50 protein-coding genes (2 of these 50 running past the window's edge) are annotated in these 55,882 nt (G+C 70.1%); 35 read left to right on the forward strand and 15 right to left on the reverse strand.

Annotated features, from left to right (window positions below):
- Window positions 1-289, reverse strand: the start of a protein-coding gene (locus tag ACFQUV_RS03300) for an MMPL family transporter (protein WP_129607781.1). It extends 2,369 nt beyond the left edge of the window; 289 of the gene's 2,658 nt are visible here — the first part of the coding sequence; its start codon is at window positions 287-289; the stop codon falls past the left edge of the window.
- Between the two features lie 725 nt (window positions 290-1,014).
- Between ACFQUV_RS03300 and hpnH the strand changes: the two genes are divergently transcribed.
- Complete coding sequence (gene hpnH / locus ACFQUV_RS03305) at window positions 1,015-2,172, forward strand: adenosyl-hopene transferase HpnH (protein ID WP_129607782.1); 1,158 nt, start codon at window positions 1,015-1,017, stop codon at window positions 2,170-2,172.
- A 377-nt stretch (window positions 2,173-2,549) separates the two neighbouring features.
- Here the strand turns inward: hpnH and shc are convergent, their stop codons facing one another.
- The 4 genes from shc to hpnC form a co-directional block, all read right to left on the reverse strand.
- Window positions 2,550-4,520, reverse strand: coding sequence for a squalene--hopene cyclase (gene shc, locus ACFQUV_RS03310; protein WP_129607783.1), 1,971 nt, complete (start codon window positions 4,518-4,520; stop codon window positions 2,550-2,552).
- A 61-nt stretch (window positions 4,521-4,581) separates the two neighbouring features.
- Window positions 4,582-5,826: a hydroxysqualene dehydroxylase HpnE gene (gene hpnE / locus ACFQUV_RS03315; protein ID WP_129607784.1), complete on the reverse strand. Its 1,245-nt coding sequence runs from the start codon at window positions 5,824-5,826 to the stop codon at window positions 4,582-4,584.
- Window positions 5,826-6,674, reverse strand: a complete 849-nt coding sequence (hpnD, locus tag ACFQUV_RS03320) for a presqualene diphosphate synthase HpnD (RefSeq protein WP_129607785.1) — start codon at window positions 6,672-6,674, stop codon at window positions 5,826-5,828. Before hpnD ends, hpnE begins: the two co-directional genes overlap by 1 nt.
- A 23-nt stretch (window positions 6,675-6,697) precedes the next feature.
- Window positions 6,698-7,573 carry a squalene synthase HpnC gene (gene hpnC, locus ACFQUV_RS03325; RefSeq protein ID WP_371851666.1) on the reverse strand — a complete coding sequence of 292 codons (876 nt, stop codon included), beginning with the start codon at window positions 7,571-7,573 and terminating at the stop codon, window positions 6,698-6,700.
- A 557-nt stretch (window positions 7,574-8,130) separates the two neighbouring features.
- On the opposite strand from hpnC, the gene ACFQUV_RS03330 reads away from it, so the two are divergent.
- Window positions 8,131-9,075: a polyprenyl synthetase family protein gene (locus ACFQUV_RS03330; protein WP_129607828.1), complete on the forward strand. Its 945-nt coding sequence runs from the start codon at window positions 8,131-8,133 to the stop codon at window positions 9,073-9,075.
- Window positions 9,076-9,144: 69 nt separating this feature from the next.
- Here the strand turns inward: ACFQUV_RS03330 and ACFQUV_RS03335 are convergent, their stop codons facing one another.
- Window positions 9,145-9,363: a ChaB family protein gene (locus ACFQUV_RS03335; protein WP_111387785.1), complete on the reverse strand. Its 219-nt coding sequence runs from the start codon at window positions 9,361-9,363 to the stop codon at window positions 9,145-9,147.
- Window positions 9,364-9,856: 493 nt separating this feature from the next.
- Here ACFQUV_RS03335 and ACFQUV_RS03340 point away from each other — a divergent pair, with 493 nt between their 5' ends.
- Genes ACFQUV_RS03340 through ACFQUV_RS03360 form a run of 5 tightly spaced genes read left to right on the forward strand, consistent with a single transcriptional unit; the run spans window position 9,857 to window position 17,523 of the window.
- Window positions 9,857-10,741, forward strand: a complete 885-nt coding sequence (locus tag ACFQUV_RS03340; protein WP_129607786.1) for a sulfide/dihydroorotate dehydrogenase-like FAD/NAD-binding protein — start codon at window positions 9,857-9,859, stop codon at window positions 10,739-10,741.
- Between the two features lie 45 nt (window positions 10,742-10,786).
- Window positions 10,787-12,286 (forward strand): NADPH-dependent glutamate synthase, encoded by a 1,500-nt coding sequence (gltA, locus tag ACFQUV_RS03345; protein ID WP_207211368.1) that lies wholly within the window; start codon window positions 10,787-10,789, stop codon window positions 12,284-12,286.
- A gap of 55 nt (window positions 12,287-12,341) precedes the next feature.
- A complete protein-coding gene (locus ACFQUV_RS03350) occupies window positions 12,342-14,258 on the forward strand; it encodes a 2-oxoacid:acceptor oxidoreductase subunit alpha (protein WP_129607787.1) in 1,917 nt (638 codons plus the stop codon).
- Between the two features lie 10 nt (window positions 14,259-14,268).
- Window positions 14,269-15,258, forward strand: coding sequence for a thiamine pyrophosphate-dependent enzyme (locus tag ACFQUV_RS03355; protein ID WP_129607788.1), 990 nt, complete (start codon window positions 14,269-14,271; stop codon window positions 15,256-15,258).
- Between the two features lie 33 nt (window positions 15,259-15,291).
- Window positions 15,292-17,523, forward strand: coding sequence for a ferredoxin (locus ACFQUV_RS03360; RefSeq protein ID WP_129607789.1), 2,232 nt, complete (start codon window positions 15,292-15,294; stop codon window positions 17,521-17,523).
- Window positions 17,524-17,625: 102 nt separating this feature from the next.
- Here the strand turns inward: ACFQUV_RS03360 and ACFQUV_RS03365 are convergent, their stop codons facing one another.
- Together ACFQUV_RS03365 and ACFQUV_RS03370 are read right to left on the reverse strand one after the other, a co-directional pair.
- Entirely contained in the window at window positions 17,626-19,182 is a 1,557-nt protein-coding gene (locus ACFQUV_RS03365; protein ID WP_129607790.1) for an alpha/beta hydrolase, read from the reverse strand.
- 216 nt (window positions 19,183-19,398) lie between these two features.
- Window positions 19,399-21,153, reverse strand: coding sequence for a thiamine pyrophosphate-binding protein (locus ACFQUV_RS03370; RefSeq protein ID WP_129607791.1), 1,755 nt, complete (start codon window positions 21,151-21,153; stop codon window positions 19,399-19,401).
- A 306-nt stretch (window positions 21,154-21,459) separates the two neighbouring features.
- On the opposite strand from ACFQUV_RS03370, the gene ACFQUV_RS03375 reads away from it, so the two are divergent.
- Window positions 21,460-22,389 (forward strand): SDR family NAD(P)-dependent oxidoreductase, encoded by a 930-nt coding sequence (locus ACFQUV_RS03375; protein ID WP_129607792.1) that lies wholly within the window; start codon window positions 21,460-21,462, stop codon window positions 22,387-22,389.
- Window positions 22,390-22,417: 28 nt separating this feature from the next.
- On the opposite strand, the gene ACFQUV_RS03380 is transcribed toward ACFQUV_RS03375, so the two are convergent.
- The gene (locus tag ACFQUV_RS03380; protein ID WP_129607793.1) at window positions 22,418-22,705 is read right to left on the reverse strand and encodes a hypothetical protein; all 288 of its coding nucleotides are present in this window, start codon (window positions 22,703-22,705) and stop codon (window positions 22,418-22,420) included.
- Window positions 22,706-22,739: 34 nt separating this feature from the next.
- On the opposite strand from ACFQUV_RS03380, the gene nifA reads away from it, so the two are divergent.
- The 23 genes from nifA to ACFQUV_RS03495 all read left to right on the forward strand — a co-directional run bounded on the left by nifA (window position 22,740) and on the right by ACFQUV_RS03495 (window position 44,285).
- Complete coding sequence (gene nifA, locus ACFQUV_RS03385) at window positions 22,740-24,482, forward strand: nif-specific transcriptional activator NifA (protein WP_129607794.1); 1,743 nt, start codon at window positions 22,740-22,742, stop codon at window positions 24,480-24,482.
- Between the two features lie 238 nt (window positions 24,483-24,720).
- The gene (gene nifB / locus ACFQUV_RS03390; RefSeq protein ID WP_129607795.1) at window positions 24,721-26,205 is read left to right on the forward strand and encodes a nitrogenase cofactor biosynthesis protein NifB; all 1,485 of its coding nucleotides are present in this window, start codon (window positions 24,721-24,723) and stop codon (window positions 26,203-26,205) included.
- A 59-nt stretch (window positions 26,206-26,264) separates the two neighbouring features.
- A complete protein-coding gene (locus ACFQUV_RS03395) occupies window positions 26,265-26,453 on the forward strand; it encodes a 4Fe-4S binding protein (RefSeq protein ID WP_129607796.1) in 189 nt (62 codons plus the stop codon).
- 9 nt (window positions 26,454-26,462) lie between these two features.
- The gene (locus ACFQUV_RS03400; RefSeq protein WP_244601459.1) at window positions 26,463-27,260 is read left to right on the forward strand and encodes a 4Fe4S-binding leucine-rich repeat protein; all 798 of its coding nucleotides are present in this window, start codon (window positions 26,463-26,465) and stop codon (window positions 27,258-27,260) included.
- A complete protein-coding gene (locus ACFQUV_RS03405) occupies window positions 27,250-27,555 on the forward strand; it encodes a nitrogen fixation protein NifZ (RefSeq protein WP_371851668.1) in 306 nt (101 codons plus the stop codon). The genes ACFQUV_RS03400 and ACFQUV_RS03405 overlap by 11 nt, the downstream gene beginning before the upstream one ends.
- Window positions 27,552-27,758 carry a putative nitrogen fixation protein NifT gene (gene nifT, locus ACFQUV_RS03410; RefSeq protein WP_129607797.1) on the forward strand — a complete coding sequence of 69 codons (207 nt, stop codon included), beginning with the start codon at window positions 27,552-27,554 and terminating at the stop codon, window positions 27,756-27,758. Before ACFQUV_RS03405 ends, nifT begins: the two co-directional genes overlap by 4 nt.
- A 722-nt stretch (window positions 27,759-28,480) precedes the next feature.
- Complete coding sequence (nifH, locus tag ACFQUV_RS03415; protein WP_129607798.1) at window positions 28,481-29,377, forward strand: nitrogenase iron protein; 897 nt, start codon at window positions 28,481-28,483, stop codon at window positions 29,375-29,377.
- Window positions 29,378-29,450: 73 nt separating this feature from the next.
- On the forward strand, window positions 29,451-30,965 hold the full coding sequence (gene nifD, locus ACFQUV_RS03420) for a nitrogenase molybdenum-iron protein alpha chain (RefSeq protein WP_129607799.1): 1,515 nt from the start codon (window positions 29,451-29,453) through the stop codon (window positions 30,963-30,965).
- A gap of 149 nt (window positions 30,966-31,114) precedes the next feature.
- On the forward strand, window positions 31,115-32,653 hold the full coding sequence (gene nifK / locus ACFQUV_RS03425; RefSeq protein WP_129607800.1) for a nitrogenase molybdenum-iron protein subunit beta: 1,539 nt from the start codon (window positions 31,115-31,117) through the stop codon (window positions 32,651-32,653).
- A gap of 207 nt (window positions 32,654-32,860) precedes the next feature.
- Window positions 32,861-34,636 carry a nitrogenase iron-molybdenum cofactor biosynthesis protein NifE gene (gene nifE, locus ACFQUV_RS03430; protein ID WP_129607801.1) on the forward strand — a complete coding sequence of 592 codons (1,776 nt, stop codon included), beginning with the start codon at window positions 32,861-32,863 and terminating at the stop codon, window positions 34,634-34,636.
- Window position 34,637: 1 nt separating this feature from the next.
- Window positions 34,638-36,026: a nitrogenase iron-molybdenum cofactor biosynthesis protein NifN gene (gene nifN / locus ACFQUV_RS03435; RefSeq protein WP_129607802.1), complete on the forward strand. Its 1,389-nt coding sequence runs from the start codon at window positions 34,638-34,640 to the stop codon at window positions 36,024-36,026.
- Window positions 35,995-36,501, forward strand: coding sequence for a nitrogen fixation protein NifX (gene nifX, locus ACFQUV_RS03440; RefSeq protein ID WP_129607803.1), 507 nt, complete (start codon window positions 35,995-35,997; stop codon window positions 36,499-36,501). The genes nifN and nifX overlap by 32 nt, the downstream gene beginning before the upstream one ends.
- A gap of 10 nt (window positions 36,502-36,511) precedes the next feature.
- A complete protein-coding gene (locus tag ACFQUV_RS03445; RefSeq protein WP_129607804.1) occupies window positions 36,512-37,039 on the forward strand; it encodes a NifX-associated nitrogen fixation protein in 528 nt (175 codons plus the stop codon).
- Window positions 37,040-37,091: 52 nt separating this feature from the next.
- A complete protein-coding gene (gene fdxB, locus ACFQUV_RS03450) occupies window positions 37,092-37,400 on the forward strand; it encodes a ferredoxin III, nif-specific (protein WP_111384226.1) in 309 nt (102 codons plus the stop codon).
- A gap of 4 nt (window positions 37,401-37,404) precedes the next feature.
- Window positions 37,405-38,112 (forward strand): nitrogen fixation protein NifQ, encoded by a 708-nt coding sequence (locus tag ACFQUV_RS03455; protein ID WP_129607805.1) that lies wholly within the window; start codon window positions 37,405-37,407, stop codon window positions 38,110-38,112.
- A 267-nt stretch (window positions 38,113-38,379) separates the two neighbouring features.
- On the forward strand, window positions 38,380-38,697 hold the full coding sequence (locus ACFQUV_RS03460; protein ID WP_129607806.1) for an iron-sulfur cluster assembly accessory protein: 318 nt from the start codon (window positions 38,380-38,382) through the stop codon (window positions 38,695-38,697).
- Between the two features lie 10 nt (window positions 38,698-38,707).
- Window positions 38,708-38,986, forward strand: a complete 279-nt coding sequence (locus tag ACFQUV_RS03465; protein ID WP_129607807.1) for a NifU family protein — start codon at window positions 38,708-38,710, stop codon at window positions 38,984-38,986.
- An 11-nt stretch (window positions 38,987-38,997) separates the two neighbouring features.
- Complete coding sequence (nifV, locus tag ACFQUV_RS03470; RefSeq protein ID WP_129607808.1) at window positions 38,998-40,224, forward strand: homocitrate synthase; 1,227 nt, start codon at window positions 38,998-39,000, stop codon at window positions 40,222-40,224.
- Complete coding sequence (gene nifW / locus ACFQUV_RS03475; protein ID WP_129607809.1) at window positions 40,224-40,577, forward strand: nitrogenase stabilizing/protective protein NifW; 354 nt, start codon at window positions 40,224-40,226, stop codon at window positions 40,575-40,577. The genes nifV and nifW overlap by 1 nt, the downstream gene beginning before the upstream one ends.
- Window positions 40,578-40,605: 28 nt before the next feature.
- Entirely contained in the window at window positions 40,606-41,451 is an 846-nt protein-coding gene (locus ACFQUV_RS03480) for an electron transfer flavoprotein subunit beta/FixA family protein (RefSeq protein ID WP_129607831.1), read from the forward strand.
- Window positions 41,452-41,467: 16 nt separating this feature from the next.
- Window positions 41,468-42,574 (forward strand): electron transfer flavoprotein subunit alpha/FixB family protein, encoded by a 1,107-nt coding sequence (locus ACFQUV_RS03485; protein WP_129607810.1) that lies wholly within the window; start codon window positions 41,468-41,470, stop codon window positions 42,572-42,574.
- Between the two features lie 72 nt (window positions 42,575-42,646).
- Window positions 42,647-43,951: an FAD-dependent oxidoreductase gene (locus ACFQUV_RS03490; RefSeq protein WP_129607811.1), complete on the forward strand. Its 1,305-nt coding sequence runs from the start codon at window positions 42,647-42,649 to the stop codon at window positions 43,949-43,951.
- A gap of 34 nt (window positions 43,952-43,985) precedes the next feature.
- Window positions 43,986-44,285 (forward strand): ferredoxin family protein, encoded by a 300-nt coding sequence (locus ACFQUV_RS03495; protein WP_129607812.1) that lies wholly within the window; start codon window positions 43,986-43,988, stop codon window positions 44,283-44,285.
- A 29-nt stretch (window positions 44,286-44,314) separates the two neighbouring features.
- Here ACFQUV_RS03495 and draG read toward each other — a convergent pair whose 3' ends face one another.
- Both draG and ACFQUV_RS03505 read right to left on the reverse strand, forming a co-directional pair.
- Window positions 44,315-45,214, reverse strand: a complete 900-nt coding sequence (gene draG, locus ACFQUV_RS03500; RefSeq protein ID WP_129607813.1) for an ADP-ribosyl-[dinitrogen reductase] hydrolase — start codon at window positions 45,212-45,214, stop codon at window positions 44,315-44,317.
- Window positions 45,215-45,309: 95 nt separating this feature from the next.
- A complete protein-coding gene (locus ACFQUV_RS03505; protein WP_207211369.1) occupies window positions 45,310-46,131 on the reverse strand; it encodes an NAD(+)--dinitrogen-reductase ADP-D-ribosyltransferase in 822 nt (273 codons plus the stop codon).
- Window positions 46,132-46,717: 586 nt separating this feature from the next.
- On the opposite strand from ACFQUV_RS03505, the gene ACFQUV_RS03510 reads away from it, so the two are divergent.
- Window positions 46,718-48,364: a methyl-accepting chemotaxis protein gene (locus ACFQUV_RS03510; RefSeq protein WP_244601460.1), complete on the forward strand. Its 1,647-nt coding sequence runs from the start codon at window positions 46,718-46,720 to the stop codon at window positions 48,362-48,364.
- A gap of 464 nt (window positions 48,365-48,828) precedes the next feature.
- On the forward strand, window positions 48,829-49,038 hold the full coding sequence (locus ACFQUV_RS03515) for a cold-shock protein (protein WP_111384214.1): 210 nt from the start codon (window positions 48,829-48,831) through the stop codon (window positions 49,036-49,038).
- 289 nt (window positions 49,039-49,327) lie between these two features.
- On the opposite strand, the gene ACFQUV_RS03520 is transcribed toward ACFQUV_RS03515, so the two are convergent.
- The 4 genes from ACFQUV_RS03520 to ACFQUV_RS03535 all read right to left on the reverse strand — a co-directional run bounded on the left by ACFQUV_RS03520 (window position 49,328) and on the right by ACFQUV_RS03535 (window position 53,468).
- A complete protein-coding gene (locus ACFQUV_RS03520; protein WP_129607816.1) occupies window positions 49,328-49,552 on the reverse strand; it encodes a hypothetical protein in 225 nt (74 codons plus the stop codon).
- A gap of 54 nt (window positions 49,553-49,606) precedes the next feature.
- Window positions 49,607-49,885 carry a translation initiation factor IF-1 gene (gene infA / locus ACFQUV_RS03525; protein ID WP_111385779.1) on the reverse strand — a complete coding sequence of 93 codons (279 nt, stop codon included), beginning with the start codon at window positions 49,883-49,885 and terminating at the stop codon, window positions 49,607-49,609.
- Window positions 49,886-49,908: 23 nt separating this feature from the next.
- The gene (locus ACFQUV_RS03530; RefSeq protein WP_129607817.1) at window positions 49,909-51,636 is read right to left on the reverse strand and encodes a DEAD/DEAH box helicase; all 1,728 of its coding nucleotides are present in this window, start codon (window positions 51,634-51,636) and stop codon (window positions 49,909-49,911) included.
- Window positions 51,637-52,100: 464 nt separating this feature from the next.
- The gene (locus ACFQUV_RS03535) at window positions 52,101-53,468 is read right to left on the reverse strand and encodes a TrpB-like pyridoxal phosphate-dependent enzyme (RefSeq protein WP_129607818.1); all 1,368 of its coding nucleotides are present in this window, start codon (window positions 53,466-53,468) and stop codon (window positions 52,101-52,103) included.
- 571 nt (window positions 53,469-54,039) lie between these two features.
- Here ACFQUV_RS03535 and ACFQUV_RS03540 point away from each other — a divergent pair.
- Window positions 54,040-54,963, forward strand: a complete 924-nt coding sequence (locus tag ACFQUV_RS03540) for a branched-chain amino acid ABC transporter permease (RefSeq protein WP_111385478.1) — start codon at window positions 54,040-54,042, stop codon at window positions 54,961-54,963.
- A 1-nt stretch (window position 54,964) separates the two neighbouring features.
- Window positions 54,965-55,882: the 5' portion of a branched-chain amino acid ABC transporter permease gene (locus ACFQUV_RS03545; RefSeq protein ID WP_244601461.1), read on the forward strand. The gene runs 99 nt beyond the window's last position; only the first 918 of its 1,017 coding nucleotides appear in the window; its start codon is at window positions 54,965-54,967; its stop codon lies beyond the right edge, outside the window.

Consider the following 55,882-nt stretch of genomic DNA (forward strand, 5'->3'; position numbering starts at 1 on the left):
TCAAGCGCGGCGTGAGTGCCGCCACCGCCCGCGAGGCGAGCTCGGCGGTCGGTGCATCGACCACCACCAGGATGGAGTCGAAGCGGCCCGGGAAGGATTTCTCGAACTCGATTTCGCGCTGGCGCCAGTCGAGCGCCGGCGAGATCAGCTTGTTGACGTCGGTATCGATGGCGAAGTTGCGCGCCGCGTAGACGCCGGCGACCGTGGCGAGCACCAGATAGAGCGCCACGACGGTCTTCGGATGCCGGATGCAGAAGCGGACGGTGCGGACGATCGTCGAGACGAGCATGGGGCGCGGTCGCGGGGGGTGTGAGATGGGTTTGTCGCGAGCAGTCCTGTCGCGTGCCTTGGTCGGGCGAACCCGGAGAGCGTGATCCGGGATGCACGCCGCGTCGCCGCACGACAATCGATACTGCACGGCCTCGGCGGGCCGCCGAGCATGTCCTTCATAATCGGGCCGGAATTGAGGTGGCAACCCCGGATGCCACGGGGCGTTGTCGCACCCGGCAACGGAACGGCCCGCCGGACGCGCGCCGTCACGATCCCAACGCGCCCGGGGTTGACGGGTTCAACTCACGGATTATCAATATGTTTCAGTAACAAGGGTCGACCCGCCGGCGAGCGGGGTGAGGAACTGGCGGTGCCGGCAGTCGATCGACCGCCAGTCCGAGCAGGAGCTGAGGCTTTACGCCTTTAGTGACTGAAAAGGCTACGGAAATTCCCCGGAGCGGCGGGTCGGTCGGGACCCGCGTCGGGGTGACGACAGTCCGCCCCCCGACGGGCGGCCGGTTCCATCGCGGTGCCGAACACGTTTTTGTTTTCTGATCTCGTCACGTTTTCGACGGCGAACCGTTTCACCTTCGCCGGGAAATGCTCTACACGGCCGGTTCCGCCGTTCGGTCGGGCCGTCCGGACATGATGGCGAGGCCCGGGCCGCGTCGCGCCTCGATCTCGGATCGGGCCTCGATGCGGATCGGACTTCGAGACAGCTTGGACGTCGAGAAAGCAGGGACAATGGCGATACCGTTCTTCAAGGAAATGCGGATTGGCGCCTACGTGCTCAAGCAGAAGCTGCTCGGGCGGACGCGCTATCCGCTGGTGCTGATGCTGGAGCCCCTGTTCCGCTGCAATCTCGCCTGCGCCGGCTGCGGCAAGATCGATTATCCCGAAGCGATCCTCAATCAGCGCATGTCGGTGGCCGACTGCCTCGCGGCGGTCGACGAGTGCGGCGCCCCGATGGTCGCCATCCCGGGCGGCGAGCCGCTGATCCACAAGGAGATCGGCGAGATCGTCGCCGGCATCGTGGCGCGTAAGAAGTTCGTGTCGCTGTGCACCAACGCACTGCTTCTGGAGAAGAAGCTGCATCTGTTCGAGCCGTCGCCCTACCTGTTCTTCTCGGTGCATCTCGACGGCCTGAAGGAGCATCACGACCGCTCCGTGTGCCAGCCCGGCACCTTCGACCGCGCCGTCGCGGCCATCAAGGCCGCCAAGGCCAAGGGCTTCGCCGTCAACGTCAACGCCACGGTGTTCGAGGGCATGCCGGCCGAGGACATCGCGGCCTTCATGGACTTCACCACCGAGCTCGGTGTCGGCGTGTCGATCTCGCCCGGCTACGCCTACGAGCGCGCCCCCGACCAGCAGCACTTCCTCGCCCGTCGCCGCACCAAGGAGCTGTTCCGCAAGGTGTTCGCGCTCGGCAAGGGCAAGACGTGGACGTTCATGCATTCCGGCCTGTTCCTCGACTTCCTGGCCGGCAATCAGGAGTTCCTGTGCTCCCCGTGGGGCATGCCGACCCGCAACATCTTCGGCTGGCAGAAGCCGTGCTACCTGGTCGGCGAGGGCTATGCGAAGACCTTCAAGGAGCTGATGGAGACCACCGACTGGGACTCCTACGGCACCGGCCGCTACGAGAAGTGCGCCGACTGCATGGCGCATTGCGGCTACGAGCCGACCGCCGCCGACGCCACCATGCGCCAGCCGCTCGCCGCCCTGAAGGTGGCGCTGTTCGGCGTGAAGACCGAAGGCGAGATGGCGCCGGAGATCGACCTGTCGGGCCAGCGGCCGGCCGAGTACGTGTTCTCGCGCCACGTCGAGAACAAGATCGCCGAGATCCACGCCGCCGAGGCGCCGGCCGGCGATGCGTCGCGTCCCCGCCTCACCGCGGCGGAGTGACACGAGATCCGGCTGATCAATTTGGCGGTCATTCCGGAAGCCGTGACGCGGCTGTCCGGAATGACCGCCGGAGCTCCGAGTTTGCCGCTGGATGAAGTGTGTCGCTGGATTCCGGGCTCGCGGCTTCGCCGCCCCGGGAGGACGGCGAACTGGTCACTCGCAATCAAGAAGACGCACGGCGCGGGCGAAGACCCGCGCATCCATCCGCCCATCCGTCATGCGCGGGCGAAGACCCGCGCATTCATCGTCTTCACAAGATGGAGGGCCGGGTCACGGCGCTCTGCGCCGGCCCGGCCATGACGGAACCAGGATAGATGGCCGGGTCGCGGCCGGCCCGGCCATGACGAGTCCGGGAGTGTGCCGCGAGCCCGCCCCGGCTACATCCCGAACGCCACGCGGCGATCGTTGGCGCGCTTGAGGTTGCGGTAACGCGCCATCGCCCACAGCGGGAAGAACTTCCGGTAGCCGTGGTAGCGCAGGTAGAACACCCGCGGGAAGCCCGTGGCGGTGTAGCGCTCCTCGTCCCACAGTCCTTCGGCGTTCTGGGTCTGCGCCAGCCAGGCGACGCCGCGCGCCACCGACGGATGGTCGACCTCGCCGGCCGCCATCAGCGACAAGAGCGCCCAGGCGGTCTGCGACGCGGTGCTCGGCGCCGGCTCGTAGCCCTGATACTCCAGCTTGTAGCTCGAGCCGTCCTCGCCCCAGCCGCCGTCGACGTTCTGGATGCGGATCAGCCAGTCGGCCGCCTTGCGCACCGCCGGATCGTCGCGGCCGAGGCCGGCGGCGTTGAGGGCGCACAGCACCGACCAGGTGCCGTAGATGTAGTTCATGCCCCAGCGGCCGTACCAGCTTCCATCGGGAAGCTGGAGACGGCGCAGATAATCGAGGGCGTGCGCCATCGGCCGGCTCGACTGCGGCGTCTCGCCGAGCTGCGCCAGCATGGAGATGCAGCGGGCCGCCACGTCCTCGGTCGGCGGATCGAGCAGGGCGCCGTGGTCCGAGAACGGGATGTTGTTGAGATACGAGTACGTGTTGTCGGCGTCGAAGGCGGCCCAGCCGCCGTTCTTGCTCTGGAGCCCGAGAATCCACTCGCGGCCGCGGTCGATCGCCTCGTCGAAGCCGTGCTCGCCGCCCTTCTGGCGAACGCGGTCCATCGCCATCACCACCACGGCGGTGTCGTCGAGATCCGGATAATGCGCGTTGGCGTACTGGAACGCCCAGCCGCCGGGCCGCACCTCCGGCTTGATCTCGGCCCAGTCGCCCTTCAGGTCCAGCACCTGGCGCGGCTTCAGCCAGTCGAGCCCGGCGCGGGCGCGCTCGACCGCCCGGTCGTCGCCGGTCTCCATCAGGGCGTGGCACGACAGCGCCGTGTCCCACACGGGCGACACGCAGGGCTGGCAGTAGGCTTCGTCGTCCTTGACGATCAGCAGCTTCTCGATGGCCCGCCGCGCCACCGCCCGCTCCGGATAATCAGCCGGGAAGCCGAGCACGTCGTACATCATCACGGTGTTGGCCATCGGCGGGTAGATGGCGCCGATGCCGTCCTCGCCGTTCAGCCGCTCGCGCACGAAGGCGACTGCGGCGTCGATGGCGCGCTGGCGCAGGCCCTTGGGGGCGAGTGGGTCGATCACCCGCAGCACCGCGTCGATGCCGCGGAACAGCAGGAACCACGACCAGCTCTGATGCGGCGCCTTCTCGGGCGGGCCGACCGTCGCGGGCGGCTCGCGGAACAGCTCGTCGATCGTCACGCCGCGCGGGTTGCGGGCCTTCGGCTTCAGCGTCTGGAGCACCAGCAGCGGCACGATGGTGGTGCGCGCCCAGTAGGAGACCTTCCAGATGGTGAACGGCGACCAGCGCGGCAGCAGCATGATCTCGGCCGGCATCACCGGCACGGCCCGCCACGACACCTGGCCGTAGAGAGCGAGCTGGATGCGGGTGAACACGTTGACGTGTGAGGCCCCGCCGTGCGCCAGGATCGCCTCGCGGGCGCGCCGCATATGCGGCGCCTCCGGATCGTCGCCGATCATCTTGAGCGCGAAATACGCCTTGACGCTGGCGCTGATGTTGAACTCGCCGTCCTTGAACAGCGGCCAACCGCCGTGATCGCCCTGGATGCGGCGCAGATAAACGCCGATCTTGCGCTCGAGCTCCAGGTTCGGCTCCTCGCCGAGATGGTGGACGAGCAGCACGTATTCGGACGGGATGGTGGCGTCCGCCTCCAGCTCGAAGACCCAGTGCCCGTCGGTCTGCTGATAGGACAGGAGGGCGTCTGTCGCCTTGCCGATATGCGCGTCGAGGGCGCCGAGGAAGTTGGCTCCGGGGCCGGGCGTGGCGGCGGGCGAGGGCATTGCGGGTCTCATTTGTCCTTTCTCGGGTGCTGATCGATTCGAACGGCTCTGTTCGATCTCATCATTGCGGACGGATCAGGGCAGCGGCGCGCTGACCGGAGCGGATGGCGCCCTCGATGGTCGAGGGCAGGCCGGTGTCGGTCCAGTCGCCGGCGAGCAGGAGGTTGGTCAAGGTGGTGGTCGGGCCGGGCCGGCGGGCGTTCTGCTCCGGCGTCGCCGCGAAGGTGGCGCGCCGCTCGCGCACGATCTGCCAGCGCGGCAGATCGCCGGTGAGCCCGGTGACGGCACACACCTCGCGCCATACTGTCGCGGCGAGCGTCTCGCGCGGCTCCTTCATGTAGCGGTCGGCGTTGCTGGTGGTCACCGAGACCCGGTCCGGGAACACGAAGATCCATTCGGTGACGCCGCCGACGACGCCGATCAGTGGCGGCAGGCCGGCCGGCGCGACGGCGCGGAAATGGGTGTTGAGGATCGGCCGGAACGCCGTCGGCACGGTGAGGCCGGGCAGCAGGCCGGCGGCCGTCCACGCCGGCACCGCGAGGATGACGGCATCGTCGGCGCCGAGTGCGACGCGGTCGCCGTCGCCGAAGTCCAGCGCCGTCACCCGCTCGCCGGCGGTCTCGATGGCGCGCAGCTCGTGGCTCATCCGCACCGGCACGCCGCGTGATTGCAGCAGCGCCACGGCGGGGTCGACCAGCACGGTGCCGAGCCCGTCGCGGGCGATCCGCGGACGGCACGCCGTGCCGCCCACCGCCAGCGTCTCGCGCACCAGGTTGCGGGCCAGCACCGCGGAGGCGTCCGGCGGATCGGTGTTGAGCGCCGCCACCATCAGGGGCGCGACCAGGCGCTCGTAGAGCGGCCCCTTGCAGGCGATCACCTCGCCGAGCGGCCGCTCCGACGTGGTCAGCAGGCGGGCGAGGCCGAGATAGTCACGCCATCCGGTGTCCGGCACCCGCCGGGCGGGATCGAAGATCCACCACGGGATGCGGCCGTCGTTGATCCGCAGCGTCCAGCGCCGGCCGCTCGGCAGCTCGTGGAACGTGAAGGCGGCCTCGTCCGGGCCGGCGAGGCCGTCGGCGGCGCCGATCTCGGCCGCATAGGCGAGCGCCGCATGATTGGCCGACAGCAGCAGATGGTTGCCGTTGTCGATGCGCAGGCCGGTGGCGTGGTCGTCGTAGGAGCGGCAGCGCCCGCCGGCATGCGCGGTGCCTTCGTGCAGCACGACGGCACGCCCGGCCGCCGACAGGCGCACCGCCGCGGCGAGGCCGGCGAGGCCGGCCCCGATGACGTGGATGGTGGCGGACATCAGACGAACCCGTATTGCAGCACGACCATCAGGAGGGTCAGCTTGTTGACCCGCACCGGCTCGCGCGGCGGGTCGAAGCCGCGCACCGCGAGGTCGTCGAGAATCGCGCGGTAGACCTTGCCCATGATGCGTGGCGCCCGCACCATCCAGCGCGGCTGGCGATCCATCACCTCGTCGGCCGCCTCGAAGTGGCGGCGGGCGCGCTCGATCAATGCGGCGCCGACCTGCCCGAGCGCCGGATGGCCGACCACCGCGGTCGGATCGGTGGTGTCGATGCCGGCCTCGGCGAGCAGCTCGCGCGGCAGATAGAGGCGGCCGTTCTCGGCGTCCTCGTCGACGTCGCGCAGGATGTTGGTGATCTGGAGGGCGCGGCCGAGATGGTGGGCGAGCTGCTCGCCGTCCGGCTCGCCCATGCCGAAGGCGCGCACCGACAGGCGGCCGACCGCGCTCGCCACGCGGTCGCAGTAGAGATCGAAGGTGGCGAGATCGGGGGCGCGGATGTCTCCGGCCGCATCCATCTCCATGCCCTCGATGATGGCGATGAAGTCCTCCTTGCGGAGCGAGAACTCGGCGATGGCGCGGGCGAGGCCGCGATGCTCCGGCGCCACCTGGCCGGCATAGACGGCGTCGAGCTCGCGCCGCCAGCGGTCGAGCCCGGCGAGCCGCTCGGCGCGCGGGGCCGGCGTGTCGGCGATGTCGTCGACGCGGCGGCAGAACGAGTAGATCTCGAACATCGCGTCGCGCCGCTCGCGCGGCAGCATGCGCATCGCGAAGTAGAACGAGCTGCCGGCGGCGCGACGGGCGGCGACGGGTTCCTCATCCTCGGTGTGAACGGCGAGCTGGGCCATGGGAGACGTCGCTGGTTCGCGGTTCAGGAGCGGCCGGCGGAGCGTGCCGCCGGCCGAACGAAACGTCCGAGCAGTCCCTTGACGATGCCGACGACGCTGGTCGCGGCCATCTGCGGCTTGCCGAGATGAACGCGCTCCGCCAGCGGATCGCGCGTCCGCAGCAGGCCGGTGAGACGCTCGGCCAGAGTCTGGATCACCGCCACCTCCAGCGCCAGGCGACGATCGCGGATCGAGGCCGAGAAGCCCCGGCTCTCGCCGAGCAGTGCGTCGGTGCGGGTGACCAGCTCGGACAGGCAGGCGCGCAAGCCGGGGCTCGCCTGTGCGGCCCCGAGATCCTCGACCGCGGCGCCGTGCGCCGCCAGCATGTCGAGCGGAAGATAGACGCGATCGAGGTTGCGGAAATCCTTCCCGCAATCCTGGAGGTGATTGATAATCTGCAAGGCGGCGCACAGCCTGTCGTTGGCCGGCCAGGTCGCCTGGCTCTCGCCGTGGACATCGAGGACGTAGCGGCCGACCGGCATCGCCGAATAGGTGCAGTACTCGATCAGGTCGTCGAAGTCGCGATAGCGCCGCTTGGTGACGTCGAGCCGGAAGGCGGTGAGCAGGTCGCGGGCATGGCGCGGCGAGAGCGCGTTCTCGGCCAGCACGATCTTCAGCGCGACGCCCTGCGGCTCGCTGCACCCGATGCCGAGCAGGCTGGCCTCCAGCCGGTCCAGAAAGGCGAGCTTGTCGGCCTCCGGCAGGGTCGGATGGTCGGCGATGTCGTCGGCGACGCGGACGAACTCGTAGAAGGCGAGAATCGCCGGACGGTGGCGGGGGTGGACCAGTCGCGACGCCACCGGAAAATTCTCGTCGTGCGATCCCTTGCCGGATCGCAGCTCGGCCGCCGAGACGCTCACGATGCCGATCCGTCGGCGGCCGGCACGGCGACGCGGCCGGGCCGCATCGGTCGGCGCGCGGCGAGAAACACGGAGGCGAGCATCGGGATCATGGCGCGGACGCGGTAGCCCTGGCTGGACGCGACGGAGGCCGCGGATCGAATCGCGGGTCGAAGGGCGACGAACCGAGGAGCGAGCAACCGAGCTGCGGGCCGGCTCCGGCGGGAACGGCGCGCGCGGACGGTGACGCTCGATTGGAGTGTCGCAAAGCGTCGAAAGTTCAAAGCATGCGGTGCCCGGCGAGTCAACGCGGGCCGCCCGGTCCGCAGCCGGCGGTTGCGGGCCGGGCGTGCCACGGCGGACGGCAGGGCGTGCGGGCGTCGATGCGACACAGACGTGGCGCGGCGGCCGACCCGGTTGCCCTCGCGGGCGTCGGCGATTAAGCCTGTATCGGATTGTTCGGCAGTGGCTTTCGCCCGGCTCGCGCCGCCTCGCAGCGGCCGCGCCCGGCCGGGCTCGCGGGGAGGATCGACGTGCTGACCACCAAGGCCCAGACCGGCGGCAACGGGGCCGGCGAGATGCGAAGCGGGACCTTGAATGCCGCGGCCTTCGCGGCACGGCTCGATACCGTCGTGGCCGACATGGAGGCGCTGCTCGACGGCCTGCTCGGGGCCGCGCCGCTCGCCGGCGAGCGGTCCCGGCCGGCCCGCCTGCTGGATGCGATGCGCTATGCCAGCCTCGGCGGCGGCAAGCGGTTCCGTCCGTTCCTGGCGGTCGAATCGGCGGCGCTGTTCGGCGCCCCGCGCGAGCGCGCCCTGATGGTCGGGGCGGCCGTCGAGCTCGTCCACTGCTACTCGCTGGCCCACGACGATCTGCCGGCGATGGACAACGACGATCTGCGGCGCGGCCGGCCGACCACCCACAAGGCGTTTGATGAGGCCACCGCCATCCTGGCGGGTGACGCCCTGCTGACCCTCGCCTTCGATCTTCTGGCGCGGCCCGAGACCCATCCGGACGCCGGTGTCCGGATCGAGCTGGTGCTGGCGCTCGCCCGCGCCTCCGGGCTCGGCGGGATGGTGGGCGGCCAGATGATCGATCTCGCCGCCGAAGGGCGATTCGCCGGCGGAGAGCCGCAGCGGCTCGACCGCCAGGCGACCGAGACCCTGGAGGCGATGAAGACCGGGGCGCTGCTGCGCTTCTCGTGTGCGGGCGGCGCCATCCTGGCGCAGGCCGACGGCGCGGCGCGCGCCGCCCTCGACCGCTACGGCACCGCGATCGGCAAGGCGTTCCAGGTCGCCGACGACCTGCTCGATGCCGAGGGCGACCCGGCGACCGTCGGCAAGGCGACCAACAAGGACGCTGCCGCCCACAAGGCGACGCTGGTCAGCATCATGGGAATCGACGGGGCCCGCCGGGCGCTGGCCGATCTGGTGGCCGAGGCCGAGGCGGCGCTGGCACCGTTCGGCGCCGACGGCGAGGTGCTGCGGGCGGCCGCCCGCTTCGTCGCCGAGCGCAGCCACTGACGCCTGCATGGCGGCGCCGCCGTAGCGGCGTCCGCCTCGCCTCGATCGCGTGCGGCGGCCGGTCGCGGGTCAGCCGAGATCGCCGCGCTCCGTCCAGGTGTCGCCGATCTTGACGTAACCGCGCTTCACGGCCGCCCAGGCGATGCGGAAGGCGGCCTCCTCGCGGTCGGGCTCGCCCGCATGGGCCGCGAAGGCGTGGTTGAACGCCGACCGGAAGATGTCTTGCGCATGGGGCGGCAGGTGCATCCGCACCCCGACGGGAAGCTCGGCGTTGCTGTCGTAGGGCACGGCTGGTCTCCTCGGCCGTCCCCATTGCAGACCCGGCCGGGCCGCTGCGCAAGGGGCACCGCAGGACCGCTCGCGAGATCGCGGAACGCGACCGGATTGCCCGCCTGGCGGGTCCGTCTGCCTCGATGCGCGCCCAGGGATGCATCAATTCCTTGTTCGTGCAATCGACAGTTCGTCATTCGTGTTTGGTATGGCGGCTCTGCTGATCCGAAGCGGATGCTCATGCCGCCATCGGGTCGATGAGCCCGGGTCGCGACAAGCCCTTCTCCCAGAGGCGCTGCCTCCCTTTCCGGTCGCCCCCGGAGCCGCCCGGCGAGCCGGTCGGGCGAGACCGATGCCGGCGCGGGGCTGCTCATCGTTTGAGCAAGGTCAATGCCGGGACGGGCTCGACCGTTCATGACACGTTCCGACAATAACGCCGGAGGAAAGCGCTCGTCGTCCTGGTCCTTCGCCGGGCAGAGTGTTTTCGCTCGATCCTCGCAAGCGACCTGCCATGCCGAGTCATCCAGACCACCGCGGCTTCGAGATCGTCGCCCGCGAAGACTTCTCCGACGTCACCTATCTGCTCGAGGTGCACCATCCCCAGATGGCGAAGGCGGCGCGCGCCGGCCAGTTCGTCATCGTGATGCTGCACGAGCATGGCGAGCGGATTCCTCTCACCATCGCGGACTTCGATCGCCAGAAGGGCACCATCACGCTGGTGATCCAGGCGGTCGGCAAGACCACCCGCGAGATGCAGCAGGTCTGCCGCGTCGGCACCCACCTGCTGGCGCTCACCGGCCCGATGGGCGAGCCGAGCCATATCGGCGGCCAGCGCCATGTCGTCTGCGTCGGCGGCGGCCTCGGCGTCGCGCCGATCTTCCCGCAGGCCCGCGCCTACAAGGAGAGCGGGGCCACCGTGGTGGCGGTGGTCGGCTTCCGCAGCAAGGATCTGGTGTTCTGGGAGGACAAGTTCCGCGCCTGCTGCGACGAGGTGATCGTCTGCACCGACGACGGCTCGGCGGGCCTGAAGGGCAATGTCACGACCGGCCTGCGGCAGGCGCTCGACGCCGATCCCGAGATCGACGAGGTGGTGGCCATCGGGCCGCCCGTGATGATGAAGGCGTGCGCCGAGGTGACGCGCCCGCGCAACATCAAGACCGTGGTCAGCCTCAATCCCATCATGGTGGACGGCACCGGCATGTGCGGCGGCTGCCGCGTCAAGATCGGCACCGGCATCAAGTTCGCCTGCGTGGACGGTCCCGACTTCGACGCTCATCAGGTCGACTTCGACGACCTCATGGTGCGCCTGAAACGCTTCAGCGAGACCGAGAAGGCGGCGCTGGCCCGTTGGGAAGAGGGCTGCCGGCTCGGCACCGCGCAGCCCGCGGGCAAGTGACGGACGAAGCTTCGGCGGCGGCCGGTTAGAGAGTGCGATCGAACGATGGCCAAGAGAAAGACGATCCGGACGATTCCGCGCGAGCGCGCAGAGGTCGGCGAGCAGGACCCGCAGGCCCGCATTCGCAACTTCGACGAGGTGACGCTGCGCTTCACGCCCGAGCAGGCGCGTCACGAGGCCGACCGCTGCATCGAGTGCCCGCGGCCCGCCTGCACGCCCGGCTGCCCGGTCGGCGTCGACGTCAAGGGCTTCATCATGAAGCTCTCGGCCGGCGACCTGCGCGGCGCCTATGAGGTGATCACCGAGACCAACCTGCTGCCCGCCGTGTGCGGCCGCGTCTGCCCGCAAGAGAACCAGTGCGAGGGCGCCTGCGTGGTCGGCAACCAGTTCGCCCCGGTGGCGATCGGGCGGCTGGAGCGCTTCGTCGGCGACACTGCGATCGCCAACGGCTGGAGCAGCATTCCCTACATCGAGCCGAGCGGCTTCCGCATCGGCATCGTCGGCTCCGGCCCGGCCGGCATGGCGTGCGCGGCCGACATGGCGAAGGCCGGCTGCGACGTCACCGTCTACGAGGCATTCCATGTGCCGGGTGGCGTGCTGCGCTACGGCATCCCGGACTTCCGCCTCCCCAACACGGTGATCGACGCCGAGATCGCCAATCTCGAGAAGCTCGGCGTCAAGTTCGAGTGCAACACGCTGGTCGGTCGCCTGTTCACCATCGAGCAGATGATCGAGGAGATGGGCTTCCACGCGGTGTTCATCGGCACCGGCGCCGGCTATCCGAGCTTCCTCGGCATTCCGGGTGACAATCTCAACGGCGTCTTGTCGGCCAACGAGCTCTTGACCCGCTGCAACATGATGAAGGCGAAGGACGGCGGCTTCGACACGCCGTTGCCGATCGGCGCTCGCGTCGCCGTGATCGGTGCCGGCAACACGGCGATGGACGCGATGCGCGTCTGCCGCCGCCTCGGCGCCGAGCAGGTCCACTGCATCTACCGGCGCAGCCGCGCCGAGGCGCCGGCCCGCGTCGAGGAGGTGCATCACGCCGAGCAGGAGGGCATCGACTTCCATTGGCTCACCGCGCCGGTCGAGATCCTCGACGACGGCAAGGGTGGGGTGCGCGGCATGCGCTGCATCCGCATGGAGCTCGGCGAGCCCGATGCGTCCGGCCGCCGCCGCCCGGTCGTCGTCAAGGGCAGCGAGTACGAGTTCGACTGCGATCTCGTCGTCGTCGCCATCGGCACCAACGCCAACCCGATCATCGGCCAGACCTCCAAGATCAAGCTCGACAAGCGCGGCTACATCGCCACCGACGACGACCTCGCCACCTCGCTGGCCGGCGTCTATGCAGGCGGCGACATCGTCACCGGGGCGGCCACGGTGATCCAGGCCATGGGCGCCGGCCGCAAGGCGGCGCGCGGCATGAAGCGCTATCTCGGGCTGCGCGACACCGAGACGGTGTACGGGCCGGCGACGGCGCCCGAGGCGACCCTGTTCGGCCTCGATCCGGCCGAGCACAATTTCGTCCGCGTGCGGACGGCGTGAGGCTCGCGATCCGCCGCCCGGCGGATCGGAGGCGAACCAAGAACACGAGACGGTCATGAACGAGACGCTGACGGCGGTTCACGGCGACGACGCGACGCTCGAGCCGCCGGTCGCACCGCGGCCGAAGGCCAAGCCGGCGGTGGTCACCCTCGACGAATGCGTCGTCGAGATCATCAGCGATTCCGGCGAGGGGGCGCAGCGCTGCGGCCAGTCGCTCGGCGCCATCGCGGCCCGCATGGGCAACGGCGTGTGGACGGTCGAGATCATCCCGGCCGAGATCCAGCCGCCGGCCCGCAGCATCGCGGGCGCCTCCGGCAACCGCATCCGGCTCGGCGCCAACCGCATCGCCAACGGCGGCGACGGTGTCGATCTCGTGGTGGCGTTCAACGAGCAGGTGCTGCTCGGGCGGGTGCGCGCCGGCGAGCTGAAGCCCGGCTGCACCATCCTGCTCGAATGCATGTGGCGCACCCACAGCGATCCGCGCATCGCCGCCGCCTACCGCGAGACCTATGAAGACCTGGTGGCGCAGGGCTATCAGGTCATCGAGGTGCCGTTCGAGGCGCTGTGCAAGCCGATCGTGCCCGATCCTCGCCGCGGCAAGAACATGTTCGTGCTCGGCGTGCTGTGCACCGTGTTCAGCTTCGACCTCAAGCTGGCGCGCGAGCAGGTGCGGCTGACCTTCCGCAAGAAGTCGGACGCGGTGGTGCGCTCCAACTTGGCGCTGCTCGAAGCCGGCGCCGCCTGGGCGAATGCCAATCTCGACTTCAAGTATCGCATCCCGGCGGTCCGCGCCAAGGAGCCGCAGATCGTCGTCAACGGCAATACCGCGATCGCGCTCGGCGTGCTCGCCTCGGGCATGGAAATCTGCGCCATGTACCCGATCACGCCGGCCACCTCGGCGTCGCACTATCTCAGCGAGGTGTTCGAGCGCGTCGGCGGCATCGTGCACCAGGCCGAGGACGAGATCGCCGCCTGCACCTTCGCGATCGGCGCCTCCTATGCAGGCAAGTGCGCCGTCACCATCACGTCGGGTCCCGGCTACTCGCTCAAGCAGGAGGCGATCGGCCTCGCCGTGATGTGCGAGATCCCGCTGGTCGTCGTCAACGTCCAGCGTGGCGGGCCGTCGACCGGCCAGCCCACCAAGGGCGAGCAGGGCGACGCGCTCACCGCCATCTACGGCAGCCACGGCGACGCCCCCAAGGTGGTGATGGCGGCCTCGACCATCGAGGATTGCTTCTATTCCGTCGTCACGGCGCGCAAGATCGCCGAGGCGTTCAACATGGTGGTGGTGGTGCTCTCCGACTCCAACCTCGCCACCTCGCAGCAGCCGTTCCCGCGGCCGAAGTTCGACGAGGCGTGGCTCGCCGCGCCGATCGACCAGAGCGCCGTGCCGTTCGGCACCAAGCCCTACGACTGGAACAAGGACACCGGCCTCATCCATCGCATCGTGCCGGGCCAGCCGAACGGCATGCACACCATCACGGGCCTCGCCCACGATCGCGACGGCCGCGTCGCCTACGATCCGGTCATCAACGAGGAGGCGATCCGCGCCCGCAGCCTCAAGCTCGCCGCCTTGCAGAAGACCCTGAAGCCGCCGCCGGTGTTCGGCGATCCCGACGGCGATCTCTTGATCGTCGGCTGGGGCTCGACCCGCGGCGCCATCGAGGAGGCGGTGACGCGGGCGCGCGCCGAGGGCCTGAAGGTGTCGTCGACCCATCTGCACTTCCTCCAGCCGATGCAGCCCGGCATCAAGGAGATCATGGCGCGCTTCCGCCGCGTCCTCTGCGTCGAGGCCAATTGGTGCGACCGCCCCGAGGACAAGCTAATCGACGAGAACAATCGCCGCTTCTCGGCCCTCGCCATGATGCTGCGCAGCCGCTACCTCGTCGACGTCGACTGCTGGGGCGAGGTGAAGGGCCAGCCGATCAAGCCCGGCACCATCCTGGACGTCATTCGCGCGCGGATCGCCTGAGGAGACCACCATGTCGATGCCGATGCACGAATGCCTGTTGCAGATGGTCGAGGAGGCGCACAGCCTCGAAGACTATCAGAGCGGCGTGCCGCGCTGGTGCAGCGGGTGCGGCGACAACGCCGTGCTGGCCGCCGTGCAGCGCCTCTGCCGCGACGAGAATCTGCGGCCCGAGAAGCTCGCCTTCGTGTCGGGGATCGGCTGCGCCAGCCGCTTCCCGCACTACATGCGGACCTACGGCTTCCACGGCATCCACGGCCGTGCGCTGCCGATCGCCGAAGGCGTCAAGATGGCGCGCCCGGACCTGCACGTCTTCGTCAACACCGGCGATGGCGACTGCTGTAGCATCGGGGCGGCGCACTGGCTGCACGCCATCCGCTACAACATGAACATGACCGTGGTGCTGCACGACAACCACGTCTACGGCCTGACCAAGAAGCAGGTGTCGCCGACCTCGCCCAAGGGGCTGCGCAGCAACACGACGCCGCACGGCTCCTATCTGGACGCCATGAACCCGCTCACCGTCACGCTCGGCGTCACCAACGTGTCGTTCGTGGCCCAGGCGGTCGACTGGATTCCCGAGGTGGTGCATGCCGTCATCAAGGCGGCGTTCCATCATCAGGGCTTCTCGTTCTTGCGCATCATCCAGCGCTGCCCCGAGTTCCTGCCCAAGATGTGGGAGCCCTGGCTGCACGATCCGCAGAAGACGCTGCTGCTCGAGCATCCCGACGGCATCGGCTACAGCGCCGGCTTGCAGAAGATCTACAAGAACCGCCAGAGCCACGATCCGTCCGACATCCATCGGGCCCGCGAGATCGCGTCGAGCATCGACCCGGTGCCGGTCGGCATCCTGTTCCGGGACGAGAGCGTGCCCTGCTACGAGGACATCCGCGAGGCCGGCAAGCCGCGGCCGATCGAGATGATCAAGGCCGGGCTCGAAGCCGAGCTCGACAAGTTCACCGTGTGGCCCGACGCGGACGAGCCCGCGCGGAGCGCCGTCTGAGTTTTTTGGAGGCCCGCCCGGCGGGACATCGACATGGACGCGGACGTCAAGACCCAGCTCGCCTTCCACGTGCTCGGCCGCAATCCGGCCGGCGCCGTGCCGGTGCAGGCGGTCGGGCCGGTTCGGCCGGCGCTGTTCGCGGGATTCCGCGATCTCGCGGCCCTGCGCTACGACTACCCGCTGGTGCTGGTGAGCGAGGCCGAGCCCGCCGAGGCGATCCGCACCCTGCGCGGGCTGATCGACGCGGCGCTCCAGCAGGTGGCGCCGCGCGGTGCCGCCGGTGAGCGGATGCGCCGTCAGGTGCTGCGGCTGGAGGCGGAGATCCGGCGGCGTGCCGCCGACGGCGGCCGGCTCTCGGCCGTGTGGGATGCGGCCGTGGCGGCGCTGGCGCCCACGGCGGACGACGGCTTCGCGGCGAGCGTCGCGGCGGTTCGCGCCGCCGTCACGGTCGACGGCGAGCTCGTCGACTGCGACGCGGCGGCGCCCAAGCGGGTCGTCGGCCACATCTGGCGCCTGGTGCAGGAGCGCAAGCTCGCCGGCCTCGCCGAGCGGGTCGAGACCCTGGTGCTCAAGCTCGCCGACGTGCTGCTCGCCGATCATGCGCGCTCCGAGGCGGGCCGGGCGCCGGATGCGCTCGCCGCCGCGGTCGGTCCCGGCCTGTCCACCCTGTTCGACTTCGGCACCATGTCGGAGCTGCTCGGCACGGTGTCGGGCGGTCCGGTGTCGAAGCGCCGCCGCCGTCGCATCGAGGCGGCCCTGGCGGTGCTGGAGGCGCAGCCGCTGCTGACTGCCCTGCGCGCCCGCGACCGCGCCGCCGAGGAGCGGGCGCTGGCCGAGCTGGTGTTCGACGACTGCGCCTCGGCGCTCGCCGCCTGGCGGCGGCAGCGGCCGGCGCTGGCCGCTCTGGTCAAGGCGCTCGCCATCGCCGAGCTGGAGATCGAGGGGCGCTACGACGAGCCGGAGCACGACCCGTTCTTCGAGGCGTTCTCGGAGACCTCGCTGGGGGCCGCCGATCTCGCCCTCGGTCCCGACATGCTGGTCTGCGTCGAGGACGCCGGCGCGGCGGTCCGGGCCGAGGTGCTGGAGCTGCTCGCCGCCGGCCTGCCGGTCAAGGTGGTGGTGCCGACCCACGACGCGCTCGGTGATCCGGCGCCCGGCCCCGGCGGGCCGACGCTCGCCGGCACCCGTCTCGCCACCATGGCGACCTCGATCGACGACATCTTCGTCATGCAGGCGTCGGCCGCCTCGCTCGCACGCTGTGGCGGCCGCATCGGCCGCGGCCTCGCCTATGCGGGTCCGGCGCTGTTCTCGGTCTACACCGGGGCCGGCACCGGCACGCCCGGCGTGCCCGCTTATCTGCGCGCCGCCGCCGCCGTGGAGGCGCGCGTCTTCCCGTCCTTCACCTACGACCCGTCGGGCGGGCCTGTGCTGGCCGAGCGGTGGGATGTCGCCGACAATCCGCAGCCGGAGGCGGACTGGAGCGTGCATCGCTTCGTCTACGAGAACGCCGAGCAGCAGCGCGTCGTCGGCGATCTCGCCTTCACGGCGGCCGATCTCGTGGTCGGCGATCCGCGCCATGCCGGGCAGTTCGCCCTGGTGCCGAGCGCCCACTGGTCCGACACCATGGTGCCGGTCGATGTGTGGCTGCGCCAGCCGCCGGCCGGTCCCGGTGCGGTGCCCTATGTCACCGTGGTGGACGCCGAGAACCGGCTGTACCGGGCGATCGTCAGCGAGCAGGTGATGGCCGCCACCCGCCGTTGCCGCGAGGCGTGGCACCGGCTCCAGGAACTCGGCGACATCCACAACTCGTGGGCCGAGCGGCGCTCGCGCGCCGAGCAGGCGGCCCGCGAGGCGGCCGAGCGCGAGGCGGCCGAGCAGGCCGCCGCCCAGGCGGTCGCCGAAGGCCGCATGCCGGAGCCGGCGGCGCCCGCCGCCGCCGCGAAGGCCGAGCCCGAGGCGGCGCCCAAAAGCAAGCCCGCCACCAAGGCCAAGGCGGCCGAGCCGGAAGCCGCGCCGAGCCCCGATCCCTGGATCGAGACGCCGCGCTGCACGAGCTGCAACGCCTGCCTCCAGGTCAACGCCCGCATGTTCCATTACGACGGCAACCAGCAGGCGTTCGTGGCCGATGTCGCGGCGGGCACGTTCCGCCAGCTCGTCGAGGCGGCGGAGAGCTGTCCGGTGGGCATCATCCACCCGGGCGAGCCGCGCAACCCCAAGGAGCCGGATCTCGACGCGCTGAGGGCCCGCGCCAAGGCGTTCGCCTGAGCGGCGCCGCCGCGGCCCTTCTCGTTTCGGTTTCCTTCTCGCTTCGTCTTCGACGGGCGGCTCCGATCGGGGCCGCCCGTTTTCATGCCGGGAGCGGCCGGCTCACCGCGTCAGCATCGGGAACGTCACCGCAATCGCCCAGGCGAAGGCGAGCGCGTTGGCGAGGCCGCCGACGAACGGATGGCCGGTGCGCCGGTAGGCCCAGCGGCTGAACAGGCCGTAGACGACGAAGAAGGCCAGGATTACCGGCACGATCAGGATCAGGAAGAACAGCTTCGCCAGGTTGAGCGCCACCGCCACGGCGAGCGACACGAGGAACAGGAGCTTGGTGGCCGCATAGGCGCCGCGCCCGGCGCCCTCGCCACGCGTCGCCCACTCGTCGGCCAGGAACCACGGCAGGGTGCCGGCCAAGAGCGCCAGCACCAGCGGCAGCCGCGGCGTCACCGGCACGAAGGAGGTGACGAAGCTGTCGATGGCGCCGCCGAGCGCCGCGATGCTGTAGAGCGCGACCGCGGCGGCGGCGACCACCAAGGCCGCGATCCGGACGCGGCCCGCCGGTCTCGCCGGCGCCGAGACGTCGCCGGCCGCCGGGCTCCATCGCCGCGCCAGCACGAGGCCGAGCGCGGTGAGCAGGCCGTAGAGGCCGAAATGCATCGCCAGATAGTCGCCGACCAGCACCGGCAGAAAGTCGGTCGGCACCTTCCACAAGAGGAGCGGCGTCAGCACCGCGGGCGCGACCGCGACCGGCCACAGCGTCCGCCACGGCAGCCCGGCGCCGCGCGGCGGGTCGCTCACCCGCGGCAGCAGCCGGGCGAGCGGCTTCGCCAGCAGCACCAGGCCGAGGATCAGCAGACCGATGAAGGCGCCGCGATCGTCCACATAGCCGGAGCCGCGGCGGCCGAACACGGTGTCGAGCCAAGCGAGCGCCTCGCGGCTCGATGCGTCGCTGTAGAGCACCGCGATGTGCTCCACATGGGGCGAGAAGGCGGCGCGCCGCGCGCTGCCGTCGGCGAACGATCCGTAGGTGATGCCCGGCTCGACCGGGCCGCCAACCGCGAGACCGACGGCGCGCAGCGCCTCCTGCTTCAGCCGGCGCTCGAAGTCGCCGACCACGACGAGGAGGTTGCGCGGCGTCTGCGCCGTCACGGCGGGCGAGAACATCGAGATCGCCACGGTGGCGGCGACGGCGGGATCGGACTGGGCGTAGCGCACCACGATGTCGGACGCCATCGAGTGGCCGAGCACCGCGAGGCGGCCGTCGCCGCCCGGCAGGGCCTTGGCGAAGGCGGTGACGCGCGCCACCTCGTCGACCAGGAACGTGGTGGTGCCGGCGACCCGGGTGATGTCGCCGCCGAGCCGCTCGCCGTTGCGGCCGTGGCCTAGGAAGTCGAACGTCACCGCCACGTAGCCGTTGCGGGCCAGCGTCACCGCGAACGGCTGCATGAGCTGCTGCGAGCCGGCGAAGCCGTGGGCGATCACCACCACCGGGGCGGGCGGCGCGCCGGCGGCGCGATAGACCGTCACCGGGGTTGGCCCCACCTGGGTGCGGGTGATCTCGAGCCCCGCCGTGGTGGCGAGGAGCTGCCACAGGGCGACGACGATCGCGACGCCGGCGGCGACGCCGAGGACGAGATCGAAAAGGGACGCGCGTCGGATCACGGGGCCTCGCGGTTCGGCTGAGAGAGCCCCGTGTTGTCGCCTTCCGCGTCGCGACCGCGCAAGGTGGTTCGACGGCGCGGGCTCCCGCCGCTGGTCGACGTGCCCGATACGCGCCACCCGCGGCGGCGGATCATCGGGGCGGTGCCCCGCATGCCCCCCGGATCTCGCTTCGCTCGATCCGGGCTACGGCGGTCGCATCCAGGTACGGCCGGCGAATCACAGGCTGCCGTCGACCATCACCTCGATCAGGAACGGCGCGTCGTCGGCGAGCGCCCGGTCGAGGGCGGGGCCGATCTCGGCCGGCTGCTCGACCCGCACGGCCGGCACCCCCAGCCCCTCGGCCAGCAGGTCGAAGCGCAGGTTCTGCGGGGCGAGATCGAAGCAGTCGGGGAAGGGCTGGTCGGCGGGCTCGCCGCGCTCCTGCCGGTAGGCTTGCAGATTGTAGTCGAGAATGCGGTAGCGGCGGTTGTTCAGCACGATGAACTTGGCGCCGATGCGGTGGCGTGCCGCCGTGGCCAGCGCCTGGATGGTCGAGATGCCGCCGCCGTCGCCGGCGAAGCCGATCACCAGGTGGTCGGGCTTGGCGATCTTCAGCCCGACGGTGCCGGGCAGCCCGGTGCCGAGCATGCCGCACCGGGTCTGGAACCAGGCGCCGGGCTCGTCCGGCGGCAGGTGACGCAGAAGCTCCGGCCCACAGGTCAGCGCCTCGTCGAAGATCGCCACCGGCCGGCCGAGTCCCGGCAGCCGCGCCGCGATGTCGGCCATCAGGCGCGACGCCGGGATCGGCACGGCATCGCGGCGGGCGGCGTCGGCGGCGAGCGCGTCCTGTCGCGCCGCCGCCTTGGCGGCGGCCTGGCGGGCGCGGCGCGCGTGTGCGCGGGTCCGCTCCGCGTCCGTCAGGGTCGCCGCCAGCACCGTCGCCAGGCGACCGAGGGCGAGCTTGGGGTCGGCCAGCAGGCCGATCTCGACCCCCTCGTTCTTGCCGATCTCGGACACGCCGAGATCGATCTGCACCAGCCGCGCCCCCGGCGCGAACACGCCGGCGGTGAGGGGAAACACCTCGGGCAGCACCGTGGTGCCGACGATCAGCACCACATCGGCGGCCGCCGTCACGGGCCGGCTGGCGCTGCCGAACATGTGGCCCAGCAGGCCGCCGAACAGCGGGTGCGAGGCCGGCATGTTCACCTCCGAGCAGTTCGCCCCCCAGACGACCGCCCCCAGCAGCTCCGCCACGGCGACGAGCTCGTGCTGCGCGTCGGCGGCCGCGATGCCGTCGCCCATCAGGATCAGCGGTCGCTCGCCGCTGCGCAGCAGGGCGGCCGCCGCCGCGATGGTGGCGTCGTCCGGAGAGACGCGGGTCTCGACCAGGCGGGTCGGCTCGACCGCCTCCGGGCAGGGCTGGTCGAGCACGTCCATCGGCAGGGTGAGGAACACCGGCCCCATCGGCGGCGTCGCCGCCGTCTTGATGGCGCGGCGGGTGAGGCGCAGCAGCGAGCCGGGATCGACCACCCGCCAGGCGCAGGGGCCGTTGTGGTCGGACTTGACGAAGGGGCGGGCGATGGCCGGCAGGTCGGCAGCCATCTGGCCGTCGAGCGCCTCGTAGCGCAGCCCCGCCTCGCCGGCGAACACCACCATCGGGGTGTAGCCGCGGCGCGCGTAGTACATCATGCCGAGGCCGTTCGCGAGGCCCGCATAGGAATGGAGCTGCACCAGCGCTGGCCGCCGCCATGGCCGCGGGTCGCCGGGGCGCTGCACCGCCGGGGCGGCGCGCCCATAGGCATCCGCGATCGCCACTGCCGGCCCCTCGTGCAGGGCGAGGACGTAGCGCAGGGCGGCGAACTCCTCGTGCCGCAGCGCGTCGAGCAGGTTCTCCTCCGAGCTGCCGGGATTGCCGAAGATGTACGGGATGCCGTCGGCGACGAGCTGGCGCAGGAACGCGAAGCGTCCGCTGCGATCGGGCGCGGAATTCAAGGCCGGTCCTCCCCCTGGCTGGCGGCGTCCGGGGCGGCGAGAGGCACCCCTGATGCTCGTAAAAATTGTACATGAGGATGCTAAACGTTAAAGTCGCAATCCGGTGAAGCGACGCCCCGGGGTGGTGCGGCATTCGGCGCTAGGCCGCAGGTCTGCCTATTCGCGCTCGCCCGAGGGGAGGTGCGGCAGGTTTCTTGCTACCGTTTCGGGCAAGGCTCGGCGGCGCTGCCGCCGGCTGCCGGCCGTGACGCGACGGCCGGACGCGGGCCGCCGGCCGAGCCGAGACGCGCAGGCGGGGCACCAGCCATGGACGAGACCACCGAGAACCCGGCAATCGGCGCAGCGCCCGCCTTGACCACGCCGGCGGCCGCCGAAGAGGTGGCGCGCGCGGCCGACGCCGCCCGTTGCCCCTTCCATCACGCCGACGCTGCCGCTCTCCCCGGGCACGCCGCCGCCATCCCGACGACGATCGGCAGCCCTGCCGTGACGGCGATGGCGGAGGCCCGCAAGACCATGGTGCTGACCGGCGCCTCGCGCGGCATCGGCCACGCCACGGTGCGGCTGTTCGCCGAGGCCGGATGGCGAATCATCACCTGCTCGCGGCAGCCCTTCAATCGAGATCGCTGCCCGTGGGAGGCGGGACCGGACGATCACGTCCAGGTCGATCTCAACGACCACCGGGCGCTCGCCTTCGCGATCCACGACATCAAGTCGCGTCTCGGCGGCCGGCCACTGCATGCGCTGATCAACAATGCCGGCATCTCGCCGAAGTCGCCGGACGGCAGCCGGCTGTCGTCGCTCACCACCCCGGTCACCACCTGGATGGAGGTGTTCCACGTCAACTTCCTGGCGCCGGTGCTGCTGGCGCGCGGGCTGTTCGAGGAGCTGAAGGCCGGGCAGGGGACGGTGGTCAACGTCACCTCGATCGTCGGCATGCGGGTGCATCCCTTCGCCGGAACCGCCTACGCCACCTCCAAGGCGGCGCTCGCCTGCCTGACCCGCGAGATGGCGCACGACTTCGCCCCGCACGGCATTCGCGTTAACGCCATCGCGCCCGGCGAGATCAAGACCGACATCCTGTCGCCGGAGACCGAGCAGCGGCTGGCGCCCCTCATCCCGATGCGGCGGGTCGGCTCCCCCATGGAGGTCGCCAAGGTGCTCTACTTCCTCTGCTCCGACGCCGCCAGCTACGTGACCGGCGAGGAGATCCACATCAATGGAGGCCAGACCCTGTGATACGAAATCCGGCTGATCCATTCGGCGGTCATTCCGGAAGCCGCGAAGCGGCTGTCCGGAATCCAGCCGAGAGTTCGAAGTTTGCCGCGGGATGACGTGTTCCGCTGGGTTCCGGGTTCGCGGCTTCGCCGCGCCCCGGAACGACGGCGAACAGATCACCCGGAAACAGTATGGCTTTTGCAGTGACGACATTCAGCGTGATTTGTTCAGTGACGAAATTCCGCGCATCGCGACCGAACATTGGGCAATGCGCGACGACAATTGAGGCGCGACAAGCGTGCGGCGCACTACCATAATCATATGTGATCGCGATCATGGCTCGGAGCACAGAGAGCGATGGAGCGTGCCGCATGCTTGATGGAAACCCTCACCGCGCCTCGCGGCCGGCGGTGACCGCGAGCCCTTCGGCCGCCCGCAGCGAGATCGCGCTCACCGGCGTCTACGAGATCTCCAAGATCCTGACGTCGGCGAGCCGCCTGGAGATCATGCTGGCCAGCGTGGTCAATCTGCTGGCGTCCTTCATGCAGATGCGCCACGGCGTCATCGCGCTGCTCGACGACGACGGCATTCCCGATCTCGCGGTCGGCGCCGGCTGGACCGAGGGCACCGCCGAGCGGTTCCAGGCGAGCCTGCCCGAGAAGGCGGTCGGCCAGGTGGTCGCCACCGGCATGCCGCTGGTGGTGCCCAACGTGGCGGCGCATCCACTGTTCACCGCGGACGACGTCGCGCGTCTGGCCGGCGAGAGCGACGAGACGGTGTCGTTCATCGGCGTGCCGATCCGCATCGACAGCCGCGTGGTCGGTACTCTCACGATCGACCGCGCTTGCGACAGGCAGGCGATGGCACGCCTCGACTTCGATGTCCGCTTCCTGGTGATGGTGGCCAATCTGATCGGCCAGACTGTGCAGCTCCATCGCGTGCTGGCGCGTGACCGCGAGCGCCTGATGGCGGAAAGCCATCGCTTGCAGAAGGAGCTCGACGACTACCGGCCGCGCGGTGGCGTGACGCCGGTGGCGGGCGTGGTCGGCGACAGCCCGGCGATCCGCAGTCTCATCGACAAGATCGCCGTGGTGGCGCGGTCGCGCTCGCCGGTGCTGCTGCGCGGCGAGTCGGGCACCGGAAAGGAGCTGTTCGCCCGCGCCATCCACGATCTCTCGGCCTGCGCGGCCGGGCCGTTCATCAAGGTCAACTGCGCGGCGCTGCCCGAATCGGTGCTCGAGTCGGAGCTGTTCGGCCACGAGAAGGGAGCCTTCACGGGCGCCATCGCGGCCCGCAAGGGGCGCTTCGAGCTGGCCCATGGCGGCACCTTGTTCCTCGACGAGATCGGCGAGATGTCGCCGGTGTTCCAGGCCAAGCTGCTGCGGGTGCTCCAGGAGGGCGAGTTCGAGCGGGTCGGCGGCACCCGCACCGTCAAGGTGCAGGTGCGGCTCGTCACCGCCACCAACCGCAATCTGGAGGAGGCGGTGGCACGCGGCGAGTTCCGGGCCGATCTGTACTATCGGATCAACGTCGTTCCGGTGTTCCTGCCGCCGTTGCGCGACCGCAAGAGCGACATTCCGCTGCTGAGCCGCGAGTTCCTGGCCCGCTTCAATGCCGAGAACGATCGCTCGCTGGTGCTGTCGCCGGATGCCCTCGAGGTGCTGGGCGCCTGCTGCTTCCCGGGCAATGTCCGCGAGCTGGAGAATTGCGTGCGCCGGGCCGCGACGCTCGCGGCGGGACCCGCGGTGGCGGCGCGCGACTTCGCCTGCCGCAACGATCAGTGTGCCTCGGCGATTCTCTGGCAGGGGCGGCAGCCGCAGCCCGGCGGACCGCCGGTGCCGCAGGCGCCGATGCCGCATCTCGCTCCGAACCCGGCGGCGCGGCCGGGCGCCGCGGGCTTGGGCGAGCCGGCTCTACCGGCGGCGGCGCCGATGGTCTCCGCCGATTTCGGCGAGGCCGCGCCATCCGGCAACGGCACCGAGCGCGAGCGGCTGATCGAGGCGATGGAGCGGGCCGGCTGGGTGCAGGCCCGGGCGGCGCGCCTGCTCGGCCTGACGCCGCGTCAGATCGGCTACGCGCTGCGCAAGCACGGCATCGACATCAAGCGGTTCTGATCAGCTCGCGGGAGGCGCCGCGCCGTTCTGCGGCGCGGCGTCGTTCGTGGTCGCGGCGTCACCGCCACGACCCGCCTCTCGATGCCTGTCCGGGATGCGACACGACGCCGTCGCGGCTGTCGCAGGTCCGACAGGCCGGCGCCGCCCGCCGGCCCGAAACCCCCGCCAAATGGTCGTTTTCCCGCATGGCACGACGCTTGAATGACGAGCCCCGTCACGCCACGCAGGGAACGAATCGATGGCCAGCTTCGTGTCACTCGACAGCCTCGACGGAACCACCACGGCGGACGCCATGCGCCGGGCGCTCGCCACACCGGGCTGCGCGGCCTCTGCGTGCGGATCGGCGGCCGGTCCCGGCGACCTGCCGGCGGCCGTGTGGGACCGCATCAAGGACCATCCGTGCTACTCCGAGGAGGCGCACCACTGGTTCGCCCGCATGCATGTGGCGGTGGCGCCGGCCTGCAACATCCAGTGCCACTACTGTAACCGCAAGTTCGACTGCGCCAACGAGAGCCGGCCCGGCGTCGTCTCCGAGCGGCTGACGCCCGCGCAGGCGCGACGCAAGGTGGTGACGGTCGCCAACGAGGTGCCACAGCTCTCGGTGCTCGGCATCGCCGGGCCGGGCGATGCCTGCTACGACTGGGCGAAGACCAAGGCGACCTTCGATCTCGTCCGCAACGCGATCCCCGACATCAAGCTGTGCCTGTCGACCAACGGGCTGGCGCTGCCGGAGCGGGTCGACGAGATCGCCGCGATGAACGTCGATCACGTCACCATCACCATCAACATGGTCGATCCCGAGATCGGCGCCCGGATCTATCCGTGGATCTTCCACGAGCACCGGCGCTGGACCGGGCTCGAGGCGTCGCGCATCCTGCACGCGCGCCAGATGCTCGGCCTGGAGCGGCTCGTCGCCCGCGGCATCCTGGTCAAGATCAACTCGGTGCTGATTCCCGGCGTCAACGATGCGCACCTTCCCGCCGTCCATGCTGCCGTGATGGCGCGCGGCGCCTTCCTGCACAACATCATGCCGCTGATCTCCGATCCGGCGCACGGCACTCATTACGGGCTGACCGGGCAGCGCGGGCCGACGCCGGCCGAGCTTGCCGCCGTGCAGGACGCCTGCGGCGGCGGCGCCCGGCTGATGCGCCACTGCCGCCAGTGCCGGGCCGACGCGGTCGGCATGCTGGGCGAGGACCGCGGCGGCGAGTTCACCATGGATCGCATTCCCGAGTCCGTCGCCTATGACCCGAGCGCCCGCGACGCCTATCGCGACGTCGTCGCGCGCGAGCGCAGCGACCACGACGCGGCGCGCCGCGCCGCCGCCGCCGTGCTGGACGAGGTCGAGGCGGAGGTGCCGGTGCTGGTGGCGGTGGCGACCCAGGGCGGCGGCCGCGTCAACCTGCATTTCGGCAAGGCGACCGAGTTCCACATCTACGAGGCGTCGACCTCCGGGGTGCGCTTCGCCGGAGTCCGCCGGGTGGAGGAGAACTATTGCCGCGGCGGCTGGGGCGAGGATGGCTATCTCGACCGGATCATCGCGGTGCTGGCGGGTGTCGAGGCGGTGCTGTGCGCCAAGATCGGCGCCTGCCCGGCCCAGGCGTTCGAGGCCGCCGGCCTCGTCGTCACCGACGCCTATGCCCAGGACTATGTCGAGACCGCGGTCGCGACGTGGTTCGCCGAGGCGCGCGGCCGTCGCCGCCGGGCCGCCCTCACGGCATGAGACGGAGCACCCGTCGAGACAACCCGATGGCGCCTGGCGCCGACCACAGGAGAATCACCATGGCTTTGAAGATCGTCGCCTCGCAATGCACCGTGTGCGGGGCCTGCGAGTTCGAGTGTCCCAACGCCGCCATCAAGATGAAGCGCGACGTCTACATCATCGACGCCGCCAAATGCACCGAGTGCGACGGCGACGAGCCGAAATGCGCCGCGGTGTGCCCGGTCCCGGACACCTGTATCGCCGCCTGAGCCGCCGCCATGATGTCCGCGGGCCGTCACGCCGCCGTTCCGGAGCCGACCGACTGGCTCGGCCGGCCCGTCTCCTGCGTCGACTGCCCGCACGACGGCATGCGCGCCGAGGGGCGCTGCGACCGCGGACGGGTGTGCGTGCGCGATCGCCGCGTGCGTCGGATCGACCGCTTCTTCGCCGGCAATCCCGGCGAGGCCGAAGCCTATCTGGATCATCCCTATTTCGAGATCCGGGCGCTCGCCGCCAAGCGCGCCAGCCTGTTCCTGATCGCCCGCCTGGTCGGCGATCCGGAGCCGGACGTGCGGGCCGCGGTGGCGCAGCGGCTGCCGCTCGCCCGCGTCGCCCATCTGCGTGACGATCCCGACCGCAAGGTCCGCATGGTGATGGCCCAGCGCCTGGAAGGCGCCGCGCTCGTCGCCATGCTGGCCGACCCCGATTACGCCGTGCGGCTCGTCGCGGTGCGTCACGTTCCGGTGGACGTGCTGCCGAGCGCCATGCAGGACCCCGACCCGCAGGTGCGCTGCGAGGTTGCTCGCCGCATGAAGCCGGATGTGCTGCCGGCGATGCTCTACGACGTCGATCCGCTGGTGCGTATCGCGGCGGCCGAGCGCCTGGCGCCGGCCCAGCTCGTCGCACTGGTCGGTGATCCCGATCTGCGTGTCCGCTGGATCGTGGCGGAGCGCGGTGACGTCGCGGCGCTGCCGCGGCTGTGCAACGACCCCGATCCCGAGGTGAGTGCTCGCGCCCGCTCCCGGCTGGCGGCGCTCGACCGGCGATCGTGCGAGGAGAATCGCGATGCGCCGTGACGACGAGGAGGTGGAGCTGCGCCGCCCGCCGCGCTTTCTACCCGGCGAGAAGGTGTGCTCCGTCGCCCATGTGAGAAACGACGGCACCTTTCCGGGCCGTGACATCGGTGACGTGCTCGTGCGCAAGGGCGACCTCGGCTATGTGCGCGACGTCGGCACCTTCCTTCAGCGCTTCTACATCTACGCGGTCGAGTTCGTCGACCGCGCCGTGGTGGTCGGCATGCGCGGGCGCGAGCTCGTCAGCCTCGACCGGCCCGCCGAACCCGCTCGCGCGTCCATCGGAGAGTCGCCGTGAAGATCATGATCCGCCGCACCGACAAGGGGCTGTCCGCCTACGTCCCGAAGAAGGACCTGGAGCAGCCCATCGTGGCGCTGGAGAAGGACAGCCTGTGGGGCGGCTGGGTGAAGCTGAAGAACGGCTGGACGCTGGAGCTGCCCGACATGCCGGCCGAGACACGGCTGCCGGTGACCGTCGAGGCCCGCCGCATCGGCGAGTAGGCGCCGGTTGTCGGGTAGGAGCCGACGGGTGGTGAGCGTGAGGATGGCGATGGGGGCCGGTGGCGGAGTGGACCGCCGCCGGCTTTCGTCTGCCTGCCATCGCGTGGCGCGGATGTTCGGAGACGCCGCCCCTCCGCCTTCGACATCGAGCATCAGATCGTTGCGCGATGACGCCGTCCCTCGTGCGGAGCCATAGCCCGTCTGGAGCCATCGCCCATACGGGGTCACACTGTTTCCGGGTGATCAGTTCGCCGTCGTTCCGGGGCGCGGCACCCGGATCGGCGCTTCGCGCCGTCCGGGCGCAGGCTCCGCCGCGAACCCGGAACCCAGCGAAACACGTGATCCCGCGGCAAACTTTTGACTCCCGGCTGGATTCCGGACAGCCGCTTCGCGGCTTCCGGAATGACCACCGAATGGATCAGCCGAATCTCGTGTCAGGGCGCGGCTCGTCATCGTCGCATGAGACGCGACCAGACCGGCCCGCATATCCGACACGATGCGACAGACGTCGCTCACGACAAGCCGGTTGTCGGCCTTGTCGGCTTCCGGACAACACGGCGCGGCCGCCCGCGGACCCGCCGACGATCATGAAACACCATGCGCCAGAGGCACATCCGCGGCTCTTGTGAGACCCGATCGCGCTTGGCACGCGGGTTGCTCGTCAGAGGGCGGACGGCGCCGCTGTCACCACCGACGCGACGGCGCGAGAGAGAGGAACCAAGATGGCTCTGCGACAGATCGCATTCTACGGCAAGGGTGGCATCGGCAAGTCGACCACCTCCCAGAACACCCTCGCGGCGCTGGTCGAGATGGGTCAGCGCATCCTCATCGTCGGCTGCGACCCGAAGGCCGATTCGACCCGCCTGATCCTCAACACCAAGATGCAGGACACCGTGCTCAGCCTCGCGGCCGAGGCCGGCTCGGTCGAGGACCTCGAGCTCGAGGACGTGCTCAAGATCGGCTACAAGGGCATCAAGTGCACGGAGTCCGGCGGTCCGGAGCCGGGCGTCGGCTGCGCCGGTCGCGGCGTCATCACCGCCATCAACTTCCTGGAGGAGAACGGCGCCTACGACGACGTCGACTATGTCTCCTACGACGTGCTGGGCGACGTGGTGTGCGGCGGCTTCGCCATGCCGATCCGCGAGAACAAGGCGCAGGAAATCTACATCGTGATGTCCGGCGAGATGATGGCGCTCTACGCCGCCAACAACATCTCCAAGGGCATTCTCAAATACGCCCATTCGGGCGGCGTGCGGCTCGGCGGCCTCATCTGCAACGAGCGCCAGACCGACCGCGAGGTCGATCTCTCCGAGGCGCTGGCCAAGAAGCTCAACACCAAGCTCATCCACTTCGTGCCGCGCGACAACATCGTGCAGCATGCCGAGCTGCGCCGCCAGACGGTGATTCAGTACGCTCCCGACTCCAAGCAGGCCGAGGAGTACCGGACGCTGGCGAAGAAGATCCACGAGAACTCCGGCCAGGGCACCATCCCGACGCCGGTCTCCATGGACGAGCTGGAGCAGATGCTGCTCGACTTCGGCATCATGAAGACCGAGGAGCAGCAGCTCGCCGAGTTGCAGGCCAAGGAAGCAGCCCGCGCCGCCGCGGCGGCCGTGTGAACCCGATGGCGTGACGGGCGGCGCGCGCCGACGCGCAGGCGTGCCGCCCGGATCACCGAAGCAGGAACGAGCCATGAGCCTCGATCACGAGAACGATGCCGCATTCAACGAGGCCCTCATCGCCGAGGTGCTGTCCGCCTACCCGGACAAATTCGCCAAGCGGCGTCGCAAGCACCTGGCGGTCGCCAAGCCCGCGGGCGCCGATGCCGACGCGGCGCCCGGCGAGGAGGGCCATCTGCTCTCCGAATGCGACGTGAAGTCGAACGTCAAGTCGATTCCCGGCGTGATGACCATCCGCGGCTGCTCCTATGCCGGCTCCAAGGGCGTGGTGTGGGGACCCGTCAAGGACATGGTCCACATCAGCCACGGCCCGGTCGGCTGCGGCCATTACTCGTGGTCGCAGCGCCGCAACTACTACACCGGCACCACCGGCATCGACTCCTTCGTCACCATGCAGGTCACCTCCGACTTTCAGGAGCGCGACATCGTCTTCGGCGGCGACAAGAAGCTCGCCAAGGTGATCGACGAGCTGGAGGAGATGTTCCCGCTCAGCCGCGGCATCTCGATCCAGTCGGAATGCCCGATCGGCCTGATCGGCGACGACATCGAGGCGGTGGCCAAGAAGAAGGGCAAGGAGATCGGCAAGACCATCGTGCCGGTGCGCTGCGAGGGCTTCCGCGGCGTGTCGCAGTCGCTCGGCCACCACATCGCCAACGACACCATCCGCGACTGGGTGCTGGACAAGAAGGATACCGGCTTCGAGCCCGGTCCCTACGACGTTTCGGTGATCGGCGACTACAACATCGGTGGCGATGCGTGGGCGTCGCGGCGCCTGCTGGAGGACATGGGCCTGCGGGTCATCGGCAACTGGTCCGGCGACGCCACCCTCGCCGAGATGGAGCGGGCGCCGCTCGGCAAGCTCAATCTCATCCACTGCTATCGGTCGATGAACTACATCTGCCGGCACATGGAGGAGAAGCACGGCGTTCCGTGGATGGAGTACAACCTGTTCGGGCCGAGCCAGATCGCCGCCTCGCTGCGCAAGATCGCCAAGCACTTCGGCCCGGAGATCGAGGCCAAGGCCGAGGCGGTGATCGCCAGCTACCAACCGCTCGTCGACGCCGTCGTCGCCAAGTACAGGCCGCGGCTCGAAGGCAAGTCGGTGATGCTCTATGTCGGCGGACTGCGGTCGCGCCACGTCGTCACCGCCTACGATGATCTCGGCATGCGGATCGTCGGCACCGGCTACGAGTTCGCCCACAACGACGACTATCAGCGCACCGGCCACTATGTCGTGCCCGGCACGCTGATCTACGACGACGTCACCGGCTACGAGCTGGAGAAGTTCATCGAGGGCATCCGGCCCGATCTGGTCGGCTCCGGCATCAAGGAGAAGTACCCGGTGCAGAAGATGGGCATCCCGTTCCGTCAGATGCACTCGTGGGACTACTCCGGCCCGTATCACGGCTACGACGGGTTCGCGATCTTCGCCCGCGACATGGACCAGGCGATCAACAATCCGGTCTGGGGGCTGTTCGATCCGCCCTGGAAGAAGAAGGACGCGCCTGTCCTGCAAGCGGCCGAGTAGACCGCGGCCAGGAGGCGAGTCGGCGGCCGAATGGACGGCCGCCGGCCACGGCCGACGGACGGAGCGAGACAGTCAGTTTTTTCGAGCGTGCCGGAGCCGCGATCCGCGGCGGCGCGACGAGACCAGAGACGAGACGACAGGAGTTCACCATGCCACAGTCGGCCGAGCGGGTTCTGGATCACGCGACGCTGTTTCGCGAGCCCGAATACCGCGAGATGTTGGCGCGCAAGCGCGACACCATGGAATGCCCGGCCTCCACCGAGGCGGTCGCGGCCCAGAGCGACCACACCAAGACCTGGGCGTATCGCGAGAAGAACCTCGCCCGCGAGGCGGTGTCGATCAACCCGGCGAAGGCGTGCCAGCCGCTCGGCGCGGTGTTCGCGGCGGCCGGCTTCGAGAAGACGATGTCGTTCGTGCACGGCTCGCAGGGCTGCGTGGCGTATTACAGGTCGCACCTGTCGCGCCACTTCAAGGAGCCGGCCTCGGCGGTGTCGTCCTCGATGACCGAGGATGCCGCGGTGTTCGGCGGTCTCAACAACATGATCGACGGGCTGGCCAACACCTACGCGCTGTATGGCCCCAAGATGATCGCCGTGTCGACCACCTGCATGGCCGAGGTGATCGGTGATGACCTCCAGTCGTTCATCGAGAACGCTCGCGTCAAGGGCTCGATCCCGCAGGCGTTCGACGTCCCCTACGCGCACACGCCTGCCTTCGTCGGCAGCCATGTCGACGGCTACGACGTGATGATCAAGGGCGTGCTCGAGCACTTCTGGGACGGCCAGGAGCGCAGCCCGAACGACAAGATCAACATCGTGCCGGGCTTCGATGGCTTCTGTGTCGGCAACAACCGCGAGCTGAAGCGCATCCTCGACCTGATGGGCGTGTCCTATACGCTGATTCAGGACGCCTCCGATCAGTTCGACACGCCCTCCGACGGCAGCTTCCGCATGTATGCGGGCGGCACAACGCTGGCCGACACGGCGGCGGCCCTGAACGCCAAGGCGACCGTCTCGTTGCAGCACTGGTGCAGCCGCAAGACGCTCGACTACGCGGCCGAGAAGGGGCAGGAGACAGCGAGCTTCCACTATCCGCTCGGCGTCGGCGCCACCGACGAGCTGGTGATGAAGATCGCCGCGCTCGCCGGGGTCGACATTCCGGCGGCCCTCGACCTCGAGCGTGGCCGCTTGGTCGATGCCATCGCGGACAGCCAGGCGTATCTGCACGGCAAGACGTACGCGATCTACGGCGATCCGGACTTCGTCCACGCGGTGGCGCGCTTCGTCATGGAGACGGGCGGCGAGCCGACCCACTGCCTCGCCACCAACGGCACCAAGGCGTGGGAGGAGGAGATGCAGGCGCTGCTGTCGTCCTCGCCGTTCGGCAAGGGCGCCAAGGTGTGGGCCGGCAAGGACCTCTGGCATCTGCGCTCGCTGTTGTTCACCGAGCCGGTCGATCTCCTGGTCGGCAACTCGTACGGCAAGTACGTGTCGCGCGACACCGGCACGCCGCTGATCCGCCTGACCTTCCCGATCTTCGATCGGCACCACCACCACCGCTTCCCGCTGATCGGCTACCAGGGCGGGCTCAACCTGCTGCGCACCGTGCTCGACGTGATCTTCGACAAGCTCGATCGCGACGGCGACGTCGCGGGCGAGACCGATATCTCGTTCGATCTGACGCGGTGATCACGACGCTCCCTCTCCCCGCCTGCGGGGAGAGGTGAAGGGAAGAGAGTTTATGGCCCCTCTCGATCTGGTCGGCGAGGCAGAGGTGAAGGAAGGTACGGCGCCTGCTCTCCCTCTCCCCGCCTGCGGGGAGAGGGTCGGGGTGAGGGGTGGGTATCTCGTGAGGGGCTGCGAGAAGGCCGAGGCGCGACGGCGGAGACAGGTGACATGCTGAAGGATCGGGTCAAGGCGCTGTTCGAAGAGCCGGGCTGTGCCCACAACGCCGCCAAGTCCGAGGCGGCGCGCAAGGCCGGCTGCTCCAAGCCGCTGACGCCCGGCGCGGCGGCGGGAGGCTGTGCGTTCGACGGCGCCAAGATCGCGCTCCAGCCGATCACCGACGCGGCCCATCTGGTGCACGGCCCGCTCGCCTGCGAGGGCAACTCCTGGGACAATCGCGGCTCCGCCTCGTCCGGCTCCGATCTGTGGCGGCGCAGCTTCACCACCGACCTGACCGAGCTCGACATCGTCGCGGGCCACAGCGAGAAGAAGCTCTACCGCGCCATCCGTGAGATCGCTCAGCGGTTCGAGCCGGCCGCGATCTTCGTCTATGCCACCTGCGTCACCGCGCTGATCGGCGACGACATCGACGCGGTGTGCCGGCACGCCGCCGAACGCTACGGTGTGCCGGTGGTGCCGGTGCACGGCGCCGGCTTCGTCGGCTCCAAGAATTTCGGCAACAAGCTGGCGGGTCAGGCGCTGCTCGATCACGTCATCGGCACGGTGGAGCCGGACGACGTCGGCCCGACCGATCTCGTCATCCTCGGCGAGTTCAACCTGGCGGGCGAGTTCTGGCAGGTGAAGCCGTTGCTCGATCGGCTCGGCATCCGGGTCCGCGCCTGCGTGCCCGGCGATGCGCGCTATGCCGACATCGCCGCCGCCCACACGGCGCGGGCCACGCTGGTGGTGTGCTCGACCGCGCTGGTCGGCCTCGCGCGGCGGATGCGCGAGCGGTGGGACATCCCGTACATCGAAGGCTCGTTCTACGGCGTGCTCGACACCTCGGAGACGCTGCGTCAGATCGCCCGCCTGCTGGTCGCGCGCGGCGCGCCGGCCGATCTCGTCACCCGCACCGAGGCGCTGGTGACGGCCGAGGAGGCGCGGGCTGCGGCCCGCCTCGCGCCCTACCGCACGCGCCTCGCCGGCAAGCGGGTGCTGCTCAACACCGGCGGCGTCAAGTCGTGGTCGGTGGTGTCGGCCTTGATGGAGATCGGCATGGAGGTGGTCGGCACCGCCACCAAGAAGTCGACCCCCGAGGACAAGCAGCGCATCGCCATCCTGATGCGGGACGACCCGCACATGTTCGAGTCGATGGCGCCGCGCGATCTCTATCGCATGCTCGCCGACGGCGAGGCCGACATCATGCTGTCGGGCGGCCGCACCCAGTTCATCGCTCTCAAGGCGAAGACGCCCTGGCTCGATATCAATCAGGAGCGCATCCACCCCTATGCGGGTTACGACGGCATGGTGGAGCTGGTGCGGCAGATCGATCTCGCGCTTCACAATCCGGTGTGGGCGCAGGTGCGCACGCCGGCGCCGTGGGATGCCGATGGGCGGCTGATCGAGGAGGTGGCGAGTCTGCCCGCCACGGGTGCCCCTTCACCTCTCCCCGTCACGGACCTCTCTTCACCTCTCCCCACTGGGGAGAGGTCGCGTGCGCAGCACGCGGGTGAGGGGAAGCCGACCTCGGCGAGGGCTGACCCCCATCACCCGGCGCCTTCGGCGCCGACCTCTCCCCGACAGGAAGAGGTGACCGAGAGCGTGGCCGGCGTCGCACCAGCATCTTTGCTTGCAGAGATTGCGCCGACCCAGCCCGACGACTCGTTCGCGGCTCGCCATCGCAAGAAATTCGCGGCAACCCGGGTCGATGCCTCCGATCCCGACTATCTGGCGCGGCACCGCAAGAAGTTCGCGGCCTCGGGTGCCGACGACATGGGTGAGTGCTGAGATGCCCGTGATCACCGCCACCCACAAGGCCGCCTCCGTCAACCCGCTGAAATCGTCGCAGCCGCTCGGCGCTGCGCTCGCCTTCCTGGGCGTCGCCGAGGCGATGCCGCTGTTGCACGGCAGCCAGGGCTGCACCTCTTTCGCGCTCGTGCAGTGCGTGCGCCACTTCAAGGAGACGATCCCGCTCCAGACCACCGCCATGGACGAGGTGGCGACGATCCTCGGCGGCGCCGATCATCTGGAGGAGGCGCTGCTCAACCTGAAGAATCGCACCCGGCCGAAGCTGATCGGCGTCTGCACCACGGCGCTGGTGGAGACCCGCGGCGAGGACTTCGCCGGCGATCTCGCGCTGATCCGCAGGAAGCGCGCCGCCGAGCTCGCGGGCACCGATGTGGTGCTGGTCCACACGCCCGATTTCGACGGCGCGCTGGAGGAAGGCTTCGGCAAGGCCGTCACGGCGCTGATCGAGGCGCTGGTGCCGGCGGCGCCGCGCCGCGCGGCGGAGACCGGCAAGGTGGCGATCTTTCCGGGCTGGCATCTCACCGTCGCCGATCTCGATCTCGTGCGCGACACCGTCGAGAGCTTCGGCCTCGATCCGGTGATCGTGCCGGACATCTCCGGATCGCTCGACGGCACCGTGCCGGGCCGCTGGATTCCGACCACCTATGGCGGCACGCCGGTCGAGGCGATCCGCGATCTCGGCTCGGCCGCGCATGCCATCGCGATCGGCGAGCATGTGCGGCCGGCCGTGGAGGCGCTGGCGGCGCGCGCCGGGGTGCCGTTCACCGTGGTCGAGACGCTGTCGACGCTCGCCGCCGCCGATCGCTTCGTCGCGCTGCTGGCGCGGCTCTCCGGCCGGCCGGTGCCGGCGCGGCTGCGCCGCGCCCGCAGCCGCTTGCAGGACGCGATGCTCGACGGCCACTTCCACTTCGCCGGCAAGCGCGTCGCCATCGCGGCCGAGCCGGATCACCTCTACGGCCTCGCGACACTGTTCGCCGGTCTGGGTGCCGAGATCGCGGTCGCGGTGACGACGACAGGGCGCTCGCCCACTCTCGCCGCGGTGCCGGCCGCCGAGGTGGTGGTCGGCGATCTCGACGAGCTGGAGCTGCGCGGCGGCGCCGCCGGCTGCGATCTCCTGGTCACCCACAGCCATGGCCGCCAGGCATCGGAGCGGCTCGGCGTGCCGCTGATGCGGGTCGGCTTTCCGATCTTCGATCGGCTCGGCGGACCCTATCGTCGCGGCGTGCTCTACGACGGCGTGCGCGACCTGATCTTCGACGCCGCCAACATCCTCCAGGCCCATCAGCCCGTTCACACCCCGGACAGCCTCGATCCGTTCCGGGACCGCGGAGAACCCCATGTCAGCCGTTCGTCGCCTGCGCCTCATTGATACCGACGAGCCGACGCCGACGGCGTCTCCCGCCGTGCGGGTCGCCATCGCGACCGGCGACCGCCGCACCCTCGACGCGCATTTCGGCTCGGCCCGCTGCTTCGTCGTCTACGACGTGACGGCGCAGGGCTGGACCGCGGTCGAGACCGTCACCTTCGATCTCGTCTCCGATCAGCAGGGCCGCCACGCCGCCGAGGGCGACGACCGCATCGGCCCCAAGATCGATGCGCTCGGGGGCTGCCACCTGTTGTTCTGCGTCGCCATCGGCGGTCCCTCGGCGGCCCGGGTGGTGGCCGCGAAGATTCATCCGGTGAAGCTGCCGCCGCAGCCGATCGAGGCGGTGCTGGAGCGCACCCGCGCGATGCTGGCCGGCGCGCCGCCGCCGTGGCTGCGCAAGGTGCTGGCCGGCGCCGGCATCGGCGGCGCGACCAACGCCGGCGGGCCGGCCGGCAAGCCGTCCTTCGTCGACGACTGAGAGCCGCGCCATGTCCGACGCCATGACGCCGCCATCGAGCACGAGCCCTGCCGCGGTTGCCGCGAACGATCTCGCCGCGGCCGAGGTCGCCGCCGCGGCGGCCGCGCTCGCAACACCCTTCGTGCAGAGCCTGGTTCGTCTGCTCCGCGCCCAGGATGGGTTCGGCGCTTGGGAGGGCCGCAGCGACGCCAAGCTGCTCGCCCCCTACATCGTCACCCGCGAGCAGCGCCGCGCCATGCCGATCATGGGCGATCCGAGCCCGGAAGTGCTGTGGCGGGTCGAGCAGTATTACGGCGCCGTCGGGCTCGCCATCGAGCACCACACCGGGCTTGTCGCCAGCCCGATGATCCAGATGCACCACGAGGGCTTCGGCCGCGTCATCCTCACGGTCGGCAAGCTGGTGGTGCTGTCGCGCCACCTGCGCGACGTCCATCGCTTCGGCTTCGAGAGCCTGGCGGCGCTGGCGGCCGGCGGCGAGAAGCTGGTCGCCGGCTGCGTGGCGACGATCGAGACCTATCCGGAGGTGGCGCGCGCCTGACCGCGTGCTGCCTCTAACGCGGCAAACGCGAGGCCGCCCGAGGAGGACACCGATGTTCATCACCCGTGACGGGACCCCGTGGGAGCCCGCCTATCTCACCGCCATCGACGGCAACAAGTGCATCGGCTGCGGCCGCTGCTACAAGGTCTGCGCCCGCGACGTCATGCATCTGATGGGCGTCGACGAGGACGACGAGCTGGTCGCCTGCGCGGCCGACGAGGACGACGACGACGAGGAGTTCGTCCGCAAGGTGATGGTGCTGCACCAGGCCGGCAACTGCATCGGCTGCGGCGCCTGCGCCCGGGTGTGCCCGAAGGGCTGCCAGACCCATGTGGGGGCCGCCGTCCTGGCGGCGGCGTGACGCCATGCCGGCCCGAGGCGCCATCGTCGATCGATCCGCGGTGCCGCCTGCGGTCGCGGGCGAGGCGCGGGCCGGCGTGTGCGGCAGTGCTCGCCGCGCCGCCGCGGTCTATCGCGGCCTCACCGGATGGTGGCCCGAGGAGGTCAGCATCCATGCCGACGACGACTTCGACCGTCACGTCTTCGCCTCGGCGATCGCGGTGGCGGCGTCTGGCGGCGGCGCCGTGGCGTCGCGTCTGGGTCTCAGCGGCGTCGATTTCGGCCGCCTCGTCGCTGTCCGGTTTCCGGGCGCCGGCGTGCTGTTCGCGCCCGACGACGGCGAGACTGCGCCGGCCGACGACGAGATCGCCATGGTGCGGGCGCTGCTGCTCGCCTCGGCGAGCCGCGACGGCGAGGACACCGCGTGGCTCGCCGCCATCGTGGCGCGCCGGGCGATCGAGCCCAACCATCTGTGGGAGGATCTCGGCCTGCGCGATCGCGCCGAGCTGTCGCGGCTACTCGCTCGCCACTTCGCTCCGCTCGCCGCCCGCAACACCCGCAACATGCGGTGGAAGCGGTTCTTCTATCGCACCCTGTGCGAGACCGACGGCATCGTGCTGTGCGCCACGCCGGTGTGCACCGCCTGCGGCGACTTCGACCTGTGCTTCGGCGAGGAGACCGGCGAGAGCCGGCTCGCCCGCGCCCGCCGCGGGAGCGCCGCGCCGCTGTCGTGAACACGACTGCCACGGATGCGTGCTCATGATGCCCGGCCGCGTGCCGGGCATTCGGCGTTCTGAGACACTCTCGACAAGGCCCTTGCCGGAAACCCGACATCGAACCCGACATCGGCGCCGCGCAGCCATTGTCGGATTTGCGACGCGGCCGCCGGGCCGACCGCGACGATGCCACGAAACCGCTGGGGCACAGGCATTTTCGCACTGCGGTGCGATCTGGCACGCCGGTTGCTCCATGCTCGTGACGCGATGCCATGGAGCACCACCATGATCACCCTGTCGTCCGAAGCCGCCGCTGCCGTGAGGACCGCGATGACGCGGGCCGGAAAGCCCGCCGCCGGTCTCCGGGTGATGATCGAGGCGGGCGGCTGTGCCGGCCACAAGTACATGATCGGCCTCGACGCGGCGCCACGCGATGACGACCTCGTGCTCGAGTCCGAGGGCGTGACGCTGTTCGTCGATGCGCAGTCGCAGCCGATGCTGGACGGGTTGACCATCGGGTTCGCCGAGACGCTCGCCGGCAAGGGCTTCACCTTCGACAACCCGTGCCGCTCCCGCTGCGGCTGCGGCAAGTCGTGCGGCTGAGGAGGCGACGATGCACGGATCGTTTCCCTCCGCCGCGCCGATCGCCGAGACGGCCGCCGCGATGTCGTTGCGCGAAAAACTGATCGCCGACGCCGTCGAGGCGCTGCGTCCCAACCTGAAGAAGCACGGCGGCGATTGCGAGCTCGTCTGCATCGAGGGCAGCACCGTGCATGTGCGGCTCACCGGGTCGTGCGTCGGCTGCGTGCTCGCCTCGGTGACGGTCGCCGGCGTGCAGGGCCGTCTGATGAGCGCGCTCGGCTTTCCGATCCGCGTCGTCCCGGTGACGTGAGGAGGGGAGCGATGCTGCGATCCGCGCATCCGACCGCGTCCCGCGACACGCCCGCCGGCCCGGTCGTGCTCAACGACACCACGCTGCGCGACGGCGAGCAGGCGCCCGGCGTCGCCTTCACGGCGGCCGAGAAGGTGGCGATCGCGAGCGCGCTCGCCGCGGCCGGCGTCACCGAGGCCGAGGTCGGCACGCCCGCCATGGGAACCCAGGAGATCGCCGCCATCCGGGCCGTGATGGAGGCCGATCTGCCGCTCACCGCCATCGCCTGGTGCCGCATGCGGCGCGAGGACGTCGATGCGGCGCGCGCCGCCGGCGTCGCCATGGTCAACCTGTCGGTGCCGGTCTCCGACGTGCAGATCGCCGCCAAGATCAAGGGCGGGCGCGCCGCCGCGCTGGCGATGCTCGCCGACGTGGTCGGCTATGCCCGTCGTCACGGCTTCGCGGTGGCGGTCGGCGGCGAGGATTCCTCGCGCGCCGACGTTGGCTTTCTGACCGAGGTCGTCGCCACCGCGAAGGCGGCCGGCGCCCGCCGCTTCCGCATCGCCGACACGCTCTCGGTGCTCGACCCGTTCTCGACCCACGCGCTGGTGTCGGCGCTGCGGCGGACCACCGATCTCGAAATCGAGTTCCACGGGCACGACGATCTCGGGCTGGCCACCGCCAACACGCTGGCCGCCGTGCAGGCCGGCGCCACCCACGCCTCGGTGACGGTGATCGGGCTCGGCGAGCGCGCCGGCAACGCGCCGCTGGAGGAGGTCGCGGTGGCGCTCAAGCAGCTCCACGGCCGCGACACCGGCGTCGACTTCGCCCGGCTCGGCGACATCGCCGCCGTCGTCGCCGCGGCGGCGCGGCGGCCGATTCCGGTCGCCAAGGCGATCGTCGGCGATCACATCTTCACCCACGAGTCCGGCATCCATGTCGACGGTCTGCTCAAGGATCACCGCACCTATCAGGCGCTCGATCCCGGGCTGCTCGGTCGCGCCCATCGCATCACCCTCGGCAAGCATTCCGGGGTCGCCGCGGTGACGATGGCGCTCGCGGCCCTGCGGCTGTCGGCCGACGCGGACGAGCTGGCGCAGATTCTCGCCCGCGTGCGCGACCGCGCGCTCGCCACCAAGGCGCCCGTCGACGACGACGCCCTGCGGGCGATCTGGCGGACGGTGCGGGGCCGCGATGCGGCGCGCGCCGCCGCGTGTGATGCCGCTGTCTGCACGCGCAGTCACGAGGAGGTGGTGTGATGGGCTCTTGCAACGAACCGGCTCCCAGCTTTCCGGCCGGCACGCTGGCCCGCTTGAAGACGGCGGCCTCGGCCGAGGAGTTCTTTGTCCTCCTCGCCGTGCCCTACGAGAACAAGGTGCTGAACGTGGCGCGCCTGCACATCCTCAAGCGGATGGGCGAGTATCTGGACGGCGACGATCTCGACGGCGTTCCCGAGGCGGTGGCGCTGGCCCGCTGCCGCGCCGTGCTGGCCCGCGCCTACGAGGAGTTCGCGGCCTGGTCGCCGCTCGATCGGCGTGTCTTCAAGGTGCTCAAGGACGCCGTCGCGCCGAAGCGGCCGGCCGGCTTCGTGCCTCTCGACGATCTCAAGTGACCGGAGAAACTAGGTGACCAGGACGGGCATGCACGTCGTCGTCTGCATCAAGCAGGTGCCGGATTCGGCGCAGATCCGCGTCCATCCGGTCACCAACACCATCATGCGGCAGGGGGTTCCGACCATCATCAACCCGTACGACCTGTACGCGGTGGAGGAGGCGCTGCGGCTGCGCGACCGGCACGGCGGCACGGTGACGGTGCTCACCATGGGGCCGCCGATGGCGGAGGAGTCGCTGCGCAAGGCGCTGACCTTCGGGGCCGACCGCGCCGTGCTCTTGACCGATCGCTTCTTCGCCGGCTCCGACACGCTGGCGACCAGCTTCGCGCTCGCCTCGGCCATCACGGCCATCGGCGAGCGGTTCGCGCCGGTCGACATCGTCTTCACCGGCAAGCAGACCATCGACGGCGACACCGCCCAGGTCGGGCCGGGCATCGCCAAGCGGCTCGGCCTCGCCCAGCTCACCTATGTGTCGCGGGTCGCGGCGCTCGATCTCGCCGGCGGCACCATCGAGGTGGATCGCCGCGCCGAGGGCGGCGTACAGGCGCTGCGCACGCGGCTGCCCTGCCTCGTCACCATGCTGGAAGGCACCAACGAGATTCGCCGCGGCTCGCTGCCCGACGCCCTGCGCGCCGCCCGCGCCGAGATCGTCGTGTGGAGCGCCAAGGATGCCGGCATCGCCGACGTCACCAAGTGCGGATTGCGCGGCTCGCCCACCGTGGTGAAGCGCGTGTTCGCGCCGACGCCGCGGGCCGAGAAGGCCACCCTGGTCGACCCGGCCGGTGCCGGCGCGGCCGATGCCCTGATCGCCGCCATGTTCGCGGCCCGGCCTCGCCTCAAGGCCGAGCTGGCGACCTTGGTGCGTGGCTACTGACCGGACGGAGAGCACCATGGCGCAGCCCGACAAGCCCGCCACCCCCGCCGCGGGGCGCGCGAACACCAAGAAGGAGCTGCCCGAGCGGTTCAGGCAGCACAAGCATGTCTGGGTGTTCGTCGAGCAGGAGCGTGGCCAGGTCCACCCGGTGTCGTGGGAGCTGATGGGCGAGGGCCGCAAGCTCGCCGACAAGCTCGGCGTCCAGCTCGCCGGCGTGGTGATCGGGCCGCCCGGACCGGCTGTCGCCGAGGCCGCTCGCGAGGCCGCCTGCTACGGCGCCGATCTCGTCTACACCATCACGAACGAGATCCTGGCGGAGTATCGCAACGAGCCCTATTCGAAGGTGCTGACCGATCTGGTCGAGACCCACAAGCCCGAGATCCTGCTGCTCGGCGCCACCACGCTCGGCCGCGATCTCGCCGGCTCGGTGGCGACCACGCTGGCCACCGGCCTCACCGCCGACTGCACGGCGCTCGACGTCGATGCCGACGGCTCGCTTGCCGCGACCCGGCCGACCTTCGGCGGCTCGCTCCTGTGCACCATCTACACGCTCAACGCCCGGCCCCAGATGGCCACCGTGCGGCCGCGCGTGATGGCGATGCCGGAGCGCGTCGAGCGGCCGCTCGGCCGGCTCGTCGAGCATCCGCTCGCCATGGTGGAGGAGGACGTCGTCACCAAGGTGCTGCGCTTCCTGCCCGACCGTGATCAGGCGACCTCGAACCTCGCCTATGCGGACGTGGTGGTGGCCGGCGGCCTCGGCCTCGGCTCGCCGGAGAACTTTCAGCTCGTGCAGCAGCTCGCCAGGGTGCTCGGCGGCGAGTTCGGCTGCTCGCGGCCACTGGTGCAGAAGGCCTGGCAGCCGGCCGAGCGGCAGATCGGCCAGACCGGCAAGACCATCCGGCCCAAGCTCTACATCGCGGCCGGCATCTCGGGGGCGATTCAGCATCGCGTCGGTGTCGAGGGCGCCGACCTGATCGTCGCCGTCAACACCGACAGGAACGCACCGATCTTCGACTTCGCTCATATCGGCGTCGTCGGTGACGCGATGCATCTGCTGCCGATGCTCACCGAGGCGTTCCGCCGCCGGCTATCGCCGCACATCCGCGACCGCCTGGCGGGCTGAAGCCGCGATGCTTCAAGGATGACCAACCACGCCGGTGAAGGCGATGGATGCGCGGCTCCACAGGAGATTGCCATGACGGAAAAGTTCGATGCCATCGTGGTCGGGGCCGGCATGGCCGGCAACGCCGCCGCCCTCACCATGGCGAAGCGTGGCCTCAAGGTGCTCCAGATCGAGCGCGGCGAGTATCCGGGCGCCAAGAACGTGCAGGGCGCCATCCTCTATGCCGACGCGGTCGAGAAGCTGGTGCCCGGCTTCCGCGACGACGCGCCGCTGGAGCGCCATCTGGTCGAGCAGCGCTTCTGGATGATGGACGACACCTCGCACACCGGGCTGCATTACCGCTCCGAGGATTTCAACGAGGAGAAGCCGAACCGCTACACCATCATTCGCTCGCAGTTCGACCGCTGGCTGTCGCGGCAGGTGCAGGCGGCTGGCGGCCTCGTGCTGTGCGAGACGACGGTCACCGAGCTTTTGACCGATGGGCGGGGCAGGGTGATCGGGGTGCGCACCGATCGCCGCGACGGCGACGTCATGGCCGACGTGGTGATCCTGGCCGAAGGCGTCAACGGCCTGCTCGGCAGCCGCGCCGGCCTGCGCGCGCGGCCGGCGCCCGAGAACGTGGCGCTCGCCGTCAAGGAGATGCACTTCCTGCCGCGCGAGACCATCGAGGCGCGCTTCAACCTCAAGGGCGAGGAGGGCGTCGTCATCGAGGCCGCCGGCACCATCTCGCGCGGCATGACCGGGATGGGCTTCCTCTACACCAACCGCGAGAGCATCTCGATCGGCATCGGATGCCTGGTGTCCGACATGGCCCGCACCGGCCACGCGCCCTACGCGCTGCTGGAGGCGTTCAAACGCCATCCCTCGGTGGCGCCGCTGCTCGACGGCTCGGAGGTCAAAGAGTATGCCGGCCACCTGATCCCGGAGGGCGGCTACAAGGCGATCCCCAAGCTCTACGGCGACGGCTGGCTGGTGGCGGGCGATGCCGCGCAGCTCAACAACGCCATCCATCGCGAGGGCTCGAACCTGGCGCTCACCTCGGGCCAGATCGCCGGCGAGACGGTCGCCGACCTCTACGCCCGCCGGGCGGCGCCGACCGCGCGGGCGCTGGCTGCCTACGAGGCTCGGCTGAACGACTCGTTCGTGATGAAGGATCTGAAAAAGTACAAGGATATGCCGGCGCTGCTGCATGCCGGCTCGCAGAACTATTTCCTCACCTATCCGCAGCTCGTGTCGAAGGCGATGCAGAACTTCGTGCGGGTCGACGGCGTGCCGAAGATCGAGAAGGAGCGCAGGACGCTGCGCTCGGTGCTGGCGGCGCGCTCGCTCGGCGGGCTCCTGGGCGACGCCGTCCGCATGGCGCGGGCGTGGCGATGACGGTGCGATCGAACGAGGCGAGCCGGAGGGCACGATGAGCACGGAGGAGACCGAGGTCCGCGTCGAGGACAAGCTCTACCAGAACCGCTACCGGGTCGATTCTGGGCGCTCGCATATCGTCGTGGCGCCGCACGAGACGCCGCCGCCGGAGCTGGTGGCCCTGGTGACGATCTGTCCGGCGCGCTGCTACGAGATCAACGGCAAGGGCCAGGTCGAGGTCGCCCACGACGGCTGCATGGAATGCGGCACCTGCCGGGTGGTGGCGGAAGGCTCCGGCGCCATCACCTGGACCTATCCACGCGGCGGCTACGGGGTGCAGTTCAAGTTCGGCTGACCGCGTGAGCGGCCGCGCTGCGGCGGCTCTCAGCCGTCCGGCGGCCGCAGCGATGCTGCGATGTCGAGCAGCGCCGGCACCAGCGCCCGGATTTCCGACACGACCGCGCGGTCGAGGCGGCGCAGCCAGTCGGCCGGGATCGCCGCCGCTCCATGGGCGGCCCCGGCCAGCATGCCGACGATGGCCCCGGTGGTGTCGGCGTCGCCGCCGAGATTGACGGTGCGGACCACGGCGTAGCGAAACGTCTCGGTGGCGAAGAACACGTGCAGCACCGTCTGCATCGTGTCCACCACATAGGCCGAGGACTGCCCCGGCCAGGAATCGAACCGGAAGGCCCGCTGGGTCGCCACCAGGGCGTCGACGATCTCTCGGGCCGCATTGCGCCCGCCGCCGGCGAGCAGTGCGTGCAGCATCCGCACCAAAACCACGCAGGCGGCATCCGACAGCGGGTGGTGATGGGTGGCGCGCCCCTGGCGGATACTCCAGTCTTCGGCGATCACCGGCGCCCCGAAGGTCGCGAGCGCCACCGGCAGCACCCGCATGGCGGCGCCGTTGCCGGCGTCGCCGTCGAAGTGCGGGCCTTCGACGCTGCCGTCGGTCATGAAGCGACGGATGCCGCGCCGGCAGGTGTTGCCGACGTCGATCGGCTTGCGGCCGAGCCAGCGGGCGAACTCCTCGCACATGTCGCGCGGCTCGAGGCCGTGCCACCGCACCAGCGAGCGGCCGAGCGCCAGCGCCATCTCGGTGTCGTCGGTCACCTGGCCGGGACTGAGGCGCAACCAGCCGCCGCCCACCATGCGGTCGAGAACGCCGTAGCGGGCGGCGATCTCGCCGCGGGTCATGAATTCGACCGGCCCGCCCAGCGCATCGCCGACCGCGAGGCCCAGGAAGGCGCCGAGCGCCCGGTCGTGCAGGGTGAGTGATGGCATCGCGATCGTCCCGTCGGTCCGGACGCGCTGTTGTCGCGTGTCGGCCTCGGGATCACCGCATGCATCGCTCATGCCGGTTCGGCTGACGCGATCGCTCAGAGATAGGTCGCGGTCACGCGGTAGTCGCCGCCGATCACCAGATACTCGCCTTCGCCTTTCAACGGATGGCTGGCCAACAGCGTGTTGAAGAAGGCGATCTTGGAGACGGGAACCTGGGCGGTGAGGATGATGTCGCCGAAGCAGTCGGCGATGCCGCGGTCGCACGAAAACGAGGCGAGGTTGTTGAGCCGCACCACCGCGTGGCGCTTGTCGGCGCGCTCGACGATCGGGTGCTCGTCGAAGTCGTTGATGCCGCGGTAGAGGGTCAGGTGCGTGGCGCCGGGGGCCGCCATGCCGGCGAGCGCCCATTGGCAGAACTCGTAGACGAGATCGAGCTGGGTGTAGATCGCATTGTTGTGGAACCGGCTCGACATCTTCTCCTGCACGTAGGTCGCCCAGGCTTGATCCGAGACGCGGGCGATGATCGCCTTGTGGAAGGTCGGGCAGATGCCGAAACGGCTCTCGACCCAACCTTTCAGCACAGCACCCTCGGGGCCGTTGGAATCGAAGCCCCAGCCCTTGATCAGCCGCAGGAACGACGAGCGCCAGCGCCGCGGCGGGGTGCCGCGGCCTTCGGGCGGTACCTCCTGCTGCTCCGGATCGAGGCCGAACATCGCCATCATGTAGCTGGCGAAGGCGATGCCGGCGTCGGCGAGGTCGGGCGCCTGCGACAGCATCTCGAACAGGCTGCGGTTCATCTCGCGCACGCCCGAGATGCGCAGCGGCACCGGGTGGTCGTTATAGGCGGCGCTGGCCAGCAGATCGGTCGGAAGTCCCACGAGGTTGGTGGAGTGCCCGATCGACCGCGGCTGAGCCATCGCCTCCTCCCTGATGACGCGGCCGGTGCTCGGGCTTTGCTGCCGTCGCGATGCGGCCCGCCGACGCAAGCACATTCACCACGCCGTGGTGCAGGCGGGCGTGAGTGGTTCGGTGTGGCCATTGAGGCATGGCCGGCACGCTCCGCCCTGATCTTCCTCAACGGTGGCGGTTCTTTCGCGAGGCCAGCGCTGCGCGATAGTCTCGCTCGGCTGCTCGATCCGATGCGCAGGACGCGGCAGCCGGGAGCGGGCCGAGCCGCACGCGGAGGCCGCCAAGCACTGAGCGCCGGAATGGCCATCTGCTGCTTCAGACAATGGTATCATAGTAACAACGGGTCCCGATGCTCGGTATTTGTCCGGTCACGAGCGGTGCCGGACAGGGCGAATACGTCGGTGCTGCGAGCTTACGAAGGCGAACGGCGCTCACGCCAAATCTGAACATTTGGAATGACTGGTCTGCATCGCGGTTAGCGGTGACGATCTTTACGTGACGCTAACAGCTTCGAGATCACAACCGCATGATCGGACATCTCGCATCGAGCACGAGGGGCGGTGAGCGACCATGCGAATCTCTACAATTACCAGGATGTCGTATCTGGTCGCGCTGAGCTGCGCGGCTCTGTCGGTGGTCTGCGTGATCCTGATGAACCGCGCCGTCGAGGCCGAGCGGCAGGCATCGCTGGAGCGCGCCGACCTGCGCCAGCTGTCCTTCGATCTCACCAATGCCTCGGATCTGCTCACCAACGAGGTTCGCCGCTACACCGTGTTCGGCGACAAGCGCCACTTCGATGCCTACTGGCGGGAGGTGAACGAGACCAAGTCGCGTGATCGCGTCGTGCGGCGGCTGGTCGAGCTCGGCGCTCCCGCCGCCGAGCTCGCCTTGATCGAGGAGGCGAAGACCAAGTCCGATACCCTGATCAAGCTGGAATCCGACGCCATGACGGCGGTCGGCCGTGGCGATCTGGCCCGCGCCCGCGAGCTCGTCTTCGGCTCGGACTACGACCGCGGCAAGGCCGAGATCACCGCGCCCATCCTGAAGTTCAGGGACATGCTGATTGGTCGGACCCAGGTGGCCGTCGACCGGGCGCGCGCCCGCGCCGACCTGATGGGCCTGGCCGCGATGGTCAGCATCAGTGTCACGGCGGTCATCTTCCTCGCCATCCTGTACGGCGTGCTGAGCCGTCGGGTGCTGGTTCCGCTCGCCCGGATGGGGGACACGCTGGACCGCCTGTCGCGCGACGACCACGCGGTCGAGGTGCCCGATCGCGATCGGACCGACGAGATCGGCGACATGGCCCGGGCCGTCCAGGTGCTGAAGGAGAGCAGCATCGCCCGCCACCGGCTGGAGGCCGAGCAGGCCGCCGCCGCCGACGCCAAGGTGCAGCGGGGCCGCGCCATCGAGGAGCTGGTGCGCGCCTTCGAGGAGACGGTGTCGTGCAGCCTGCGCGCTGTGGATTCGGCCTCCACCGAGCTGACCGAGACGGCCGAGACCATGGCGGCGCTCGCCGAGCAGTCCCATCGCCAGGCGACCGCCTCGGCCAAGGCGGCGGAGAGCACGTCCGCCAACGTCCAGACGGTGGCGGCCGCGTCCGAGGAGATGGCGGCGTCGATCCAGGAGATCAGCCGTCAGGTGACCAGCTCGAACGAGATCGCCGCCAAGGCCAGCCATCAGGCGCACGAGACCACCGGCTCGGTACGGGAGATGGCCGAGGCGGCACACCGTATCGGCGAGGTGGTCGAGCTGATCCAGACCATCGCGTCGCAGACCAGCCTGCTGGCCCTCAACGCCACCATCGAGGCGGCCCGGGCCGGGGAGGCCGGCAAAGGCTTCGCGGTCGTCGCCACCGAGGTGAAGGCGCTGGCCAATCAGACCGATCGCGCCACCAAGGAGATCGGCGCCCAGATCACTGCCGTGCAGGAGGCGACCCAGGGAGCGGTGCGCGCCATCGAGGAGATCGGCGGCACCATCACGGCCGTCAACGAGATCGCGGCCGCCATCGCGGCCGCCATCGAGGAGCAGAACGCCACCACGGGCGAGATCACCCGCAGCGTGCAGCAGGCCGCGCAGGGGACCGGGCAGGTCAGCCGCACCATCGGTGAGGTGAACCAGGCGGCTACCCAGACCGGCGATGCGGCGGGCCGCGTGCTGAACGCCTCCCAGCAGCTCTCGCGGCAAGCCGGCGCGCTGCACCGCGATATCGAGACGTTCCTGGCCAGCATCCGGGCGGCCTGACCGCGAGGACGACGGCGATGGGTCGTCGGGCCACCTGGCCGTGGGCGGTGGGGCGGGTTCGGCCCCGCCAATGCGGGCGTCCCACGCCATCCGAAAGACCCGCCAAGTCCACTCTCAGGGTGCTGCGGAGCAGCATCCTGCTGCGACATTCGGGACCTGTCGGCGTTATGATCCATCACCGGGCCGCCGGTGTCCCGGGTGCCCACGCGGCGGCCGGGTCACGACGGCGGTGTCCCGGGGCATCAAGCCGAAATTTTTTTGCCGAAGACCCGGCCGGCACATTGTGCCGGTGTCCGGTCATGCTAATCAGGTCGCATCGACGTTTCGGGCCGAACGACTTGGCCAAGCATGCGGGGCGACACGTCCTGCGCCTGACCGACGAGATCTGACTGAACATCGAGACACCAGCCGCGGCGGCGGCCCCGTCGCGGATAGAGACCTGCTCGTCAGTCGAAAGGACGTCTATGAGCACCGGCACCGTGAAGTGGTTCAATGCGCAGAAAGGCTATGGTTTCATCCAGCCGGATGATGGCGGCAAGGACGTGTTCGTGCACATCAGCGCGGTCGAGCGCGCCGGCATGAGCAATCTGCGCGAAGGCCAGAAGCTCTCCTACGAGCTCACCCAGGACCGCCGCACCGGCAAGAGCTCGGCGGATCAGCTCCGCGCCATCTGAGCCGGAAGCCACTCGTTCGACGAGCGTCCGAAAGCCCGCTCCGGCGGGCTTTCTTGTTTTTGCAAAAGCCCGCCCCGGCGGGCTTTCTTGTTTTTCGACAGCGGCTTCGGGGCCATGCTGGTTCCGGGCAACGGACCGTCCCGCCGTTGCAAAACGCAAAAAAGCCCGCCGAGAGCGGGCTTTTTTCGTCGGCGAAGGCCGGGCGTGGCGGTCGGGGCGGGCGAAGGGCGGCGGCCGGCGGGGGATCGGACCGTCGGAGAACGGCGCGGCCGGCCGGATCGTCCGGCGGTCAGACCGACTCGGGCGTCTTCATCCGCCAGAGCTGGAAGCCCTGGGCCGCGATGGCCTTCTCGATGGCGACGCGGGACAGCCGGTGCGGCGGCGCGCGGTCGGGCCGCACGACGCCGGTGGCCTGCCACGGGCCGAGCCGGGCAGGCAGCTTGCTGCCGACGGAATCGCCCGCGAACGCCTTGAGGTCGCGGGTCGTCTCGGACTCGAACATGAACAATCGCATGCCTGGTACCTTTCTCCCCCGCGTGGACGGCCGCACCGGCGGCCGGTGACTGGTTCAGCGCCGACGGAACTGCTGGCGCTGGGGCGGCCGCCGCGACGGCCCGCCCGAGTTCGTTTCCTTATGGCGGAAGATGATCCGGCCTTTTTCGAGATCATAGGGCGACATCTCGACGATGACGCGGTCGCCCGCGAGCGTCTTGATGCGGTTCTTCTTCATCTTGCCCGCTGTATAGGCGATGATTTCGTGACCGGTATCGAGCGTTACGCGGAACCGCGTGTCCGGCAGGATCTCGGTCACCAGTCCTTCAAATTCGATCAGCTCTTCTTTCGCCATGGCTGTGCTCCGATGCGCAGAAATCAACGCTCGACGGATCGTCCGACGTCGCGGCGACCCGGCACCGTCCGGCGCAGGAACGCCACCTGATCGAGAGCCGTCTCGACGGCCGGACCGCCGCGGCCGGCCGATCGCTCGGCCAGCGGCGCGCCGACCCGCACCGGGGCGGGGTGCTGCGCACCACCGTTGCGATGCTGCGGTGCATGCTGCTGCGGCGCGTGCTGCTGCGGTCCGTGCTGGCGCTGCGGGGACGGCCCGTGGGCGCCGCGCTGCGGCCGGGCGGCCTGCTCGCGAGGCTCCCGGTGGGAGACGGCACCCTGGGGCCGGGACTCCGCCGGGGCGGCGGGACGAGTCCGGTCCTGCTGGGGACGATCGTTGCGATTGCGGTTGCGATTGCGGTCGGGCCGTGCCGCGCCGGCGGCTTCCGGCCGGCGTCCCTCGGACCCGCGGCCTTCCGATCCACGTCCTGCCGGTCCACGTCCTTCGGAGCGCCGCCCCTCGGACCTGTATCCCTCGGACCCACGTCCCTGGAACCCGCGTCCTTCGGACCCACGTCCCTCGGACCGACGTCCATCCGATCGGCGGTCGTCGGCCTGGCGGGGCGCCGGGCGGCCCTGCTGGCCCTGGCCGCGGCGATCGGTGGCCGGGATGGTCATCCGGATCAGCTTCTCGATGTCGCGCAGATAGGCGCGCTCCTCGGCGTCGCAGAACGAGATGGCGATGCCCTCGGCGCCGGCCCGGGCGGTGCGACCGATGCGGTGCACGTAGCTCTCCGGGATGTTCGGCAGGTCGTAGTTGACGACGTGGGACACGCCCTCGACGTCGATGCCGCGCGCCGCGATGTCGGTGGCGATCAGGATGCGCACCTCGCCGGTGCGGAACGCCGCCAGCACGCGCTCGCGCTGGCTCTGCGACTTGTTGCCGTGCAGGGCGCCGGACGCGATGCCGTGCTTGGCGAGGCCGCGCACCACCTTGTCGGCGCCGTGCTTGGTGCGGGTGAAGACGAGGCAGCGGTCGAGCGGCTCGCTGCGCAGGACGTCGGCGAGGATGTCGGGCTTGGCCGCCTTGTCGACATGCACGACCCGCTGGTCGATGCGCTCCGCCGTCGAGGCGACCGGGGTCACCGCGACGCGGGCCGGATCGCGCAGCATCTCGCCGGCCAGCTCCGCGATCGCCTGCGGCATGGTGGCCGAGAAGAACAGCGTCTGGCGGTCCTTCGGCAGCTTGCGGACGATCTTCCGGATGTCGTGGATGAAGCCCATGTCGAGCATGCGGTCGGCCTCGTCGAGGACCAGCATGTCGACGCGGTCGAGCTTCAGGCCGTTGCTGTCGACGAGATCGAGCAGCCGGCCCGGGGTCGCCACCAGGACGTCGAGGCCGTCCAGGATGGCGCGCACCTGGCGGCCCATGGAGACGCCGCCGATGGCGAGGTCGGCCTTCAGCGGCATGTGGCGGCCATAGGTGCGGAAGCTGTCGAGGATTTGGCCCGACAGCTCGCGGGTCGGGCTCAGCACCAGCACCCGGCAGCTCTTGCGGGTCGGGGCGCGGTGGTCGGTGTAGAGGCGGTGGAGGATCGGCAGCGCGAAGGCCGCGGTCTTGCCGGTGCCCGTCTGGGCGATGCCGATGACATCGCGGCCGGCGAGGGCGAGGGGGATGGTCTGGGCTTGGATCGGCGTGGGGGTGACGTATTGCTCGTCGGCGAGCGCACGAGCCAGCGGCTCGGCGAGGCCAAATCCTTGGAAGGAGTTCAAAGGGTCGCTTTCTGTCTACGAGTCAGCCGGGCGCTCCCGTGGTGGGGCGCCGCGTGCCGCGGATGAACGGGACATCCCGCGTGGTCTGGGCTGCCGTCGGGTGAGCGGACGGGGCCGAATCATTCTTGGATTCGTTCACGCGGCCCAGGGGGACCAACCGGAGGTCGGTCATCTGCTCGCCGCTTATATGGTCCAATTCGTCGCGGAATTCAAGCTGGGCTTGCAGCAAAATAACAGGAAGTACAGCCGGGAGTTGAGCGGGCGCAGCCGGAGGGTTGCCCAGCGGCTCGCCCTTCACCTCTCCCCGCCCGCGGGGAGAGGTCGGATGTCGCGCCCTTGGGCGCGACATCCGGGTGAGGGGGCGTCTCCGCGAGTCATTGCTTGGCTGCAAAGCGCCCTCATCCCGACCTTCTCCCCGCACGCGGGGAGAAGGAGCGCGGGCGCCGTGCCCCGCCTCGAGGCTCCTACTCGGCCGCGACCTGCGGCAGCGCGGCGAGCGACGCCTGAAGGCAGCCCTCGTCGTAATCGCGGTCTTCCAGCTTGCCGGAGAGGTAGTCGGTATACGCCTGCATGTCGAAGTGGCCGTGCCCCGACAGGTTGAACAGGATGGTGCGCGGCCGGCCCTCTTCCTTGGCGGCGAGCGCCTCGTCGATGGCGGCGCGCACCGCGTGGGTCGATTCCGGCGCCGGCACGATGCCCTCGCTGCGGGCGAACATCAGGCCCGCCTCGAAGCATGGATTCTGGTGCACTGTGCGGGCCTCGATCAGGCCCAGCTCCTTGGCGTGGCTGACCAGCGGCGCCATGCCGTGATAGCGCAGCCCGCCGGCGTGGAAGCCGGGCGGCACGAAGGACGAGCCCAGCGTGTGCATCTTCATCAGCGGGGTGAGGTGCGCGATGTCGCCGAAGTCGTACGCATAGGTGCCGCGGGTCAGCGTCGGGCACGCCGCCGGCTCCACCGCGACGACGCGGACGTCCTTGCCCTCGCGCAGCTTCTTGCCGACGAACGGGAACGCGATGCCGGCGAAGTTGGAGCCGCCGCCGGCGCAGCCGATCACCACGTCGGGCCAGAAGCCGGCCATCTCCATCTGCTCGATGGCCTCCAGCCCGATCACCGTCTGGTGCAGGGCGACGTGGTTGAGCACGCTGCCGAGGGCGTAATTGGTGTCGGCGTTGTGGGCCGCCACCTCGACCGCCTCGGAGATCGCGATGCCGAGGCTGCCGGGCGAGTTCGGGTCCTGCTCCAGCACGGCGCGGCCGGCCGCCGTCTCGGTCGACGGGCTGGCGATGCAGCTCGCCCCGTAGGTCTCCATCAGGGCCCGCCGATAGGGCTTCTGCTGATAGCTGACCCGGACCATGTAGACCTTCACCTCGAGGCCGAACAGCGACCCCGCGAAGGCGAGCGACGAGCCCCACTGGCCGGCGCCGGTCTCGGTCGACAGCTTCCGGATGCCGGCCTCGCGGTTGTAGAACGCCTGCGGCACCGCGGTGTTGGGCTTGTGGCTGCCGGCCGGCGAGACGCCCTCGTACTTGTAGAAGATGCGCGCCGGGGTATCGAGCGCCCGCTCCAGCCGCACCGCGCGGTGCAGGGGCGACGGGCGCCACAGCTTGTAGATCTCGCGCACCGGCTCGGGGATCTCGATCTCGCGCTCGGTGGCGACCTCCTGGGCGATCAGCGCCATCGGAAAGATGGCGGCGAGGTCGTCGGGGCCGATCGGCTTGCCGGTGCCGGGATGCAGGACGGCGGGCGGCGGTGCCGGCAGGTCGGCGACAATGTTGTACCAGGCGCGCGGAATGCGGTTCTCGGGCAATAGAAACTTGAAGGTGTCGGTCATCGTCGGTCTTTCAGGCTTGTCGACCCAGGGTTGAAGGCGGAAGTGCTGCCGCCGCTCCGCGCGGGTGCGCCGCTCCCGCTACCTCGTGGCGGCGAAGGATGCGGTGCCAGGCCCGATGGAACGGTCTGAATCCCGGTGAAGCCCGAGCCGGGCGACGGGTCTCCGGCCCGTCTCAGGTCCGCGCTTCGTCCACCCTCCTTGTCGCGGCAAAGCCGCGGTCCCGCAAGGGGGAGGGCGCTGCGCGGCGGGGCCGCCCGGCAGGGCCGCCTGTGGAGCGGTCCGATCGACACCGCGACGGATCGCGGCCGCGACACGATCGACACGGCGACACAGTTGACAAGGGCGGCAGCCGACCCCGATGGTTGCGGACCCGGCGCGGCCGGGTCGCTCTCCTCCCGGCATCGCCGGGAGGGTCATCCGCCCGCCGAGGGATCGCACCGCCGAGATCTCGTACCCCTGTCACCTGCCGCGCGTTGTTCGCGCCGACCGTCGCCGGGACGGGACGGGACCGCGATCCGCCGCGCAACGGGCGTGCCCCGCCGCCGGGAGACGCCGCGATGCAGCCGTCCCGATGTCCACGACTCTTCTCGTCGTCCAGATTCTCAACGGCCTCCAGCTCGGCGTGCTGCTGTTCCTGATCGCCGCCGGGCTCACCCTGGTGTTCGGGGTGATGGACTTCATCAACCTCGCGCACGGCGTCCAGTACATGCTGGGGGCCTATTTCGCCGTCGCCTTCTACGGCCTCACCGGCAGCTTCGTCGCGGCGCTGCTGCTGGCGCTCGCCGCGGCGCTCGTCTTCGGCCTGCTGATCGAGGCCGTGGTGGTGCGGCGCCTCTACGGGCGCGACCATCTCGATCACGTCATCGCCACCTTCGGCATCATCCTGTTCCTCAACAGCGGGGTGAAATACGTGTGGGGGGCGGCGCCGCTGTCGCTGCCCGTTCCCGAGGCGCTGACCGGCTCGGTGGCGCTCGCCCCCGGCCTGCTCTATCCGGTGTGGCGGCTGGTCATCATCGGCAGCGGGCTCGCGGTGGCCCTGCTGCTCTACGTCCTCGTCTCCCACACCCGCATCGGCATGCTGGTCCGGGCCGGCGCCAGCAACGCCGAGATGGTGTCGGCGCTCGGCGTCGACATCCGCCGCCTGTTCACCATCGTGTTCGGCTTCGGCGCCATGCTGGCGGGCTTCGCCGGCATCATGATCGCGCCGATCCTGTCGGTGGAGCCCGGCATGGGCGACACCATCCTGATCCTCGCCTTCGTGGTCATCGTCATCGGCGGCATCGGCTCGATCCGCGGGGCCTTCGTGGCGGCGCTGCTGATCGGTCTCGTCGACACCCTCGGCCGCTCCTTCGCGGTCGACGTGCTGCGCCTGGTGATGAGCCCGTCCGCCGCCCGCACGGTCGGGCCGGCGCTGGCCTCGATGCTGATCTATCTGCTCATGGCGGTGGTGCTGTGGGTGCGGCCGAGCGGCCTGTTCCCGGCGAAGGGCCGCTGACATGCACACGCCAGGCGAGATGCAGAGCGCCGCGCCGGCCGCCGCGGAGGAGGGCGCCCCGGCGCCCCGACGCCGCCGCGCCGTCGTGCTCCCCGCCATCCTGTTCGCCGGGCTCGCGCTGCTGCCGGCCGCGGCGCTCGCCCTGTCGGCCGGCTACATGCTGGATCTGTTCACCCGGGTGATGATCTTCTCGGTGGCGGCGCTGTCGCTCGACCTGTTGATCGGCTACGCCGCCCTGGTGACGTTCGGGCAGGCGGCCTTCCTCGGCCTCGGCGCCTATGCGGTGGGCATCCTGGCGGCGCACGGGATCACCGACGCGCTGGTGGCGCTGCCGGTGGCGCTCGCCGTGTCGGGCCTGTTCGCCCTGCTCACCGGGCTCGTCTGCCTGCGCACCAAGGGCGTCTACTTCATCATGATCACGCTGGCCTTCGGCCAGATGGCGTTCTTCACGGCGGCGTCGCTGGCGCCCTACGGCGGCGACGACGGCCTCACCCTCGCGGACCGCAACACCGTCGCCGGCTTGCCGTTGTTCGACAACCCGCTCGCCTTCTACTACGTGGTGCTGGCCTGCCTGGTCGGCGCCTATCTGATGTGCCGGACGCTGGTCGCCTCGCGGTTCGGCCGGGTGCTGCGCGGCGCCAAGGACAATCCGGTGCGGATGACCACCCTCGGCTTCCGCGTCTATCACTTCCAGCTCGTCGCCTATGTGATCGCCGGCATGCTGAGCGGCCTCGCCGGCTTCCTGCTCGGCAACGCCACCGAGTTCGTCAGCCCCGCCTACATGTCGTGGCAGCGCTCCGGCGAGCTGATCATCATGGTGCTGCTCGGCGGCATGGGAACGCTGCACGGCGCGATTCTGGGGGCCGCCACCTTCCTGCTGCTGGAGGAGTGGCTGTCGGCGTTCACCGAGCACTGGAAG

Origin of the sequence: Rhodoplanes sp. P11 (assembly GCF_964266735.1) — a bacterium.
Classification (GTDB): domain Bacteria; phylum Pseudomonadota; class Alphaproteobacteria; order Rhizobiales; family Xanthobacteraceae; genus Rhodoplanes; species Rhodoplanes serenus.

What these genes read in the sequence shown, in the direction of transcription:
- hpnH (WP_129607782.1), top strand. Translation starts at nt 1,015, where the DNA reads ATGGCGATACCGTTCTTCAAGGAAATGCGGATTGGCGCCTACGTGCTC.
- shc (WP_129607783.1), bottom strand. Translation starts at nt 4,520, where the DNA reads ATGCCCTCGCCCGCCGCCACGCCCGGCCCCGGAGCCAACTTCCTCGGC.
- hpnE (WP_129607784.1), bottom strand. Translation starts at nt 5,826, where the DNA reads ATGTCCGCCACCATCCACGTCATCGGGGCCGGCCTCGCCGGCCTCGCC.
- hpnD (WP_129607785.1), bottom strand. Translation starts at nt 6,674, where the DNA reads ATGGCCCAGCTCGCCGTTCACACCGAGGATGAGGAACCCGTCGCCGCC.
- ACFQUV_RS03330 (WP_129607828.1), top strand. Translation starts at nt 8,131, where the DNA reads ATGCGAAGCGGGACCTTGAATGCCGCGGCCTTCGCGGCACGGCTCGAT.
- ACFQUV_RS03340 (WP_129607786.1), top strand. Translation starts at nt 9,857, where the DNA reads ATGCCGAGTCATCCAGACCACCGCGGCTTCGAGATCGTCGCCCGCGAA.
- gltA (WP_207211368.1), top strand. Translation starts at nt 10,787, where the DNA reads ATGGCCAAGAGAAAGACGATCCGGACGATTCCGCGCGAGCGCGCAGAG.
- ACFQUV_RS03350 (WP_129607787.1), top strand. Translation starts at nt 12,342, where the DNA reads ATGAACGAGACGCTGACGGCGGTTCACGGCGACGACGCGACGCTCGAG.
- ACFQUV_RS03355 (WP_129607788.1), top strand. Translation starts at nt 14,269, where the DNA reads ATGTCGATGCCGATGCACGAATGCCTGTTGCAGATGGTCGAGGAGGCG.
- ACFQUV_RS03360 (WP_129607789.1), top strand. Translation starts at nt 15,292, where the DNA reads ATGGACGCGGACGTCAAGACCCAGCTCGCCTTCCACGTGCTCGGCCGC.
- ACFQUV_RS03375 (WP_129607792.1), top strand. Translation starts at nt 21,460, where the DNA reads ATGGACGAGACCACCGAGAACCCGGCAATCGGCGCAGCGCCCGCCTTG.
- ACFQUV_RS03380 (WP_129607793.1), bottom strand. Translation starts at nt 22,705, where the DNA reads ATGATCGCGATCACATATGATTATGGTAGTGCGCCGCACGCTTGTCGC.
- nifA (WP_129607794.1), top strand. Translation starts at nt 22,740, where the DNA reads ATGCTTGATGGAAACCCTCACCGCGCCTCGCGGCCGGCGGTGACCGCG.
- nifB (WP_129607795.1), top strand. Translation starts at nt 24,721, where the DNA reads ATGGCCAGCTTCGTGTCACTCGACAGCCTCGACGGAACCACCACGGCG.
- ACFQUV_RS03395 (WP_129607796.1), top strand. Translation starts at nt 26,265, where the DNA reads ATGGCTTTGAAGATCGTCGCCTCGCAATGCACCGTGTGCGGGGCCTGC.
- ACFQUV_RS03400 (WP_244601459.1), top strand. Translation starts at nt 26,463, where the DNA reads ATGATGTCCGCGGGCCGTCACGCCGCCGTTCCGGAGCCGACCGACTGG.
- ACFQUV_RS03405 (WP_371851668.1), top strand. Translation starts at nt 27,250, where the DNA reads ATGCGCCGTGACGACGAGGAGGTGGAGCTGCGCCGCCCGCCGCGCTTT.
- nifH (WP_129607798.1), top strand. Translation starts at nt 28,481, where the DNA reads ATGGCTCTGCGACAGATCGCATTCTACGGCAAGGGTGGCATCGGCAAG.
- nifD (WP_129607799.1), top strand. Translation starts at nt 29,451, where the DNA reads ATGAGCCTCGATCACGAGAACGATGCCGCATTCAACGAGGCCCTCATC.
- nifK (WP_129607800.1), top strand. Translation starts at nt 31,115, where the DNA reads ATGCCACAGTCGGCCGAGCGGGTTCTGGATCACGCGACGCTGTTTCGC.
- nifE (WP_129607801.1), top strand. Translation starts at nt 32,861, where the DNA reads ATGCTGAAGGATCGGGTCAAGGCGCTGTTCGAAGAGCCGGGCTGTGCC.
- nifN (WP_129607802.1), top strand. Translation starts at nt 34,638, where the DNA reads ATGCCCGTGATCACCGCCACCCACAAGGCCGCCTCCGTCAACCCGCTG.
- nifX (WP_129607803.1), top strand. Translation starts at nt 35,995, where the DNA reads ATGTCAGCCGTTCGTCGCCTGCGCCTCATTGATACCGACGAGCCGACG.
- ACFQUV_RS03445 (WP_129607804.1), top strand. Translation starts at nt 36,512, where the DNA reads ATGTCCGACGCCATGACGCCGCCATCGAGCACGAGCCCTGCCGCGGTT.
- fdxB (WP_111384226.1), top strand. Translation starts at nt 37,092, where the DNA reads ATGTTCATCACCCGTGACGGGACCCCGTGGGAGCCCGCCTATCTCACC.
- ACFQUV_RS03455 (WP_129607805.1), top strand. Translation starts at nt 37,405, where the DNA reads ATGCCGGCCCGAGGCGCCATCGTCGATCGATCCGCGGTGCCGCCTGCG.
- ACFQUV_RS03460 (WP_129607806.1), top strand. Translation starts at nt 38,380, where the DNA reads ATGATCACCCTGTCGTCCGAAGCCGCCGCTGCCGTGAGGACCGCGATG.
- ACFQUV_RS03465 (WP_129607807.1), top strand. Translation starts at nt 38,708, where the DNA reads ATGCACGGATCGTTTCCCTCCGCCGCGCCGATCGCCGAGACGGCCGCC.
- nifV (WP_129607808.1), top strand. Translation starts at nt 38,998, where the DNA reads ATGCTGCGATCCGCGCATCCGACCGCGTCCCGCGACACGCCCGCCGGC.
- nifW (WP_129607809.1), top strand. Translation starts at nt 40,224, where the DNA reads ATGGGCTCTTGCAACGAACCGGCTCCCAGCTTTCCGGCCGGCACGCTG.
- ACFQUV_RS03480 (WP_129607831.1), top strand. Translation starts at nt 40,606, where the DNA reads ATGCACGTCGTCGTCTGCATCAAGCAGGTGCCGGATTCGGCGCAGATC.
- ACFQUV_RS03485 (WP_129607810.1), top strand. Translation starts at nt 41,468, where the DNA reads ATGGCGCAGCCCGACAAGCCCGCCACCCCCGCCGCGGGGCGCGCGAAC.
- ACFQUV_RS03490 (WP_129607811.1), top strand. Translation starts at nt 42,647, where the DNA reads ATGACGGAAAAGTTCGATGCCATCGTGGTCGGGGCCGGCATGGCCGGC.
- ACFQUV_RS03495 (WP_129607812.1), top strand. Translation starts at nt 43,986, where the DNA reads ATGAGCACGGAGGAGACCGAGGTCCGCGTCGAGGACAAGCTCTACCAG.
- draG (WP_129607813.1), bottom strand. Translation starts at nt 45,214, where the DNA reads ATGCCATCACTCACCCTGCACGACCGGGCGCTCGGCGCCTTCCTGGGC.
- ACFQUV_RS03505 (WP_207211369.1), bottom strand. Translation starts at nt 46,131, where the DNA reads ATGGCTCAGCCGCGGTCGATCGGGCACTCCACCAACCTCGTGGGACTT.
- ACFQUV_RS03510 (WP_244601460.1), top strand. Translation starts at nt 46,718, where the DNA reads ATGTCGTATCTGGTCGCGCTGAGCTGCGCGGCTCTGTCGGTGGTCTGC.
- ACFQUV_RS03515 (WP_111384214.1), top strand. Translation starts at nt 48,829, where the DNA reads ATGAGCACCGGCACCGTGAAGTGGTTCAATGCGCAGAAAGGCTATGGT.
- ACFQUV_RS03520 (WP_129607816.1), bottom strand. Translation starts at nt 49,552, where the DNA reads ATGCGATTGTTCATGTTCGAGTCCGAGACGACCCGCGACCTCAAGGCG.
- infA (WP_111385779.1), bottom strand. Translation starts at nt 49,885, where the DNA reads ATGGCGAAAGAAGAGCTGATCGAATTTGAAGGACTGGTGACCGAGATC.
- ACFQUV_RS03535 (WP_129607818.1), bottom strand. Translation starts at nt 53,468, where the DNA reads ATGACCGACACCTTCAAGTTTCTATTGCCCGAGAACCGCATTCCGCGC.
- ACFQUV_RS03540 (WP_111385478.1), top strand. Translation starts at nt 54,040, where the DNA reads ATGTCCACGACTCTTCTCGTCGTCCAGATTCTCAACGGCCTCCAGCTC.